Genomic DNA, 57671 nt, shown 5'->3' on the forward strand with positions numbered 1-57671 from the left:
GCAATTTGCTTCGTTAAGGCCTTTGGATTCAAGTTTATCGATAGTGCCGTATACCATTTGGGGCGATCCGCATAGATAAACCTTGGTATTGTCGAGGTCTTCAAAATCATGCTCAATCACCTCATAGATATAACCGGAGCGGCCATTCCATTCACTATTTTCTGTTTCTAAGATCGGCGTAAAGGTGAGGTTCTTATGTTGTTTTGCCCAGCCTTGAAATTGGTTTAGCAGATAGAAGTCGTCGATATGTCTATTCGACCAATAGATATTGATCAGTGCTTTAGGTTGTCTTGTAAGAGCCTCTTCGGTTAAGCATTTAATCTTCGCGATACCTGATCCCGAGGCGATCAATAGATGCCTTTGATTAAGGTTGGTTTGCAAAAAAGCCTGCCCCATCGGTAAGGTCACGGACACTGATGCCCCATCGATAAGACATTTTGTAAGGTGTTTCAATATTCTACCGGCTAACTCACTACCATTCTGAATATACAGTTGTATTCGACGAGCTTGGTTTGGGTCGCAACGATTCGCAATGGTATAAAAAAACGCTTGTGGTTCTCCATCATCATTTAGATCGAGTTCCAGCTGCAGATACTGCCCTGCATGATAATTCAGCGAGGTGCCGACGGGAGAAAGTAATTCAATCTCTAGGGTATCTTTGGTCAAGGGTTCTGCGCTCAAGACCTGACATTCGTGCGTAACTTTATTCGCAACTTTGTTCATATCAAAGCCATCATTACTATTTCAATAATCGAGTTCTAGCAAGTTTAGAGGACTTTTATGATGAGTAAAAATGGTATATTTTCACGTACCGATTAATATTTCTCATGCATGATGTTTGCTGAACTTAACGATGATTGAACGTACTCACCTTAGAATTCTGCACGCCGTTGAACAGAACGGATCATTAACGGCGGCTGCTAAAGCGCTTTGCGTGACGCAATCCGCTTTAAGTCACACGATGCGAAAGCTGGAAGATAATCTCGGCGCCGAAATTTGGTTTCGAGAAGGGCGCAGTTTGCGTCTCACTCAGTCAGGTCGTTATCTATTAAATATCGCGAATCGCGTGCTTCCCTTGCTAGATCATGCTGAAGAAAAGCTCAAGCAAATGGCGCAAGGTGAGCGAGGCACATTGCGAATTGGTATGGAATGCCATCCTTGTTATCAATGGTTGTTAAAAATCGTTTCTCCGTTCTTGGATGCGTGGCCAGATGTGGATGTAGATGTAAAACAGAAGTTCCAGTTTGGTGGTGTCGGCGCACTGTTAGATTACGAAATTGATCTATTGGTGACGCCAGATCCGTTTTATAAAAGCGGCCTAAATTTCACCCCTGTATTTGATTATGAGCAGGTCTTGGTTGTGCCTCGGGGGCACGATTTAGTTGGATGCCAATATGCAGAAGCAGAAGATTTAAGAGACCAGGTTTTACTGACCTATCCGGTCGCCACTGATCGACTCGATATTTATAGCCAGTTCCTTAATCCGGCGGGTGTCGTGCCCAGACTTCACAAAACCAGTGAGACGACCGAGATCATGTTACAGATGGTCGCTTGTGGGCGCGGTGTGGCTGCTCTGCCACGTTGGTTAGCAGAGGAGTATTGTAAAAAGCTTCCTTTAAGTGTGGTGCGTTTAGGTAGAGAGGGCATTGCCAAGCAGATATTCGTGGGGACGCGTGAAAGTGATGGCGATATTAAGTATCTCAATGCATTTATTGAAATGGCACGTGGCTACGAATATCCGATATCAACCGGTAAAACCTAGGTTTTTCGCTAGGTTCTATCCTCTCGCTCCAATTAAGTATGATAAAAACTCATAAAATAATGAAATAAAATCAATTTTATTCATGATTTGATCTGGGTATAACTATATACAGTTTTAAATGCGGCATAGCATGTATACGGGAGGTCAGGTCACCATGAGTAAAGGGTTTACATACACAATTAAGACAATTCAGTTTGATGAACACTATCGTCCATCAGACGGTACTCGAATCACAACTAATTTCGCAAACCTGGCGAGAGGTGAAAGCCGTAAAGAGAATCTGCGAAACGCCTTGAGAATGGTGGATAGCCGATTCAACGCTCTCGCTAATTGGGACAACCCAAAAGGTGATCGCTATTCAGTTGACTTGGAGATTGTATCGGTCGACATGGATATCGAAGGAAATGGTGAAAAATTTCCATCGATAGAAATTCTCAAGACTTATGTTGTTGACCGCCTTACGAATAAGAGAATTGAAGGCATTGTAGGGAATAACTTCTCATCTTACGTTCGGGATTATGATTTTAGCGTGCTGCTTTTGGATCATAATAAAGACCAGGATCATTTTAGTATTCCTGATAACTTTGGCGATCTACATGGCAATCTATTCAAAGATTTTATCTGCTCTGATACTTACAAAAAGAACTTTAACAAGCTGCCTGTTATCTGTCTGAGTGTGTCTGATAATAAAATTTATCAACGTACAGAAAACGGTCATCCTGTCTTAGGCATTGAATACTTACCAAACGAATCTTCTTTGACTGAACAATACTTCAAAAAGATGGGCTTTGAAGTGCGTTATTTTATGCCACCAAACAGTGTCGCGCCGCTTGCGTTCTACTTCTTTGGCGATTTGCTTAGCGATTACACCAATCTAGAGTTGATCAGTACCATCAGTACGATGGAGACCTTCCAGAAAATCTATCGGCCTGAAATCTACAACGCTAACGCGGTGGCGGGTAATCACTATCAGCCAAAATTGAAGCATTCAGATCATTCCTTAACGCAAATTGTTTATGACAGACAGGAACGTAGTCAGTTAGCCATCAAGCAAGGGAAGTTTGCTGAGGAGAATTTTATAAAGCCCTACCAGAATGTTCTAGAAAAATGGTCGGCAAACTTTTCCCCATCAAACGATGTTTTACAAAACCTAGCCTCGTGATTGGCCTAAAAAGACGGAAATTCATGATGAAAAAATTATTACCTACTTCGACGGCTGGTAGCTTACCCAAGCCTTCATGGTTAGCGGAACCTGAAAAACTCTGGTCACCATGGAAGTTGGAGGGAGAGGACTTAGTCTCCGGTAAACAAGATGCACTTCGCGTTACCTTGCAGGAGCAAGAAAATGCAGGAATAGATATCGTGAGTGATGGTGAGCAAACGCGTCAGCATTTTGTAACGACTTTCATAGAGAGCCTGAGCGGCGTTGATTTTGATAAGCGCAAAACGGTTAGGATTCGAAATCGCTATGACGCGAGTGTGCCGACTGTTGTTGGTCCAGTGAGTCGCCAGAAAGGAGTGTTTGTTGAAGATGCGAAGTTCTTACGCAAACAAACCAAACAGCCAATAAAGTGGGCGCTTCCCGGTCCTATGACGATGGTGGACACGCTTTACGATGAGCACTACAAGAGCCGTGAAAAACTGGCTTGGGAATTCGCCATTGCCTTAAACAAAGAGGCTAAGGAACTCGAAGCGGCTGGTGTTGATATTATCCAGTTTGATGAGCCTGCATTTAACGTCTTCATTGATGAGGTCAACGAATGGGGCATTAAGTGTTTAGAGCGGGCGATTGAAGGTCTGAAATGCGAGACCGCTGTACACATTTGTTATGGCTATGGCATTAAAGCCAATACAGACTGGAAGAAGACTTTAGGTTCGGAGTGGCGACAGTATGAAGAGACATTTCCATCGATACGAGAATCTAATATCGATATTGTTTCGTTAGAGTGCCATAACGGTCGCGTACCGGTTGAGGTTCTTGAACTTATTCGAGGCAAGAAAGTGATGGTCGGTGCCATTGATGTAGCAAATGAAACTATCGAAACGCCCGAAGAGGTCGCTGAGACTTTGCGAGGCGCTTTGAAATATGTCGATGCAGATAAGCTCTATCCGTGCACCAATTGTGGCATGGCCCCATTATCCCGAAAAATTGCAAGAGGAAAACTTGAAGCCTTACGCGCTGGTGCCGATATCGTCAGACGAGAATTGGCCGCTTAAAAGTCAAAACAATTGTGAGCAAACCTAGATAAACCACTCAAAGCAGAAGTAGTCACTGATGAGTATCATTGAATTTTTAACACAAAACTTTCCCACCTTTTTAGCCTTGTTAGCGACAGGAGTATTTGCTGGTATCCTTGCCGGATTATTAGGCGTTGGTGGCGGAATCGTCATCGTACCTGTATTGTTTTTCTTGTTTCAGAGCTTTGGCGTCAGTCCCGAGTCTTCCATGGTAGTGGCAACTGCCACCTCACTGGCGACGATCGTGCCTACTTCAATCAGCTCCATTCGGTCTCATCACAGTAAAGGTTACGTAGATTTTGGTCTGCTAAAACGTTGGGCCATATTCATCTTCGTTGGTGTGTTGGTGGGCAGCTGGCTAGTTACGCGCGTCGATGGTACGTGGTTGACAATGCTATTTGGTGTGATCGCGACCTTATCCGCGCTCAATATGTTATTTAGAACAGGAAAGTCAGCGTTATTTACAAGTTTGCCGGGCAAAGCTGGACAATCAGTGATGGGGACGTCCGTTGGGTTTTTTAGTTCCATGGTTGGTATCGGTGGCGGGACAATATCTGTTCCTTTGCTTACGCTATACAATTATCCAGCCCACAAGGCGGTTGGTACGGCTGCGGCGATTGGTCTTATCATATCTTTGCCAGGCGCGTTAACGATGCTGTTATTGGGAACCACACCAAGCGATGCTCCTGTCGGTACATATGGTCTCGTGAATTTGATTGGTTTCATCTGTATTGTTCCGCTTACTGTTTTCTTTGCACCAATTGGCGCATCGCTTGCCGCGAAACTGGATGCGGCTAAACTGAAAAAAGTATTTGCTGTTGTATTGCTTATTACAGGTATTCGAATGTTAGTTCAGTTGGCGCTGTAAATGATGTTTGGCTGATAGTTGCCTAAAAAGTTGATGGATAATAATGAACGATTCAATTTTCGAAAAACGTAAGGAACTCTCCCTTACACGTATTACTAAAGCGGTTTTTCCTGACACGACAAATCATCACGATACGTTGTTTGGTGGCACAGCAATGCAATGGATGGACGAAGCTTCATTCATTTCTGCCACCCGCTTTTCACGCAAACGTCTAGTCACGGTTAGCAGCGACCGAATCGACTTTGAGCATCCTGTACCGGCTGGAAGTGTGGTCGAACTTATTGCTTCAGTCGCAGACGTGGGGCGAACGAGCTTAACAGTACGGGTTGAAATGTGGGTTGAGAGTATGTATCACGATGGCAGAACCAAGGCCATCAGTGGCGTGTTTAAGTTTGTAGCGGTCGATCAAAATATGCAGCCCACGCCAGTAATGGAATTTACTGATTGATATCTTACTGTTGCTATGCGAGCTAAGTAGAATAGAATGATATGTTATATCGTAACTATATTGATTCTCGTTGCGATGATAGTAAATACATATCAGAGGGAGTTAAGGTTTAATATCGGCTATGGATGGTTTCCTCATTAAGAAAAATGAATAAAAAATGCGACGTAACAGAATCACTTTTAATAAGCTGCTCATTGGTCGAATTCAAGTATCTTTCGGTTTTATTGGTCTCATAAGCTTGCTTTGGTACAGTGTCAGCTCTACATCACCATCAGCTTCTACCACTAATCAACGCATCATTCCTATTGAGCTCATCGATCAAAAACAGGATTCAACAAATAATCATCTCCCTCAAAAATCGCAAGAAAAACGGTTTCGAGACCAGCGTTACACAGTAGTGGAAGGCGATACCCTAGAGGCGATATTCAAGCGAAAGCAGCTCTCTATCAACGAGCTATATGAAATTATAGAGGCTGATGAACCGTATTTAGAGCTGGATGTTTTACAACCAGGGGATCAACTGATTTTTCGTATCGAGCGTGAAGACAATCGACTCGAAGCCTTGTCTCGCATCGTTGATCCAAGTAAGACAGTTACGTATCAATACAATAACGATGATTTCATATACCAAGAAGAGCTTACTCCAACAGACAAAATTGCCGAGGTGACACGTGGGCAGATAGACGGCAGTTTTTATGTTTCGGCCTCATCTTCAGGTCTAACCGATAACGGTGTTATGACGATTACTCAGCTTCTCAAAAGCTCCCTCAACTTTAGACGAGACCTACGAGCTGGTGACCACTTTCAAGTCATCATGGAACGCGAGACTGTTGAAGGAAAGACGATCGGTAAAGATCGATTGCTTGCTGCACGCGTTCTATCTAGGGGGAAAGAATTTGGCGCCTACCTACACAGTGATGGCTCATACTACAACGCACAGGGCGAAAGCTTAGTACCCGCACTTTTACGTTATCCAACAAAAAAGAAATATCGCATAAGCTCGCATTTCAACCCTCGACGAGTCCACCCTGTTACCGGAAGGGTGAAGCCTCATAATGGGGTCGATTTTGCGATGCCAACTGGCACGCCGATACTTTCTACAGGACATGGTCGTGTCACCCGTGTTGCCTCCCATCGCTACGCAGGTAAATATATTGATATAGATGAGTTTGGCCCTTACTCGACACGATTTCTTCATCTTAGCAAGATACTGGTAAAGAAAGGTCAGCAGGTTGAACGTGGTCAAGTCATTGCTCTTTCTGGAAATACAGGTCGCTCTACTGGTCCTCATTTACATTATGAGTTGCACATCAAAGGTCGGCCAGTTAATCCAATGACCGCAGATATTCCTATGCTTAAATCGATTCCCAATAGCGAGATCAAAGACTTTCATTTATATGTTGCGGATATGCGAGATTTAATGCTTAGCGAAGAAAAAGTTGTGTATCTAGATGAGCAAACAACGGATAAACATAAACAAGAAACTCATCAATACAACTCAGCGAAGAGTTCGAAGGAGCCCCCTGTGATTTCATCTTCGGCGAGTTAGGATTTTTGTTAGTGAAAAGGGATCTAGCTAGCTATCTTCAGAAGATTAAGCGCTTGCCAGTAGCGCTATTGATCCTGTTAGTAAAGTTTTATCAATTATTTATTAGCCCCATTATTGGTCCTCGTTGTCGTTTTACGCCAACTTGTTCAGAATATGCCGTCGAAGCTCTAAAAACTCATGGCGCGCTTAAAGGAGTTTGGTTAACAATAAACCGGCTGTCTCGGTGCCATACTATGCATCCTGGCGGTCACGACCCGGTGCCGCCATGTTGTTCGACTAAGAAGCTATCAAACTTCGATAAGAGCTAAGGTCGCTCTTTAACGGCAACTAAGGATTTGGACGGGGTTCTGGAATCAAAAGACTTTGGTCTCGCTACGTAACACACTAAGGGTAATCTATGGGTACCCAACATAATTTAAAACTAGTAAGGGTATTAAACGAAAGATGAATGAATACAAAATAGTCATACAAGAGAAAGAGCATGGCTATGTGGTAGAAGGCAAAGATATTTGCTTTGAGGTAGCAATTTCTTCAGAAGGTGGCAGGAGACAGATTTCCTCGGTCTCAGGGTATGCGAATGCAGACGATGACGACGCAGTCGACATTAGACGAGATGATGCTTTAAAAGTTACGAAGTTCATTCAGCAATTAGATCCTGACCTCATACTAAATGAGCTTGTTAGAGGCGGTTGGGACCAAACAGAAAATGAAGGCTCGGAGCTTGGTTGGTGGCAAACTGCTTAGCGATGAAATAAGCGTATAAACACAAGGCAAAAATGTTTGCTTTCTCATCCTTTGCAATGAATCGCATTGTATTAGCGCTGGTCTGATTTTCCTGGTGAGGATGTTTGGAGCTAGTGGGACGGAAAGCGATGATTCAAGCCTCCCTCAAAAGTCTGCTATCCGAACAAAGGTAATGTTCAGAGTTAAACTTTGATGCCAGATCTTAAGGTCCGTTATTGTCTATGTTCGGAAGTTAGGAAATGCCAGATACAGTTGTTTGACGGACTCGGTGGCCACTATATGGTTCCTTTAGGTGGCCAACATATGGTTCCCACACCACCTTCTTACAATTTGTTTTACTTGCCTGAATATCAATGCAGCATTGTTTGTTTTGTTAGCTTAGTTCAACGCAGTGATGAAGAATTTGTTACACTCTGCGCCCTCATTTTTATGGCTTGTATGAGCTAGTTCAGTCTGGCTTATTCAAACAAACCTTCAATTTTTAAATTTTTAACTACACTTACGCTCTAGCTATTCGATTGCTTTTAGACGTATGGAGCATCCATGCTGCGTTATTTATTCATCATTGCTGTCATTGTTGTCTTGCCTTCTTGTGCTTTGATTGGGCAGAAACAGCAGGTCGTTGAACCTGAGGTGAAAGTTGTTGAAAAAGTGGTGGTCAAGGAAGTACCTGCACCATGCCCGGTATGTCCAGAGTTAAAACCTCAGCCTGTATTAGAAAAAACGCTAGAATGCCCTAGCCCAAAGCAAGACGTTTCGCAGATACAGCCTGTTAAATCGTTACATCACACCAGCCTGCCAATTATTGGTGAGGTGGAGTGGGTTTCCGTGAATGCAAAACGTAATCGATTTAAAGCACGTATTGATACCGGAGCTGCGACAAGTTCGATCCATGCGGAAGATATTCAATTATTTGAGCGAGATGGGCACACGTGGGCCTCTTTTAATATCCATCCTTTCAAAAAGTCGAAGCCTGTAAGAGTCAAAGCACCTATCACGCGTGAATCTAAGATCAAGCAACATGATCGAGCATCTGATGAACGTTACGTGGTCGAGCTGACGCTCACTATGGGCGATATTAAAATGAAGACAGAGGTGAATTTGAATGATCGTTCAGAATTCAGATACCCTTTGTTGGTCGGTCGTAGCTTTCTTGAAGGCAATGTGCTCGTTGATACCAGTCAACGTTATATGGTGCTCGATTAGGTGCTCTTATGAACTCCCGGCTTCAAATTGCGTTCGTCATCAGTGTACTTATTATTTTGGGTCTCGGCGCGGTCGCCTATAAAAACCAAGTGCTCTCGTTTCCGCTCACGACGAATCAAGACCAAGAAGTATGGTCTGTCGAAATAAAGCTCTCGTTTGAAGCCACTGAAGAATCTGTTCGATTGTTTATCAATGCTGCAGATAAAAACCCTTACCGTCGTACCTTAGTCACTCAAAAATTTGGTCCCTTCCAGTCGCAAAAGAATAACTCAGAAAACGGTTATGAATCAGTTCTGCTTGAAGGGAAAATGAATCTAGGTAAGCAAGAAGCTGCGATTCGTTATGTTACGTGGTTTTTGAATAATGATAATTACACGAGACCGTCACCAAGCGAGCTCAGTCTCCCAACATTTCTCGTGAGTGAAAAACAGGCGGTTGATGCGATTACAAGGTCGCTTGAACAGTATCGTTCACCCAAAGGAAAAGCGCTGGCTTTGTTAGATATGATGAATACTGATGAGCCGAGCATGCTGGTTCTATTAGGTGAGAACGCACGCTTAAGTAAGCGCATAGAGCTTGCGCAAAAATTACTAGCTTACTCGGGTGTACATAGCAAAACTGCACAAGGCTTGATGCTGCGTGATCGCAAACGCAACACGCCTATTCAGCAATTTTTAAGGGTTTACGAACAGGACGCGTGGCATACCATCGATGCCTTAGAAGAGTATGTAATTCAGCCTAACCGACTAATTTTGTTCCAAGAGGGCGATGAGCCGCTTATTGAAATTTACGGAGGTCGAAATGCGGAACTTCGTTTTTCAATGCTCAGAGAGTATCGCAATGCGCTTGCCACGTCGGTAGAGAGTCAAGGGATCGCAGATAGCTTGTTTATCGACTTTTCAATTTATTCTTTACCGATTTCTGAGCAAAGCACTTTTAAGTTGCTATTGATTATTCCCTTGGGCGCTTTGGTTGTTGTTATTTTTCGAAATCTAATCGGCATCAGAACGTCCGGGACGTTTATGCCGGTATTAATAGCCATGGTGTTTTTGCAGACTGAGCTCATTGTCGGGCTGACGCTGTTTGTCTTGGTGATTAGCATTGGCTTGTTACTTCGATCTTGGCTAAGCCGTCTGAATTTACTGCTGGTGCCAAGAATCGCGTCAGTACTTGTGTTTGTGATTATTATTTTTGCAGCTATTGGTATTGCGAGTCATAAACTTGGTATCCCATGGGGGCTTAAAGTGACGTTTTTCCCTATGATAATTACCGCATGGACGGTTGAGCGTCTTTCTATTCTTTGGGAAGAAGAAGGTCCAAGAGAAGTCGGGATTCAAGGCTTAGGTAGTTTGCTCACGGCAGTAGTGAGCTATATTTTGATGAGTAATACCTACGTTGCAGATTTTGTTTTCTTATATCCCGAAAGCTTATTACTAGTATTGGCGGCGATTTTAGCGATAGGAAATTACAACGGCTATCGCTTAAGTGATTTAAGACGCTTTAAATCGATTTTGGAACATCGTTGATCATGTTTGGTTTTGCCAGCCCTAAACGTCTAAAACAATGCGGCATCATCGGAATGAACCGCCGCAATGTCCAGCTGATTGCAGAGAACAACCCTCGCCAATTGTATCCCCTTGTCGACAATAAGTTGAAAACCAAACAACTTTGTCTGAAGTCTGGTATTGCGACGCCTGACCTACTTGCCGTGTTCCGCGCGCAATATGAGTTACGAAGTTTGGAACCAACATTAAAAGGGCTCGAGGGTTTCGTTATCAAACCTGCGCAGGGCAGTGGTGGTAAAGGAATTTTGGTAATTATTGATCGTAGAGGCGATCACTTCATCCGTACAGATGGCTCTGAAATTGATAGTAATCATGTACATCGTCATATCTCCAATATTCTAAGTGGTCTTTATAGCTTGGGCGGACGAAATGATGTGGCCATTGTCGAATCTCTAGTTCAATTTGATCCGTGCTTTGAAGGTATGAGCTATAAGGGCGTCCCGGATATTCGTGTGATCGTTTACAAGGGCTATCCGGTGATGGCGATGACGAGATTGTCCACGCACTCGTCTCACGGCAAGGCTAACTTGCATCAAGGGGCTGTTGGTGTTGGTTTATCCATCCGTAATGGCAGTACGTTGCGTGCAGTTATGCGCGACAACCCAGTGACCTTTCACCCTGATACAGGCAAAGATCTCACGAAGCTTAATATTCCGCGATGGGATGACTTGCTGGCTTTGTCGGCGCGTTGCTATGAAATCACGAATCTTGGTTATTTGGGTGTCGACCTAGTCTTAGACAAAGACTTAGGCCCCTTGCTGATGGAGTTGAATGCGCGACCAGGTCTAGCTATTCAATTGGCCAACGGACAAGGCTTGCTGCCACGCATTAATGCCGTTAATGCGATATCTGCGCGCTACGATCATTCTATATCTGAGAGAGTGTTATTCAGTCAGAATGAATTCGATACCTAGCCAACGTACTATCCCTGGAGGCTTAACAGATTTTGTTAGGACGCTTTAGGGATTTGTTGCGTGACGCAATGAATATTACCGCCGCCTAATAATATTTCCCGTCCACCTTTTATTCCCGTGACCTGATAATCAGGAAACGCCTGTTGAAGAACTTCAGCGGCTTGAGCATCTGTTTTTGGATCTAACAACGGGAAAATGATTTGTTGGTTGGTGATTAGAAAATTGGCATAACTTGCTGCAAGTCGCACGCCTTCATAACGAGATTCATGCGGCTCGGCGTCGAAGCTATCCGCTTCTTCTCCACTCATAAATAAGGGGCCGGGCATTGTGATTTTACGGATCGTTATGGTCCGACCTTGTGCATCAGGATGAGAGTTGAGAGCACGTTCAGCTAGTCGTGAAATCTCATATTGAGGATCAGATGGATCGTCACACCACGTTAAGACTACCTCACCCGGTGCTACGACATGCAGTATGTTATCGATGTGTCCGTTAGTGTCTTCATCGGCATAGAGCCCTAAAGGTAGCCAGAATACAACGTCCACATTTAGGTATTGTTTTAAGTAGGCTTCAATTTGCGCTTTGCTTAGCTCTGGATTACGGCTGGGATGTAACAGGCATTCTTCCGTTGTATAGCATGTGCCTTGTCCGTCGACGTGAATCGCGCCGCCCTCTAAGATGAAAGGAGCTTGATAAACATCAGAGTCAAAGCAATTTGCGAGCTGCTTTGCGACGGCATCATCTTTACTCCAATCGCTATACATTCCCGCTAAATGACCACCCCAGGCATTGAATTTCCATGAGACGGCGCGGCGCTTTCCTTCTTGGTTGATAAGAAAACTACAGCCTGTGTCGCGCAACCAAGAGTCGTTATTCTCAATGACAATGACCTGAATATGTTCAGGTAATTGTGCGCGAGCAGACGAAAGGCTACTGGCATTGGCGTAGACATAGACAGGAGTTGTCTTAGCAATCTGCAGTGCAACTTCTACAAATGCCGCCTGAGCCGGCAATGCCTTGGCTCGCCAAGTCTCGAGATTATCGGGCCATATTAAACCTACTGCTTCATGAGGACCTGACTCAGCAGGCATATAGAAAGCATCTTGTTTTGGGGTTTGGCTATCGAGCTTTGCCATGTGCGGATCTCGTGTTGTTATTCGCCTTGATCAGATACATCTAAGTGCTGCAGCGCTGAATAATGCTCTGGACGTCGATCACGATATAAGCCCCAAACGTGACGATCACGTTGCGCCGCACTCAAGTTTAGGCTGTGCGTGATGAATGTTTCGCTTTGGCGGTCGGCACTTACTTGAATCTCGCCCTGATGATCTGTAATAAATGACGAACCATAAAAATCGATGACATTTGTGTTTGTCTCAGCCGATTCTTTTCCGACTCGGTTTGCAGCAATCACCGGAACTTGGTTTGCCGCAGCGTGACCTTGCATTGTGCGACGCCAATGTGGCATCGAATCTAAGTCAGGTTCTTTAGGTTCAGAGCCAATAGCAGTCGGGTATAAAAGTAGTTCAGCGCCGGCTAAAGACATACTTCGTGCAGTTTCTGGGAACCATTGGTCCCAGCAAATACCTACACCAATTTTTGCGTAGCGTGTGTTCCAAACTTTAAAGCCTGTATCGCCAGGCGAAAAATAGTATTTCTCTAAATAGCCATCGCTATCCGGAATATGGGTTTTACGGTACGTGCCTAAAATTTCTCCATCTGCATCGACCATTGCGACAGAGTTAAACAAGACATTACCGGCTTTTTCGTACCAACTAAATGGGATTACAACAGCAAGTTCAGCACAAAGTGCTTGCAGCCATTTGATAGACGGGTTGTCTTTCAGAGCTGTTGCAAGACCGAGATGTTCTAGTTTTATTTCAATACAAAAATATGGCGACTCAAATAATTCTTGAAGTAGAATGATTTGCGCTCCGTCTGCGGCCGCGGCTCGAATCATCTTTTCTAATTTATTCAAATTATCTTGGCGATCCCAACTGCAAGCAATTTGTACTGCAGCGACTTTAACAACTCGATCTTGTGTCATAATTAAACCGTTGATAGCAAAAATTCACGTTCCCAAGAACTAATTACGCGCTTAAAGCCTTCATACTCCGCCCAGCGAGTCCCAATAAAACCATCCACAAACTCTTCGCCTAAGAAGGTTTTGATGTCATCGCAATTTGACATCGCTTCTAGTGCCGCTTCCAAATTTAACGGTAGATAAGGTGCATCTACTTCGTTGTGGCGCCCGACAACAGGGTCTCTCGGCTTAATCTGTTTCATCATGCCTAAGTAGCCACATAACAAGTTGCCCGCGAGTGCCAGGTATGGGTTGGTATCAGAGCCCGGTAAGCGGTTTTCAACACGGCGCGCAGCGGCATTTGCTTGAGGAACTCTTAACCCTACAGTTCTGTTTTCTTCTGCCCACTCAGTATTTACAGGAGCGTTGCCATCTTCACCACTTTGGAAACGGCGATAGCTATTCACGTTTGGCGCAAAAATCGGCATCATTTGTGGGATATATTCTTGAAGGCCGCCAATATAGTGATAAAAGTTTTCAGACGCATCGCCATCTTCATTTGAGAAAATGTTTTTGCCAGTCTTTTTATCGATAATAGATTGGTGAATATGCATCGAACTGCCTGGCTCGCCTTCAATCGGCTTCGCCATAAACGTCGCATCAATTTTGTGTTTCAATGCCGCTTCGCGAACGACTCTCTTAAACACAAATACTTGATCAGCGAGGTGCAAGGCGTCTCCATGGCGGAAGTTGAATTCAAGCTGTGCAGGGCCTTCTTCATGAATAACTGTATCGATATCTAAGTTCATCGATTCACAATAGTCGTAGATATCTTCGATAATTGGATCGAACTCGTTCGCCGCGTCAATGCTGAATGATTGTCTACCAGACTCTTGTCGACCACTTCGACCAACAGGTGGAACCAATGGAAGATCCGGATCCGTGCAGCGCTTAGTAAGGTATAACTCAACCTCAGGTGCAACAATTGGTTGCCAACCTTTCTCATCAAACAAGGCGAGTACTTTCTTCAAAATGGCACGCGGAGATAATGGAAATTCTTTGCCTGCACCATCGAAACAATCGTGAATGATCTGCGCCGAAGGCTCCAATGCCCAAGGAACAGAAAACATCGCACATTCATCTGGTTTTAGAATCATGTCGATATCAGCAGGGTCTAAAAGATTGTAATAGAGCTCGTCATCCGGGTAGTCGCCAGTGGCTGTTTGCAGCATGACAGATTCTGGCAAGCGAATACCTGCCTCTGCGATGAATTTTTCTGTAGGCATTATTTTACCGCGAGCAATACCTGTTTGGTCTGGCGTAATACACTCGACTTCAGTGATATTGTTTTCGGTTAACCAATTGATGATTTTTTGCATGTAATTCGATTAGCGTTGCTGACGTGTTTTACACGCTGCGCCAAAGGCCTCATATAATTTATGTTGAATTGGGTTTTGAGTAACTTGCCACTCAGGGTGCCACTGAAGCGCTAATCCAAATGTAAGTTGTGGAATGCTGAATGCTTCAATAAGACCATCTTCGGCGACTGCTTCAACTTGAAGCCCTTGTCCTAACTCTTTAATTCCTTGGGTATGCAGGGAGTTCACGAGGATATCATTTCGTCCCGTAATCTTGCGCATTATACCGTCTTCGTTGAGCGTGACTGAGTGCGTATCCGCATACTGTTCAGCTAGTGGTGCGTTTTTATCTTCGCGGTGATCATTCATTCCTTCAACTTCGTGAAGGCTTTGATGAAGCGAGCCACCTAACGCAACGTTGATGTCTTGCAAACCACGGCAAACGGCGAACAAAGGCTTGTCTTCTTTAAGCATGTTTTGAATGAGTGCGCGACTAAGATTATCTCGTTGATCATCGTAGTCGAAGTCGGCGTCAATTTTTGACTCACCGTAGAGAGAAGGGTTAACCATTGAGTAGGCGCCTGTTAGAAATACGCCATCTAAGTGCTCTGTCCAATGTGTGATGTCCATGATGTCATTCAGAGCAGGGATCATGATTGGTACGACATCAGCAGCTTCAACGAGAGCACGTAAATACTTGTCTCCCGCGATATGGAATGGATGCGGCGAAATCACTTTAACATCACTAATGACGCCAACGAGCGGTTTTTTACTGGAGGAACCCATAAAATGACCTGTTGTTTGCTTTAATGTACGGAGCATAAAATATTTTTTACACCATGAAAAGCCATTAAGAGATGCAAATACGGTTTTAATCGTCTCTCAAAACGAGTTGTCCATACTTGTTTGACGTTCAAAATAATTTATACTGCGTTCAAAAGATTATACACCTCTGTTGTTCAGATATCTGTACGACATAAACATTTTTGATTGATAGATAAAGGTTGATGGATGCCGATCTCGATACAGTTCACCCAGAGTTATGTTGGTGGTAGCTGGAAAGACAGCCGCAGTGGAAAAACATATGAAGTAGTCGATCCGAGTACTGCAAAATGTATTGCTAGGGTTTCTGACTGCGATGCGCAAGATGCGACGCAAGCCGTTGATGCCGCGCATCAAGCTTTAAATTCATGGCAGAGCAAAACCTCCGTTGAGCGCCATGGCTTGTTGATCAAATGGTTTCAGTTGGTTCAGCAATCTGCGGATATGCTGGCCGAAATTATGACCTTGGAGTCGGGTAAACCGCTTAGTGAATCCTATGCAGAGGTGAATTACGCCGCATCGTATATTGAGTGGTTTGCAGAAGAAGCGAAGCGTGTTTATGGCGATGTGATTCCTGCTGTCAGCCCAGATAAAAAAATGTTGGTGCAGCGTCAAGGTGTTGGTGTTTGTGCAGCCATTACCCCTTGGAATTTTCCCTTAGCGATGATTACCCGAAAGGCCGCTCCAGCGCTTGCTGCCGGGTGCACCATGGTACTGAAACCTGCTGAAGCAACTCCTTTAAGTGCGTTAGCGCTTGCTGACCTTGCAGGCAAGGCAGGTATTCCTGCTGGGGTATTTAATGTTGTCACGGCGAGTCATGGGGTAGATGTCGGTAAGGTATTCTCGCAAGACGCGCGAATCAAAAAGCTTTCTTTCACGGGGTCTACTGCGGTTGGCAAATTACTGTTGAAGCAGTGTGCAGATACGGTTAAACGCGTGTCGATGGAACTTGGCGGCAATGCGCCTTTTATTGTGTTTAATGATGCGGATATTGAACAAGCTGTGGCGGGTGCGATTGCTTCTAAATATAGAAACACCGGTCAAACTTGTGTATGTGCCAATAGATTTTACGTGCAATCAGGTATTTATGATCGTTTTGTCAAGGCTTTAAGTGATGCCGTGAAATCAATGAAAGTCGGGCATGGTTTGGATGAAGGAGTGGTGCAAGGCCCACTTATTAACCAAGCCAGTTTCAATAAGATAGCTGGGCTTGTTCAGGATGCGAAACAAAAAGGGGCAGAGGTTGTCGTTGGCGGCGAGCCGCACTCTCTAGGTGGATTGTTCTATCAACCTACTATCCTTGGCAATATCTCAAGTGACATGGACATCGTTCATCAAGAAATTTTTGGCCCTGTAGCGGCTATTAGCGTGTTTGAAGACGAGGCCGATGTCATCGAAAAAGCCAACAATACGCCATATGGCTTGGCTGCATATTTCTACTCAAAAGATATAGCGCGTGTGTGGCGCGTTTCAGAGGCATTGGAATACGGAATGGTTGGCATCAATGAAGGGGTTATCTCTACTGCCATGGCACCATTTGGCGGTGTTAAAGAGTCTGGTATGGGGAGAGAGGGAAGTCAGTACGGCATGGATGAATATTTGGAACTTAAATACCTCTGCATGGGCGGTTTAAATTAAGGAGTACATGATGCAAAACCAAGAAGTGAGGGATTTTCTTAACCGCTATCCTAAGGTTCAAACCATCGAATTACTGTTGCCTGATCAAAACGGCATTCTTCGAGGTAAACGAATCGAAATTGATCTGCTTGATAAAGTGTACCAAACGGGGTGTTGCCTACCTGCCTCGGTGATGAGTTTAAACAGCCGAGGAGCATCAACTGAAGAAGCGGGTTTGGGTCTTGCACAAGGCGATCGAGATTATGTTTGTAAACCCATTGAGGGCACTTTAGCGATTGTTCCGTGGGTCGAAGATCTCAGCCGTGCGCAAGTGCTCTGTACCATGTTGGAGGATGATGGCTCGCCGATGGATGTTGTACCGCGCAATATCCTCGTTAAAACGAATGAACGTTTTAGCACACTGGGATACAAAGTGGGTATTGCCTTGGAACTTGAGTTCTATTTATTGGATACCGAGAGAACAGAAAATGGCGGGCTGCAGCCACCTAAATCTCCCGCTAGCGGTCATCGAATGAGTTCAACGCAAGTCTATGCAATGCAAGACTTGGCGGATCATAACGACTTTATTGAAGAGGTAATTAGTGCTGCACATATGCAGAATATTCCTGCTGATACGGTCATCGCTGAATATGCACCCGGCCAGTTTGAAGTAAATCTAAACTATGGCGACGATGTCGTGGCTGCTGCAGATCAGGCGCTTCTTTTAAAACGCGTGATTACTTCCATTGCTAAAAAGCGTGGTATGCAAGCCACATTTATGGCGAAGCCGTACCTCGAAGAGGCAGGTAATGGCTTGCATATGCACTTAAGTTTGATGGACGAGTCGGGAACAAATGTGTTCGCGAGTGAACCCCCAACGGATAATCCTTTACTACAATACGCAGTTGCGGGCTTATTAGATATGGCAGATTCATGCCAAGCCTTGTGGAGCCCTAATGTGAATAGCTTTAAGCGTTTAGCTTCTCGCTCCTTTGCGCCTACAAGTAAAACGTGGGGTTACGACAATCGTTCCGTTGCTATGCGTATTCCTTCTGGAAGCCTGTCTTCGACTCGAATCGAGCATCGTATGGCTGGTGCGGATGCAAACCCTTATCTTGCAACGAGTGCGTTGTTAGCGGGTGTGTTTCATGGAATTACCGAAAAGATGACTGCTCCTGAGCCTGTCACAGGTGATGCCTATAAGCAGGACCATCCTTGCGTTGCTGATAACCAAAGAGACTCTTTGAGATTGATGGAATCAGACCCACGCATTAGCGATTGGTTTGGTGCTGAGTTTATTCGCGTGTTTAGCGCAGTGAAATGGGATGATGTAAACATTTTTGAGCAGCAAATTAGTGCCTTAGAGCACGAATTATTACTCCCGTATATCTAAGGTTTCCTTACTTTGATAAAAACGCTCTCCAGCATAATGTGCTCGAGAGCGTTTTTGTTTGTCTTACGCGTTACTCTCTAGAGTAGGCAATACGTTTTATAGGTATTGAGTGTGTAATTTGAGAGCGTGCTTTGAGATTAAGTCACACGAGATTTAGTGCGCAAGATAGAGAAGAACTAGCGGTCGCTAAATAGTTAGACTAAAGCTAGGGCTTAAATGCCTAGCTTATCGCGAAGACCATAATAAAACGCACCGATCGCAGTGTAAGGTACACGGAAGATGCGCCCACCAGGGAAGGGAAGGTGTTTCAAGCTAGCAAAGGTATCAAAGCGCGTCGCATCGCCCTTCAGCGCTTCCGCAATGACCTTGCCTGCTAAATGCGTGGTTGTAACGCCATGACCACTGTAGCCTTGCGCATAGTAGATTGAATCATTGAGTCGGCCGAACTGTGGCAAACGACTCATCGTTAACAAGAAGTCGCCCCCCCATGCATAATCAAATTTGATGCCTTTGAGTTGCGGGAAAGTACGCTCAAGATGTCGACGAAGAAAATGTTCGATTGAATTTGGATCGCCGCCGCCATAGGTGACTCCACCCCCAAACAGTAATCGATTGTCTCCAGTGATACGGTAGTAATCGAGTTTGTAGTTGCAGTCTTCGACACAGTATCCGTTGGGAATGAGAGTGCTTGCGACGGACTCTTCGAGAACTTCGGTCGTGATGATTTGCGTGCCACAAGGCATCGTTTTCGCTGACAACTCCGGTACCAAACCATGCATGTAGGCATTGCCTGCAACAAGAAGATAATCAGCTGTCACACTTCCTTCAGCGGTATGTATTTTAGGGCGACGTGTTCGTTCTATTTTTAATGCGGCAGAGTCTTCATACACAACGCCACCGAGTTGTTCGAACGCCGCTACTTCACCCAGTAACAAATTAAGTGGATGCATATGACCGCCTTTGTGATCTAAGAGGGCGCCTTCATAAACATCAGTATTTATTTCTTTCTGCACTGCATTGCTATCTAACAATTCAAGCTCGGTATGGCCGTAGCGTTCCCATAGCTTTTTCTGTTCTGTTAGCTCGTGCATCTGCTTTGCGTTAAGCGCAGCAAATATGCCACCGGGTTTTAGGTCACAGTCGATATTATATTTTTTGACGCGCTCGCGAATAATGTCGGCACCTTCAAATGCCATAGCGCCAAAGCTATGCCCAGTTGTCTTGCCATAGTTGCGTTCAATGACATCGATATCTCGACTGTAACTATTTACAAGTTGGCCGCCATTGCGACCACTTGCTCCAAACCCAAGGCGTGCGGCTTCAAGTACGACGACCTTGAAGCCTGCTTCGGCGAGGTGTAATGCGCTAGATATGCCAGTGTAGCCACCACCGATAATGCACACGTCTGTATCAATGTTGTCCTTCAGTGCGGGCCTATCATTGCGATCATGACGGGTTGCTGCATAATAGGATTCAGTGTGCTCGGTACGCATATTGGATTACGCCTCGTAGATTACATAGATTTTTTTGCAGTATTTGGGCACCTCCCAGGTACCTGAAAATCCTGCAGGAATGGTAAAAGTGTCGCCAGCTTTAACTGTCTTGCTTTGCCCTGATTCGTCGTGAATGATCGACTCGCCCTCTAGTATGTAGCAGAACTCGTCTTCATCGTAACTAACAGTCCAAGCACCGGCCTGTGCGTCCCAAACGCCGGCATGGAATTTCTCATCGCGAGACGAGAATGCATTCCATACATTTTGATGTGGCGTGCCTTTCACAATTTTTTCCGCATCAGGTAGATAGCTATCTACCTGAATATCGGAAACATCAAGGGACTTTATATCATTGATAGACATAAAAGCCTCTTACTTCATGGTTGGCATATTGAACTCTGCCGCTAAACCGTCTCCTGGCCAACGGATGGTAACGGCTTTGCGCTTGGTATAAAAACGCACGCCTTCTTCGCCGTGAACATGATTCGATCCAAACAATGAACGTTTCCAACCGCCAAATGCGTGGAATGCCATTGGTACAGGGATTGGAACATTCACACCTACCATGCCGACTTGAATGTCATGCGCGAACTTACGTGCGATGCTTCCAGAGCGCGTGTAGATAGATGTGCCGTTGCCGTACTCATGATCATTAATCATTTTGGCTGCGGTCGCATAGTCTGGTACGCGTACGACACATAGTACTGGACCAAAAATTTCTTCTTGGTAGATACGCATGTCGGTAGAAACATTGTCGAATAAACAGCCGTTCATGAAGTAACCATCTTCGTGACCTTCTACTGTATGCTCGCGACCATCAACAACTAGCGTTGCGCCTTCTTCCACACCAAGATCTACATAGCCTTTTACTTTTGCTAAGTGCTCTTTAGTAACCAGAGGCCCCATATCTAATCCATGGTTTACGCCATTACCTACTTTAAGTTGACGTGTTTTCTCAGCAAGTTTCTCAACTAGTGCATCACCAATATCACCAACCGCAACGGCAACAGAAATAGCCATACAACGCTCGCCAGCAGAACCGTATGCAGCGCCCATTAGCGCATTCACAGCGCCATCTAGGTCTGCATCAGGCATAACAATTAGGTGGTTCTTTGCACCGCCCAGTGCTTGAATGCGCTTACAGTGTTTTGAAGCGGTAGAGTAGATATATTCAGCAATTGGCGTAGAGCCAACAAAGCTTACTGCTTCAATGTCTGTGTGAGTGAGTAAGACGTCAACGGACTCTTTGTCACCGTTTACGATATTGAACACGCCATCAGGGAGACCCGCTTCTTTTAACCACTCAGCAACTAAAAATGTTGCGCTTGGATCTTTTTCTGAAGGCTTCAAGATAAAGGTGTTACCCGTAGCAATGGCGATTGGCCACATCCACATAGGTACCATCGCAGGGAAGTTAAAAGGCGTAATGCCCGCCACAACGCCAAGAGGCTGGCTCGTTGAATAAGCATCAATGTCGCGACCTACTTGCTCAGTGAAGTCACCTTTTAATAATTGTGGGATACCGCAAGCGAATTCGACAACTTCTAAACCGCGGGTGATTTCTCCGCAAGCGTCTTCGTATACTTTGCCATGCTCTTTTGTGATTGCCGCAGCTAACTCGTCTCTACGCGCTTCAAGAATAGTTTTAAACTTGAAAAGAATTCGAGAGCGATTCAGTGGCGTTACCGCAGACCAAGAAGTAAATGCTTCTTTTGCTACTGCAATCGCGTTTTCAGTTTCTGCAACGCTTGCGAGTGATACTTCTGCAGTTTGTTGGCCTGTAGCAGGATTATAAACAGGCGCTGTACGTGCGCTCGCTGCTGTGAATTCGCCATTAATAAAGTGTGTTAGTTGATCCATAATTCACCTAGTTTTTTAAGCTTTCAATTGCATCGCCTAACGCAGCGACTAATTGGTCAATTTGTTCGTGATTAATAGTAAGTGGTGGAGATAGTGCAATCGTATCGCCTGTGCATCGCACTAGGGTATTTCCTTTCCAGAAACAGTGCGTAAAGACTTCGTAGCCCTTACTTCCAGGTTTATCTCCGCTATGAAGTTCAATGCCTGCAACTAGGCCGAGGTTACGAATGTCTTTGACTTCGTCATAGCGGCGTAGGCTGTGTACGGCCGTCTGCCAATATTCTTCGAGCTCTAAAGCGCGATCAAATAAACCTTCTTGCTCATAAATATCTAGCGTTGCAAGTCCGGCCGCTGCAGCAACAGGATGTCCTGAATACGTATAACCATGGAATAGCTCGATGACTTCTTCAGGCCCATGCATAAATGCATCATGAATGTGATTACCAGCAAATACTGCACCCATTGGTAGCGCGCCATTTGTGAGGCCTTTTGCCGTCGTCATTAGATCTGGTGTAATGCCGAATCGGGTCGACGCGAATGGTGTTCCGATACGACCGAAACCACTAATTACTTCATCGAAAATAAGAAGAATATCGTGTTTCAAGGTAATTGCGCGTAGCTTTTCTAGGTAGCCTTGTGGCGGAACGTAAACGCCAGCAGAACCGACTAAAGGCTCGACAATAACTGCAGCGATATTCTCTGCTCCATGAAGAAGAACCATGTCTTCAAGCGCATCAGCTAAATAGGCGCCTTCTGGTGGCTGGCCTTTTGCAAAAGCCTGTTCTGGTAAATATGCATGAGGTAGATGGTCAACGCCGGTAAGCAAGCTACCAAAAGCACGTCGATTGTTACCTAAGCCGCCAACTGAAATACCGCCAAAGCCGACACCGTGATATCCGCGTTCACGGCCAATTAAACGTGTTTTTGAAGGATTGCCTTTTGCGCGATGATAAGCCAAAGCGATCTTTAATGCCGTATCGACAGACTCTGAACCTGAGTTGGTAAAAAACACATGATCCATATTCTCTGGCGAGTGCTTCACCAAGCGATCAGCAAGTTGATGTGGTAGTGGATGACTCATTTGGAAGGTCGGCGCAAAATCTAGATTTCGAATTTGCTGACTAACTGCTTGCGAAATTTGTTCGCGACCGTGCCCTGCGTTAGTACACCATAAGCCGGCGGTACCGTCTAAAATTGTACGACCATCATCAGAGGTGTAGTGCATTCCTTCTGCTGAGACGAGCATGCGTGGTTGTTTTTTGAATTGTCGATTAGCCGTGAAGGGCATCCAAAATGCATCGTTATTACCAAAGTCAGAGTTCGACATTTACAAAGCCTCTGTGTGTTATATTGAACGTCTATGAGTCGAGTTTATGTAAAATAAATAAAACATCAAGAGCATATTTGTATTAAATGAAATTTATTTACAATAATGGGGTAAAAGCCAATATTAGTGCGGGTGTGAGTGGGCATTAAATTAGATTTGGTGTTCAATATATTGAAAGAATAATTGAAAAAACGCGCAAAACTAGTATTGTGCGTATGTAAAGTATACGGCAACACTTTCAGAATTTTATCGGAGTGCAAACATGACAACGGATCAGAACTTACATTATTGGCAGTCATTCGCAGAGACTGTATCGATTGAGGGGCGTGCGTTTATTGACGGGCGTTATCAAGATGCAGAAAGCGGAGAAGTCTTTGATTGTATTAGTCCTATTGATGGACGTGTTTTATGTCAGGTTGCTAGTTCCGGAGAAAGTGAAGCAAATCGTGCAGTCGCTGCAGCAAGAGCTTCTTATGTATCGGGTGTTTGGGCAGATAAATCGCCTGCCGAGCGTAAAGAGATCCTTTTTAGATTTGCGGATTTGATCGAAGCAAATCAAGAAGAGCTGGCTTTGCTAGAAACCTTAGATATGGGTAAGCCGATTAGTGATTCGCTTGGTGTAGATGTTAATGGAACCCTACGTGCCTTGCGCTGGACAGCCGAAGCCATCGATAAAGTATACGACGAGCTAGCCACCACTTCTCACGATCAGCTTGGAATGGTGACGCGTAATCCTGTGGGTGTTGTGGCGGCGATTGTTCCGTGGAACTTTCCTATGTTGATGGCAATGTGGAAATTAGCGCCAGCGCTTGCGATGGGAAACTCGGTTGTACTGAAACCTTCAGAAAAATCGCCACTGACAGCGATCAAACTGGCAAGCTTGGCGCAACAAGCAGGTATTCCTGATGGTGTATTAAATATTTTACCAGGATTTGGCCATTCTGTTGGTGCGGCATTAGCCAAGCATGATGATGTGAATACGCTCGTATTTACGGGTTCAACAGGTGTTGCGAAGCGTCTGATGATTATGGCGGGCGAGACCAATATGAAGCGTGTTTGGGCGGAAGCTGGTGGCAAGTCAGCAAACATTGTTTTTGCCGATGCGCCAGATCTAGATGAAGCTGTTGAAGCTGCTGCTTCAGCGATTTGCTTTAACCAAGGCGAGGTTTGTACTGCTGGTTCCCGTTTACTTGTTCAAGATAATATTGCTGATGAGTTCATCGAAAAATTACAGACAGCCTTCCAAGCGTGGAAACCAGGAAACCCATTAAATCCAGCAACAACCATTGGTGCAATGGTTGATGATATTCAGATGAAGCAAGTTCTTGGCTATGTTGAAAAAGGTAGTGCTGAAGGGGCAACCTTGCGTTGCGGTGGCGAGCAGTTGGACATCGAACCGAATGGATATTACGTGCAGCCAGCTATTTTTGAGAACGTAACGAACGATATGGCGATCGCGCGTGAAGAAATTTTTGGCCCAGTACTATCTGTCATTCGTTTTAAAGACGAAGAAGAAGCGTTGGCGATTGCTAATGATTCTATCTACGGATTAGCTGCAGGTTTATGGACTTCTGATTTGAGCCGTGCGCATCGGGTCGCGCGTAAGCTAGAGGCTGGTTCGGTTTGGGTGAATCAATACGATGGTGGTGATATGACGGCACCATTTGGTGGATTTAAGCAGAGTGGTAATGGACGAGATAAGTCCTTGCATGCGCTTGATAAGTACACTGAATTAAAAGCAACTTGGATGAAGATCTAGGTGGCAAAAGAGCTTGGTCAGCGGCCAAGCTCTCTTATTGGTATTAGCTGAGCCAATCCTTCAATCGGTGATATAGCATACCGATCGCTAATAAGGGTGATCGGAAGCGTCTTCCTCCTGGGAATTGAATATGACTGATCTTCTCAAACCATGCGATACGGTTTGATTCCCCACTAATTGCTTCTGCAATCACTTTGCCGGCCATGTGTGTCACGTTGACGCCATGACCTGAATACGCTTGCGCAAAGTATACGTTCTCTTTTAAACGACCAACCTGAGGGAATCTGTTTGCGCCAATCCCGATCATTCCACCCCAAGCATAATCAATCGCGACGTCTTTTAAGAAAGGAAATACTTTGTCCATGTTAGGGCGCAAAGCTGCAACAATGTCTTTAGGATCTCTTCCCGAGTACGTGCACAGACCGCCAAATAATAGGCGCTTGTCTGCACTTAAACGGTAATAGTCTAGGTCTATGCGTTGATCGCAAACAGCCATGTCTTGCGGAAGAATTTTATTACATAGTTCTTCGGATAGAGGCTCCGTTGCAATCACGTAACTTCCTGCGGGAAGTACCTGACCTTCGAGCTGTTTATTGAGTCCCGCGACATGTGCGTTGCCGCATATTACGAGCTTATCTGCGATCACTTCGCCAGCTTCGGTTGTAATTCGGTTACGCTTGCCGTACTCAATATTGGTAACCTTAGACTGTTCAAATATTTGAACTCCTAGCTCGTGTGCGGCATTCGCTTCACCACACACCAAATTTAAAGGATGAAGGTGTCCGCTGCCCATATCAATGAGTCCACCGATATAAGTCGTTGAGCCAACCACTTCATGCATTTCGTCTTTTTCTAACAGGCGTGTTTCATGTGGATAACCAATTTTATCTAGCCACGCTTTGTGCTCTTTAAAGTCTTCTACATGTCGAGGTTTATGCGCCAAATCGCAATAGCCCATCTTTAAATCGCAATCAATGTTGTACTTTTTAACGCGCTCTCTGACGATATTAACGGACTCAAATCCCATGTCTTCAATGGCCTTTACACCCTCTTCTCCTAGGGCTTTCGCAAAAGGCTCAATACCATGAACAACACCTTGGATGAGTTGTCCACCATTGCGTCCTGAAGCTCCCCATCCGATGCGATATGCTTCGAGCAATACAACTTTGAACCCTCTTTCAGCAAGTTCAAGAGCGGTATTTACACCGCTAAATCCACCGCCAATGACGCATACCTGTGTGTCGAGGCTTTTCGTTAGTGATGGGTAACGCATCGGGTATTTCGACGTCGCCGCATAGTAGGAGTTTGGGTATTCGTTGGAGTGCGTTCTAGGATTTAGCATGTTTGATATTCACAACAAATTAGTTTGATATAATTGACGAATGTATAGCATTTTTTACACGCTGCAAAGTAAAAGATCTATTATTTCATCCTTATGGTGGGTAAGATGTAGCCAAAATGTAGTTGAAGACTAATTGAATCATAAATTAATAGGTGGTTTTACGTGGATGTAGGAAAGCGCTTGTCTGAAGTACGTAAAAAGTCGGGAATTTCGCAACGAGAACTAGCTAAGCGTGCTGGTGTTACGAATTCTACAATCTCGATGATCGAAAAGAACAGCGTCAGCCCCAGTGTGAGCTCTTTGAAGAAAGTACTCTCTGGATTACCTATGTCTCTAATGGAGTTCTTCGATTCTGAGGACTCTTCGCGTGTTGATACGCCAGTTGTGTATAGCGCTGACGAATTCTTAGATACCTCAAGCCCTGGTTTAGATTGGAAGCTTATTGGTAAGGCTTTCCCTAATCGGCAAATGTCTTTTATGGTCGAAAAGTTAAGCCCCGGTGCAGATACCGGTGAAGACATGTATATGCATGAAGGTGAAGAGGCTGGGTATGTCTTAAGTGGCAAAATGGAGCTGACGGTTGATGGTGAGGTCTACATTGTTGAGGCCGGTCAAGGTTATTACTTTGATTCACGCAAAGAACACCGTTTCAGAAACCCTTTCGATAGTGATTGTGAGCTAGTATCTTGCACCACTCCTGCAGATTTTTAGTTTATCTCTAGAATTCAAATCTTATTAGGGAGGCTTCTCTAAAAGCCTACAAGCCTCCCAATGTCCCAGGCCTTTCTCACAGTCGCATTAGTTAAACTCAATCGGCGGCAATTTATTTAAGCCAGTTTCTTCTTTAGATTGATTGATAGCAGGTTTTGTTTGTCGAGACAGCTGAGTTGGAGTTTCTAATTCTTTCGACTCAAATGGTTTGCTTTTCTTGGCATTCTCAGCAGCGCGTCGACGTTTGAGCTTGTTTAAAAACTCCTCAACCAAAGGGGCTTTATTTTCGAGCTCTGGCACTTCTAGAATTGCTTTGACCAATAACTCATATGCATCGATTAGCCTAATAAAGTGGGGTGAACTTTTATGCAGGTCTTTGAGCAGTTTTACAGTGAGTTTGAAATTGCCTTTATCAAAATTGCTCCTCGCTAATTCAAATCTCAAATTAGGGTCTGTTGGCAAATAGTGTTTACAAGCCAATGATGCACGTTTGAAGCTAATCGCGAGCTTATCGTTTTGACCCGATTGGGTTAAGTGCTTGAGGTAGCGGTCGAATACTAGTGAAGCTTGATTTGGTGTCTTTGGTACGCGGGCCAAACTTAACTGGAAGCAGGATTCGTTCAGTTCTTTGTCGCCCGGATGGCTTTTTAAAGCTTGTTCATAGAGCCGGGCTACCTTAGTTAGCTCGCCTTTTTTGGTTAGAAGTTTGATATGAGCTAGGCACTTCTCTTTATCTGAGCGAATGCTTTTGGGCTCATTGGTGAGCGATTCAGCCGTGTAACCTAGCTTTCCTTGGTACTGAAAAATCATGTATCCCATTAAGTGGAACATGACCACAGAATAAAAGTTGGAAATCGCGGATTGAAGAGCCATTGAGACAAACGAGCCCTCGTAGCCAATAATTTGGCTAAGCAGATCAACAGAACCAAGCATGACCATCATCAATGCTAAGATAAGGCCATAAGGCATTCCAATACTGCTAATCAGCGCAATTATTTTTAGAGGGTTCAATGCTTCTGCGAGACTCTCCGTCATCGCATAGAGAATGATCATCGCCGGTATTGAAACGATGACAAAGAATCCAAGAAACGAAGCGAATCCTGATCCTAATAAAGTACCTGCTGTTGCGACAGCCACTAATAGCAATACAAGAACGAAGAGTATTTTGAATACTAAAAGCACACCGCCTTCATAAGCCGATGTGACATTGGGTGCTTGCATATTGCCCATGGCTGTTTCGGAAAGACAGTTAAAGCAATACTTAAACATCACACCAGAAGTTAATAGGTATAAACCTATCATCAGTGGCACAAACAAAAAGCTTGCCGCTGCCATGGCCATCGAAACAACAACGATAAACGAAAGGCTTTGCTTGCTCAGAGGATACCGGAAACTTTGATCAATTCGCCGCCAGAAGGGTACGACATCAGATTGAACGCCAAGGCTTTCAGTTTCTCGCTCACAGATCATGCATGTGGGATTTTTGTTTGTTTTGCTTTCATTTAAACAGGTAGGACAAAAATCCTGATCGCAATGAGTGCAGTGATGGCTAGCAGGGCTAAGAGGGTGATAATGGCAGTAGGACATTATTGACTCCCTCCCAGGCCTATTGTTGTTTCAGCAATATTTGCATAGTGCTGGGATTTTTCTGATTGCTTGCACTTTCCAAAAACAATCGACAGCTTTCGGGCCAGAACATCGAGGTTGAGTTGACTATTTTGTTGAGTGTTGAGCTTCTCGAAAATATCTTCAGCAAGGCTTATATGCTCGTTAGTACAAAGTTTTAATGCCAGCTTGTATTGCTGCTCTTCATTCAGCTGGCTCATGAGGTCTGGTGTGTTCTCGCAGATATTGGCTAACTGGCTTAGATCTCGCTCGTCTCGTATTTTTATATCCATTAAGGTCGCGAAAAATAGAGCATGACCTTTCAATCCCGTTTCTTGAGATAACTTAAAAGCCAGCATGTTGAGCTCAAAGCTTGCCCCGTAATCCTTGTTGTACTGTTTGATACTTTCTACAGCTCTCGTAAATGAGAAGCGGTCTATCTGTTCGTAAATCTTGGCTCTAGCTTCGCGTTCTGGATCGATTTCTTGGTTTTGTTCCACGTACTCTGTATTCACAAGTTGAGGTCGGAAGAAGTAGATCAAACCAAGCAATGCTCCACCCCCAGCAAAGCCACCCGCGTGCGCCATAAAGGCGACATTCGAATGCGGGTTGAGAAAGTAGTCGCTTATCTCTTTGCCGATATACAAGGGAAGGATGAGCAAGGCTGGTGCTCGAAAATATCCAGCAAATACAAAAATCCAATAAAAGAACTCAATTTTGCGCAACCTGAATACACCCAGATACATGGCCATGACACCAGATATTGAGCCTGACGCTCCAACTAGAGAGGTGTCGCTTGAGAGATCCATTACCGCATACAACAGGCCTCCAGCAATTCCTGAAAGCAAATAGAGCAGCAAAAACATCCAACCACCAATGGCTGCTTCAACAGCGAATCCGCAAAAAACGAGGAAGAACATATTGCCAAGTAAATGCATGAAATCGCCATGCAGAAATTGATAGCTAATCGTTTTGAACCAGCTGAGTTCTGATGGAATAAGCCCGTAAGCCAGATAGCTTTGTGAATTGAAGGCTTCGTTGACTTGAGCTCTTAGTTGGAGCCAGTTTTGCCAATTATCAGATACATCATAGGGGTCAAATACTAGGAAGTTGCCATTGCTTTGAATAAATGGATAAAAGTCTTTATCTGAAATGATGCTGTATATGATGTCGGTGTCATAACCGTCGTTATATTCTTCTTTAAAGGCTTCCAGCAAATCAGTTTCATTACTTTGCTCTAAATACTTTTGATACCCCTGCCATTCTTTTTCTAACAGATTGAACTTGGCGTATTGTTCATAGGCATATTCAAATTTGGCTGAGTCGCCAGACTGGTAGAGAAAGAAAATGCCAACGTTTAGCAAAACGATCGTGAAGAGCATGACCGGAGAGTATCTCCAATCAAAACGTTTTTCTGTAGGTAGAATGACCATCCGTATCCTTAGTTAAAAATGTCCCTTTATAAAAGCTTAGCAAGAGCTCATGAGCTTTCTAATTTTATTGGAATTTTTGAAAAATAAGGGGGGGATAGTGGCGTCTAGGTGAGAGGGTTAGTGTCTTGGTTTAGACATGAGGAGACGTTGGCGCAAACAGGTTCTTTATGCCCACTTCAAGAGTAAAGTGGAACTAAATCTGTATCATTTTGGACTTCTTATTTTCCTTTAGTCATTTGAAAATAACGGACCAAATGGGATATTGAAAACTGGGTTGAACTGTATCTTTATAGACGTTAAGAAGATTTATAAAGCTGACGACAATGGCTAATGAGTTTGATGAGCCGAAATACATTACACCTCCTCCGAATCAGGATAGAGCTTTCCATCGGCATCATCTGTAACACAAAGAGTGTTTTATTTTGGTATCAAGATAGTGGTTCAGGACTCGCTGTTTCAACGCCGAAGTAAAACCATTCACCACCCACACTGGTGTGTAATTTTGGTAATATGATGACGCCTCGTTCGGGGGCGACAAGCTCCTCACCATCGGCGTAAGTTGCCAACACATCATTTTTTTCCACGGTATCGTAATGCTTCCAGGGCTGAGTGGTGTCGCCTTCTTTTTCTTTATAAAAAACTGACTTCATTTGTACGAATCGTTGTTGATCCGTTGGCTTTACTCTATCTTGCTCGACGCCTCTAGGATCCATCATCCCCAGATGTGTGAGTGCATTAATAATGGTGTAGTAAGCAATATCCGCGGCATCGTCGTTAAGATGGTTGCCACACTCGATGGTTGTCGCAACACAGCCTACCGATCTAGCGTATTCAACGGTGCCCATGTTATCTCTTGGATCTTCTTCAACCTTACCGAAGGCCTCTGCCCAGCCATAAACAAAGTCATTGATACCCAGCGAACGGCAATATTCAATCTCCTGAGTATTCGTGGAGCCTAAGAATCCAAAGGGCCCACCTTGGGAAGCATAAGAATGAATGTCGAGCAATACATCAGCTTGATCGAGAAGACCGCAAAGCACGGGATCGATGAAGTCTTCATAGTCTTTAGGCGACTCTTTTATGTACATCGCGCGGTTGAGGTTACGTTCATAGAAGCGGGTACCTTGTTCGTATGCTTTGGGATTACAAATCGGGACGCACGTCAATGTGCCTTTGGTTAAAGAGAGCCCATTGTTGAGTTCATCAATTAGCTTGCGAATAGCAGTGGTACCGCAGGTTTCATTGCCATGCACAGCTCCTAAAACAATCAAATGTGGACCAGGGTTGAGCGTCTCGAATCTTGAAATAGAAATCATAAAAAATTAGTTCTGTTGTAAGGTGTTATTCATCATCTGCACATTAATGGTCTAGGGATAATATCGGGTCCCCGTTGTCGATCTGGCCAATGCGAATATCATTTACTCACCATAAACGTCGACGTATGCAATATTGTAGCTCTACCAGCGCATTCCAACAGCAGCCGTTAGCAACTCGCTATCTTAGTGTCAGTTGAATCCTGGGAGAGGAAATAAAAACTGAAAAAGCCTTAACGATGTCCTTCCGGCCTTCAGGAACAGTAGTTCTCAGCCTTCAGCCCCTGACCTGACCAGACATGGGATAAAGCACGGAGTTACAAACAAGTTCGGGATGTCAGTCGGTCCACGTTAGGTGTCTCTTGCGCATGAGTGACAGGCCATGAGCCTGGTCATAATAGGCGGCTTCATTAACAAAAGCGACATAGACCGGTTCGTGATACTCAAACAAGACTGTTTCTCCGGTGTCCAAAATAAAAATTGGCTCGCCCGGGGATAATTGACAATAATCCTGATCCTGTAATTGCGGGTGTATCATGCCGATGATTTCACCACTTTCATCCCGCGGCAAATGCAGTTTCTCAGTAAACTGGAAGACGTCGGCTTCTCGGATAGAGGGTAGGCTCAGTTGTCCACTTAATTGTAAATCGATAAAGTCTAAGGCATGGCTCAATGCTTGGCGTGTGTGTTCAAAAGCATCCCACCGAAGCAAGCCTTGCGCTACAGGACCAACTTCAATGAGAAAACCATGCTTGGCTATCGAACAAAGAAAAGAATTTGTAGTAGGGGCGTTATCTTCATAAAATATTACAGCGCCTGGTAGTTGTTTTTGCACATAAAGGGCCATATCCAAAGCAAGCGGATCGTTCTGCTGAACTATAAGCGTAATCCCCATATTTGCTGTAGTGGTATGTAGGTCAATAATCCAGTCAGTCTGAGTGTTAGGGCCTTTGGGGCCAAATTGTTCATTTATTTCTTTTGCTCGGGATTGTTCTCGATTCTCCGGTATATTACTGAGCAACTCTTCACTAAAACATCGATTCAAATCCTGATCGAGGTATCGTCGGTTATTTGCCATCGCTAATTGGTTGGCCAATAAGGTTTTCGCTACAAAATGATTGCGCTCTAACTCTGTCGAACTTGCCTGTAAACGACGAATTAACTGAACGCCAGTACGCTCATTGCCGTGGGTACCGCCTACGATCAAAACTTGGATCATATATTTAATGCTAAAGAAGCTTGATTAGATTAAGAGAGAAGAAACAATATTATAATTTGACAGTTCAAATATTAAATAATGCCCGTAATTTTGTATAGGGCGCCGAGTAAGATCCTCAAGCATGGCCGTCTCAAACGATTAACGGACGAAATGGCTGGTTCAAGAGGACTGCAGCTGTCTCGAATGGAATGACGGCGGCTTCCGCTACTAGACACAAGCTTACTTTGGGAATAAGCAGCTGTCGTTGATAGGTTTAGCTCGCAACTACAAATTTTCTGACGTTAACTTAGGGATGTTCAGAGATACCTCGACAACAAAATATTGGGGCTCATATGCGCTTCCAAAGTTGATACGAAGTGGATAAAAATACCAGACATTGAATGACTGAGTTTGATCTGACATCGAATTTGCGTTGCCATAGTACTGCATGATTAACCTAATGAATCATAATAAGAAAGCAGCGGGCGAAAGTTAGCTATACCCTCATCATTCTAAATGCACCACGAAGTATCAAGATATCTAGCTTGTCCCATATTTTTACTCGGACCACCCTGTCACTCAAACTATAAAAATTTATGCTTTGTTTCTGTTATGGCCAATAATATAAAACTCAACAACCAACTCCTACCAACTAAACAAGGTCAAAAGGACTTTCGATATGGAAACCTATACGGTCTTTGAGCAATTTCTCCACTTGCTCTCAAACCAACCTGTCCTGACTCTATTCCTAATTATCGGGATTGGATATCTACTTGGCGATATCAGAATAGGGTCGTTTTCTCTCGGGCCTGTTGCAGGAGTGCTATTTGCAGGGCTTTTCCTAGGGCATTTTGGTTTTGAAATGTCACCCGGAGCCCAATCTGTGGGTTTTGCCTTATTCATTTTTTCAGTGGGATATCAAGCGGGACCAAGTTTTTTTGATGTACTCAGAACAGATGGTTTGAAGTATTTTCTTCTGGCTCTTGTGATCGCCACGACTGGTTTTGGCATCGCGATTACGGCGTCTTATATACTTGATATGTCACCTGGCACATCAGCCGGTTTGCTCTCTGGTGGTCTTACCAGTTCGCCTACACTTGCCGCCGCGCAAGAGGCGCTTAGGTCAGGCCAAGTCCTGCCACCTGAGGGGATTACAGTCGATGAGATGATCGGTAATGTTGCTACTGGTTATGCAATTACATACATCTTTGGCTTGGCTGGTCTCATTGCGATTATCAAAATGCTTCCACAACTCCTCGGGATAAATCTCGCAGCCGAGGCAAAGCGTATGGAGGAAGCCAGACAAGGTAGTGATGACTATAATATTGGTAATATCTCTGCTCGAGTTTACCGACTAACAAATGAATCTCTTACCAAAGTCCCTGTTGCGGATTTGGCTGAAAAATACTGGGACAAACGATCCGTTGTTAGAGTGCGCCGAAACGGTGAGGTCTTGGCCAGCAACCCCAACATCAGGTTACAGCTAGACGACGAAATTCTAATTCTTGGCACCGCGGAATATTTCACAGAAATTCTTGCTGATGTGGGCCAAGAAATTACTCCGGAAAAGAATACTGATGCTTTAATCGATACCGCTCAAATCGTAGTCATCAATCCTGCTATCACAGGCAAAAAACTATCAGATATCAAGTTACCCCAGCAATACGGCGTGCTGCTTAAAAAGCTTACTCGCACGCGCGTAGAAATCCCATGTGATCCCGATATTGAATTAAAAAAAGGCGACATTCTTACCGTAACTGGTTTGGGTGAATACATTGACCTGCTGGGTAAGGACCTTGGGCACGTTGAACGTGCAATGATGGAAACAGATATGGTGACCTTTTCGTTCGGGATCGCTATCGGCGTATTGATTGGCTTGTTTGCCGTTAACATTGGTAACCTCTCGATTGGACTTGGTTCCGCAGGAGGCCTACTGGCATCCGGTTTAGCAATTGGTTATCTGAGGAGTGTGAAACCTACTTTTGGACGTATGCCTGACGCAGCTAGATGGTTTTTGATGGAGTTCGGTTTATTACTATTTATGGCGGGAGTTGGACTGCGAGCCGGCGCCGACATTATCGAGACGCTTGCAGCCGCAGGCCCAACATTAATTTTAGCCGGCATCGTGGTAACAACCGTCCCCATTGCTGCTGGTTACTCATTTGGACGCTTGGTATTAAAGATCCACCCTGTTTATTTACTGGGGGGAATCACCGGTTCCATGACCAGTGGTGCATCATTGAGCGTCGTTACAAAGGCAGCAAACAGCAGCTTGCCCTCGCTTGGTTATACTGGAGCCTATGCTTTTGCAAATGTTTTACTAACAGTTGCTGGCAGTATCATACTTTATTTTTAGTTAACGAGACTTCCAAAAACGTTTCTGCAACCACCAGAAGGGAAACTCAATGCGAGTTATCCCTAAGACTTATTTTTATCCACTTTCAACAATAAGGCCGGCAAAAAGAGGAAGTTACAAATTAAGGCGATCGTGATGGTAATCTCCACCACCAGACTCACATAATGCAACTTGCAATGCTCTCCCGCACTTTTTCCTAAACTTTCAGCGAGTTCAGAATCACAGAAAAAAGGTCACAGGTCTATTTCTACAGGTCTCGTAGCGAACTTTCTTTCAAAGGTCCGCGAACCTCTTAATGCGTGCTTCAAGAGGAAAGGAGGTTTTAGGCTTGTATGCTTGCAAGACTGCTTCTCCTAGGGAGCAGGCTAAGTACAAGGCCGCTTGCTTGCGGGCACTTAATCTAAGCCTTATTCGGCGCACTCTGCAGGCTCTAAAAGCTCACCACGCAATACGTTGATGCTCTTGGGCGCTGAACTAACCTTGCATTGTTTGCCTTGAAAGGCGTGCAAGAGTATTTCGATTTGCTCGCCGTGCATTGAATAAAGTGAACACGATGATAGAAGTACAGTCAGAGTGAGAAACGTTCTCTTAAAAAGTGCGCTACGCCATCTTGATGGTGATGGCCTATAACTTCGTTGGCCAACTTTTTAATGACAGTTTTGGCGTTCTCGGGTGCATAACACTCATCTGCTAAATTAAACATTGTCTCATCGTTGTAACTGTCACCAAAACATATGACGTTGCTGGCACCTAGTTGCTCTTTTAAGGACTTCACGGCACTACCTTTGTTGGCTAATCGATGATGGACATCCATCCAACTATAATGATCGCCCTCTATAGCCGTGCCAGAGTAAGCAACTATTGAGTCAAACTCGTTAAAATACTGCCAAAGCACCTGTATCAGATTGGTATCTCCGATCATGCTGATATTGGTAACTCGGCAATGTGTTTCAAACTCAGAAAGCGGCCTGAGTTTGAGATTGCTCTTCGCGTAGTAATTATCCACGAGGTCTTTTTCAATTTGTCGTTGAAGAGTGGGATAAAAAATAGTGTGTTGATAAAGACTATCTATGGTGTTGATAAATGGAGCTACCCCTTTCGAAAGTGAAAAGTCAACAATAGTGTCAATGTCATTTTGACTGAGTAGATTATCCAAAGTTAGAGATTGGTGTTTCGGATCCCAGAGGGCTACGCCATTGCAGTAAATATGCGGCAGGTCGAAGTCATAGACATGAATAATTTGTTGGGCTGATGACATTGTTCTCCCCGTCGCCAAGGTGTGCGCAATACCTTTTTCCTTAAGCATCTGAAGAGTATCGAGAGTGAATGCAGATATTTCCGAAGATTTATTCAGTAAGGTGCCATCTAAGTCAAAAAATACTAAGTCCATTAAAGCTAGCCAAGTTCGTAAATTATAGTTACGCAGACCATCTCATTTTTGTTCACTTAGTGCAGTAATTCCCCATGATGAGCGGTTGGCTAGCGATGGGGTCATAAAATAAGGATTTCTGATATCAACATGCTGCTCGAATATAAGTAGTTTGTATTTAAAAAAGTGTACGTATTCCGTCGTGGAAACTCGTGGATTCTAGACATTAGCGGCTGTTAGAGAGCGCCGTTTCGATGGCTAACGAAAAGACTGCTTCTGCTCGCAAGCGTACATCGGATTATACTTTACCTATCATTTAATCCGATCTTTGCCTCATAGATCGATCAGGGCCACCCTTTTCGCGTATTTCACTTATTGGTCCTCACCGGATTGAGCTACTCATACAACTAGAATAGATCTTTCACCCTGTCTTATTGGTTCTGAGTAACAACAAATAGTTAGAGCATTGCTACGCGATTAGTCGGTATCGCCTTCGACACCTTCGTGCGACAAGTTACCGGAAAGCTCGGATTGAATTTCATCAAGGCTCTCTTTCTCGACGGCGATGATCTCGCCGCTAATAGCATTTACCTCAATTTCATAAGCTTGATCTTTCGTTCGGATGAATACGTCCCACTGAGTGTCAGGCTCGTCAAACCGAATGCCTATAACTTCTATATCGAGCGCACCAAGTGCATTTTCGATTGCTTGTTCTTCACTAATGTGAGTTGACTCTTCTACAGCATAAGTTAAAGCTCCTAAAACGCTAGCGGCAACAAAAACGATACTGCCTAAAATTTTATTCTGCATCGATAGCTCCTGACCTGTTATAAGTTATTGATTAAAATTAGAACTGTCCAATCCCCGAACTTTTACCTACCCCGACTAAGGGAGCCTTGATCTCAGCTTAGCTTCCATTACCAATCTGATCACTAAATTAAAACCTACTAAACCGAATGTGAATGAAATGTGCACGAGCGCTCTAAGTCTGATCAGCAACGAACGTATTTGTTCACTCTTTGTTCATATTTAGAAAGTTACTATGATTCCATTGTTCAATCAATGAGGCTTAAAAATGAAATGTTTTTTACCCTCTACAGTACTATTTTGCTGTTCATCAGTGGTGGTACTAAACCTTGCCAATGCCAACGAAGTTGACTTACGGTCAACTCCATTTAGTAATTATCTGCAAGAAAGCTTTGATGATTATTTAAAAGAATGAACAGCGTTTCAAATAGTGATTTGCCATAAGGGAATCTTGGTGATTGTCCTGCTTCAACCACTTTAATGATGTGCATAGACAGAACGGTTAAGCCGATATTCATCGCTGAATAAACGGCATCAAATAGGATCATGCCAGAGCCGCTGACGATGCCTAATACCAATCCAAAAACGGCAAAGAATGTTGATGCAAATACTGAGAGTAAGAGAAGTCTTTGTTCGCTCATGATGAAAAGTACTCGCTCAAAAACTCTGGAATGATGTGCGTTTTAAAATGCTCATAATATGCTGATTCGAATTGTGCTTGATTCCAGGTCCTGCCGAATGTGATCTCTGAAGAGCCAGCTTCATAGCATTCTACGTCAATGATGCTGTTGCTATTCTTGCAGATAGCGGTGACAGATTTACGAGCATAGATACCTTGATCAACGCACTCGTAAGCGTCTAATAAATTTAAGGTTTCTGGGTCAACGTTGTATAAAATTTTTCCGGTTACGGAAGCGTTTTTATCGGGTACGATAATTGGAGAAGACCCAAAACCTTCTTTTAATAAAATGCAGCGGCGATAACCATGTAATGTAGCTGGCGTCATTTGCCATTCCTTCTTGGTTAACTGCGCGAGAAGTTCGGGATACATTAATGTGCCGTATGCAAAAATATTCATGGTCTTCAATGCTTAAGGGTTGTAGTAACAATGTTTTCAATAGATGCCATAAATCACGCTGATTGGTCTCGTATCATGGATATTCAGCACAAAGCGTATGCGGACGACTATCCTGAATCAGTAGACGTGCTCAAAGCGAAATGGCTGCTTGCACCTGAGACGTGTTTAGCTATTCGCAATGACGAGGACTTGCTCGGATATTGTTTAGCGCACCCCTGGCCGATTAATGACACGCCTAAATTACATGTTGAGCTTAATGCTCTGCCGGAAACTGATGATCTATTCATACATGATCTGGCTTTGCACCCTGATGCAAGAGGTCAGGGGGCAGCCAAAGAACTCGTCTTAAGTGTGCTAAATATTGCACGCTTGAATCATTATAAGCAAGTGCATTTGGTGGCCGTACAAGGCTCAGAACAGTTTTGGTGCTCTTTTGAGTTTGAGATTTTGGCGGAGAGCCAGATTAGTGCAGGCTACGAAGATGAGGCCCTGCATATGTCCGTGCACCTTAAGTGAACGAGCTAGAAGGTTGATGCATTTTCGTGGTGCGTAAATGTGGCTTTGTGTGTATTGTTTAAGGTGTGCGATTTATCAAACGTGAACTCTGACCGGTTTAATGTTTGTGAACTGATTAGTATTAGGATGTGCTGTTGCATAAATTGAACGCTTCTGTTTGATATAGTGGCAACTTGGCAGCATCTTTGCATACATAATAAAAAGCCGAAGAGCGGTTGTTGTTTTTGGAGAAAATCATGGCGTCATCATTTGCCGATGATAAAAAAAATGTTCACCTATCTATTTCTCAAGTTGTTAAAGATTTTGATGGTTTCAAAGCGGTCAACGACGTTAGCTTAGATATCTATCAAGGAGAAATTTTCGCTCTGCTTGGTGCTTCTGGTTGTGGTAAATCTACTTTATTAAGAATGTTGGCAGGTTTTGAAAAGCCTACGTCTGGTGACATCATTCTTGATGGTCAAAGTATGTTGGATGTTCCTCCTTATGAGCGTCCGGTTAATATGATGTTTCAATCCTACGCTCTATTTCCTCATATGACGGTCGAGCAAAATATTGCCTTTGGTCTGAAGCACGATAATCTCTCAAGACCTGCGATTGCTAATAAAGTTGAAGAAGTATTAAACCTTGTTCGTATGACGGAATATGCGAAGCGAAAACCGCATCAATTATCTGGAGGGCAACAGCAACGTGTTGCGCTAGCTCGTAGTTTGGCTAAAGAGCCTAAGTTACTCCTGTTGGATGAGCCAATGGGTGCCTTAGATAAAAAACTGCGTACTCAAATGCAGCTTGAAATTGTCGATATCTTAGAGGCTGTTGAGGTGACATGCGTGATGGTAACGCATGACCAAGAAGAAGCGATGACTATGGCTTCTCGCGTCGGCATTATGGATCAAGGTGTGATTCGCCAGGTGGGCGAGCCAGTGGATGTATACGAGCATCCGAATAGCCGAATGACGGCAGAATTTATTGGCTCTGTGAATATTTTTGAAGGGACGCTATCAAAAGATGAGTCTGATCATGCTGAGTTAATATGCGATGATTTGACCGTTGCCATTCATGCCTCGCATGGTGTGGTAGGTAGTTTGGGTATGCCAATGGCCTACGCAGTCAGACCTGAGAAAATCCAAATTAAGCGCCGTGCCCCGGATCAGCCTTATAACTGGGCGAAGGGTGCGATTAAAGATATTGCTTATCTTGGAAGCCATTCGATTTATCATGTTGAACTAGCAAACGAAAAAATTGTACTCGTATCAATGGCCAACAGTGATCGTTGGTCAGAAGTTGATGATGGTCCTCGCCTCAGTTGGGAAGATGAGGTGTATGTATACTGGGCTGACGATAGCGGAGTTATGCTGAACTCATGAATATCGCCCAAGTATTTACCCAAACACTGAAACAATCGGGCAAGAAACTGGTCGTTCTGTTACCGTTTTCTTGGCTGCTTGTCTTCTTCTTAATTCCCTTTCTGATTGTTCTCCAGATCTCTTTTAGTGAGTCGCGCATAGCGCAGCCGCCGTTTACGGACCTCACTAGTTTTGTTGATGACGTTTATACGATTAGCCTTAACTTATTCAATTACATTGATTTGTATGAATATGATCTTTATTTGAGTGGTTATATTAGTTCCGTGAAGATTGCGTTCACGGCTACAACCTTATGTTTGCTGATTGGTTACCCGATTGCTTATGCGATTGCGAAGTTGCCCCCGCACACTAGAAACCTCGCGTTGATGCTCGTCATCCTTCCATCTTGGACATCATTCCTTATTCGTATTTACGCTTGGATCGGTATATTGAAGCAAAACGGTCTAATCAATAATGCCTTGATGGGCTTAGGTGTGATCGAGCAGCCCCTAGAAATTTTGCATACTCCGATAGCGGTTTACATCGGTATTGTGTATGCCTACTTACCGTTTATGGTATTGCCGATTTATACAAACCTTGTGAAGCACGATTCGACTTTATTGGAAGCGGCTGCTGATCTTGGTGCAAGACCAATTGGTTCATTCTTCAAAATTACCTTGCCTTTGTCTGTCTCGGGCATTGTTGCAGGCTCAATGCTGGTGTTTATTCCATCCGTCGGTGAGTTTGTTATCCCTGAATTGTTGGGCGGTCCAGATACCTTGATGATTGGTAAATTGCTTTGGAGTGAGTTCTTCAATGCGCGTAACTGGCCTGGAGCATCTGCGGTGGCAGTAGTTATGTTGCTGTTACTTATTTTGCCGATCACGATCTTCCAGCGTTATCAGGCAAAAGATTTAGAGGAGCAGGCTAATGAGCACTAACAAGACCAATAAATTGTCTTGGGCAATCTTATTAGGTGGGTTTGCTTTTCTATACTTCCCGATTTTTATATTGATTGTCTACTCGTTCAATGAGTCGCGTTTGGTGACAGTTTGGGCAGGATTTTCGACAAAATGGTACGGCGAGCTATTTGAAGACGAACAAATGATGAGCGCCGTTTGGATGAGTTTGAAAATTGCATTTTTAAGTGCGAGTGCTGCGGTCGCATTAGGCACCTTGGCCGCGATCGCCTTAGTGCGATCGGGCGCATTTAAAGGCAAAACGCTGTTTACCGGAATGATTACTGCACCCTTGGTCATGCCGGAAGTAATTACGGGTTTGTCGCTTTTACTCTTGTTTGTAACGATGTCGCAAGTACTTGGTTGGCCTGAGGGGCGTGGTAGCTTAACGATCTGGATTGCCCATACAACTTTTAACATGGCTTATGTGGCTGTGGTTGTGTCTGCAAGATTACGCGAGCTTGATCGACGTTTAGAAGAAGCTGCGATGGATCTTGGTGCTAACAAATTCCAAGTGTTTATCTACATCACTTTACCAATTGTTGCGCCAGCATTATTGGCTGGATGGCTATTGGCATTTACTTTGTCGCTCGATGATTTAGTAATCGCGAGTTTCGTATCGGGGCCAGGTTCTACAACCTTACCAATGGTGGTGTTCTCTAGTGTTCGATTAGGTGTGAGTCCAAAAATAAATGCATTAGCGACATTACTTGTTTTGGCCGTGGCAATGGCGGCCTTTATCGCATGGTGGTTCATGCGAAGAAATGAATTGCAAAGACAAAAGGAAATTCGCTCGGCATTTAGTCAATAAGCGAATGGGGCATAGATAAGACATTGATGTGTTCCAGAAAGGAAAATGACTCGGCAGAGCAGTTAAGGCAGAGTTAATTAAGATCTTCTTAGGGTGTAATCGAGGAAAAATTATGAAAGCAATAAAAAAGCTAGCGTTGGCAACAGCGTGTGCGGTGGCTACAACAGGCGCTATGGCCGAAGAGAAAGTATTAAACGTTTATAACTGGTCTGACTATATCGCTGAAGATACTTTAGCGAATTTTGAAGCCGAGACTGGTATTAAGGTCGTTTACGATGTCTTCGATAGTAACGATGTTCTGGAAGCAAAACTGCTTTCAGGCAAGACTGGTTATGATGTTGTTGTGCCTTCAGCGACATTCTTGGCGCGTCAAATTCAAGCCGGAGTTTTCCAGCCACTTGATAAGTCAAAACTTCCGCAGTATGAAAATCTCGATGCACCGATGATGGAAAAGTTGACTTCGCATGATCCAGACAATGCTTACTCTATTCCTTACCTTTGGGGTACTACAGGCATTGGTATCAATGTGGGACAAGTTACAGAGCGTTTAGGCGAAGACATGCCTGCTGATTCATGGGATCTGGTTTTCAACCCAGAGATTGCGGCTAAATTAGCTGACTGTGGTATCACAATGCTTGATGCGTGGGACGAAGTTGTTCCAACCGTATTGAATTACTTGGGCGAAGACCCTAAATCAACTGATACAGCGCTTTTGAACGGCAAAGTAAAAGACACCCTTAGTGCAGTTCGTCCACACATTCGTTACTTCCACTCTTCGCAATATATCAACGACCTAGCAAATGGTGATGTGTGTGTGACAGTCGGTTGGTCTGGCGACATTCTTCAAGCGATGGATCGTGCTGACGAAGCTGAAAATGGCGTTGAAGTATCTTACGTAATTCCTAAGGAAGGCGCAGGTCTTTGGTTTGATATGCTCGCGATTCCTAAGGATGCAAGCCACCCAGAAAATGCACACAAGTTCTTAGACTTCTTGATGCGTAAAGATGTGATGGCGGGTATCTCAAACTACGTTTGGTATCCAAATGCGATCCCTGGCTCTAAGGAAATGATTGATGAGGAAATTACATCTGACCCATCAATTTATCCAACGCCAGAAGTAGAAAAGAATCTTTTCACTTTTCCTGTTTATGCTCCTAAATTTGACCGTGCCGGTTCACGCATGTGGACAGCGCTTAAGAGCGGCAAATAATACGAGCAGTGAATTGATACCTATGAAGAGCTAATAAGGCTTCTTATACATAGGGAACTTCTAGGCCTCCATTGTTTCAATGGGGGCTTTTTTTATTTTTAGACTTATCGAGCACCCAATAGAGATGGCTTAAAAATTCTTAGGGGGGACTCATCGCACTTATTTTAGACAAAAAAATACCCGCGACAGATTGTGCGGGTATTCGTTATTGATTGAAGTGTTTTACTTGAACTTCTCGAGCAAAAGGTAGTACCACATGCCAATGGCTAAGAACTGATTGCCGAGCCACTCAGAACCCGGTACGCGGATATGAGAGCATTGAGCGAAGGTATCAAATTCATGCAGATGACCAGTGATGGCATTAGCCATAATTTCGGAGACAATGTGGCTTGTTGCGATACCATGTCCAGAGTAGCCTTGCGCATAAAAAACGTTTTCAGATAGCTTTCCGAGCTGAGGAATGCGGTTGATAACGATGCCCATCATGCCGCTCCACTGATAGTCGATGCCAACGCCTTTGAGGGCAGGGAAGGTGCGTTCAATCGCAGGTCTTAATTCAGCAGCTATATCTCGTGAAGGCTTGCCGCTATAATTTGCGCCACCTCCGAATAGGAGACGTTTGTCTGCTGTCATGCGGTAATAGTCGAGCACGAAACGACAATCATACACAGCAAGATCTTTCGGGTTTATTTGCTCAGCTAACTCGCCCAAGGGCTCAGTAGCAACAATACCTCCTGCCGCCGGGAAGATCTTTCCACTCATTTTGCTACGTTGAAGACGATGATAAGCGTTGCCGGCTAACAAGACGGTATTTGCTGTGACGACACCATTCTCGGTAATAACTTGAGGGCGTTGGCCCTGCTTGATGTCCACAACCAGTGTGTTCTCGAATATTTGTACGCCTAGTTGTTGAGCCGCAGCAGCTTCTCCCAAGCATAGATTGAGAGAATGCAGATGCATGTTCTTTTTATTGTAGAGCGCGCCGTGATAGATCTCTGTCTCTAGGTAGTCAGGAATATCGTTCTTCAGTAGAAGCTTGACCTGGTCTCCCATGCCATTTGCGAGAGCTAAGTCGTAACTTGCTTGGAGTTCTTTCATGTGGCTTGGTTTATAAGCTGCATGTAAATGGCCATATTTCAGGTCGCAATCGATATTATATTTTTGAACGCGTTCTTTAATGATGTCATGACCACGCCAACGCAGATTCCAAATAAAGTCATCGACATCTTTGCCTAGTTTGTTACGCATTTGCTTACGCATTGCTTCGTCGCCAGACAAACTACCGGTAACTTGACCTCCGTTACGTCCGGTCGCCCCCCAAGCAATTTTGTTCGCTTCTAATAACGCAACGTTCAAGCCTTTTTCTGCGAGCTCAAGTGCTGTATTCACACCGGTGAAGCCACCGCCGACGATCGCAACATCAACATCGATTGCTTGGTTTAGGCTCGGGTAATCGCTTTCTTGGTTGACTGTAGCGGTGTAGTACGCGCCGCATCGTTCGGTATTTGGAGATGAATGAGACATGAATAAGCCGTTTGATATATTTTACAACATGTGTTCAGTTTTGCACGATTAAGAGGTTGTGACAAGTAATAGTTTGTATGCGGTTTGAGGAGGGAGAGGGTAACTAAAATGTGAAGTTTAGGAGCCGATTTTTCGACCCCTAAATATTAATCAGACCTTCTTTAACTACGCGCTTTTCTTAATATCTTTCATCGCTAGTGCAGAAGCTGGCGATACATAAGCGTATCCAAGTGCTTCAGCGACGGGTTCGTTAGTAACCATGCCTTTGTGGACGTTAAGCCCCTCGAGTAAATGTGCGTTTTCTGTCAGCGCATGTACGCCTTTGTTTGCCAATGAAATCGCGTATGGAAGTGTCGCATTGGTCAATGCAAAGGTTGAGGTTCTAGCGACACCGCCAGGCATATTCGCTACACAGTAGTGAACAATGCCATCTACCTCATATGTAGGGTTTTCATGCGTTGTTGCTTTTGATGTTTCGAAACAGCCGCCCTGATCAATCGCGACATCCACCAAGACAGCGCCTTTCTTCATGTCTTTAAGCATGTCGCGGGTAATGAGCTTAGGAGCTGCTGCGCCAGGAATCAGCACGGCGCCGACCACTAGGTCTGCGTTTTTAATGTGTTTTTCGATTGCATCTGCGGTGCTGTATACAGTGTTCATTTGCGAGCCGTAGATGTCATCAATTTGCTTCAAGCGTTCAATGCTACGGTCAAGGATAGTTACGTTAGCGCCAAGTCCAGAAGCCATACGAGCTGCGTTTAGACCTACAACTCCGCCACCAATGACAACCACACTTGCAGGTTCTACGCCCGGAACGCCGCCGAGTAGCATGCCATTACCGCCTTGTGCTTTCTCAAGAGTATGCGCGCCGGCTTGGATAGACATGCGGCCTGCTACTTCTGACATTGGTGCAAGTAAAGGTAGGCCGCCTTTGTCATCGGTAATTGTTTCGTATGCAACTGCTGTCACGCCAGATTTTAAAAGAAGTTCAGTTTGCTTTGGGTCTGGAGCCAGGTGTAGATATGTGAAAAGAAGCTGATCTTCTCGAAGGAGCGCGCATTCTTGTGGTTGAGGCTCTTTTACTTTGATAATCATTTCAGCTTGCGCAAACACATCTTCTGCAGTCGCTACAATTTGTGCGCCTGCCGCAATATATTGCTCATCTTCTAAGCCAATGCCGGCGCCTGCACTTTTTTGCACAATAACAGAGTGGTTGTTTGCGATAAGCTCTTTTACACCCGCTGGCGTTAAGCCAACGCGGTATTCGTGATTTTTAATCTCTTTTGGTACACCGATAAGCATGTTCTCTCCCTCTTGATTCGTGTCATGTTCAAATACGAATAATGTTAGAGAAGAACGAACAGAATTATCTTCTTAATTGTAGCTTGAAAGAAAATTTTTCAGGCTAACCGTCTGTTATTTANATTTTTATTGGATATATGTTCTTTATTATTTAATTTGAGAAGCATGTAATGATTTTATTAGATCGATAAATCTAAGGTCTCTTTGACTTGCTCCATCACTACATAAGACGTTGATTCTAAGACTCCAGGTAAGGTTAAAAGTGTTTCCCCCAGAAAAATTCGGTAGGCATTCATATCGTTTACTCGCGCTTTGATTAGGTAGTCAAAGTTACCCGACACTAAGTAGCACTCTTGCACTTGTTCAAGTGCTTGGGCCGCAGCATTGAAGCGTTTGAAAATATCGTCACTGGTTCTGTTCAAGCGAATTTGAACAAACACTAGTAGAGATGCGCCTAAGGCTTCTGGATCGAGCTGAGCGTGATAACCTTTGATGATGCCCTCGCGCTCGAGCTTTTTTACACGTTCAAAGCATGGCGAACTAGACAAGCCTACGCGCCGCGCCAGTTCAGCAAAACTAATACGCGCATCGTTTTGTAATTCGCGCAATATTTTTAGGTCGATCTTACTGAGCTGCATGATTAATCTCCTTTATTCATTGGGTCATGAAGTCTATTTTAGATGATTATGCCAAAGAATGGATATAGTGCAGAATAAATGGCTGAAACATCTAACAAGTGAAGATGCTACGTACACATCCTGCGACGCAATAAATTTGTTTTTCTTTGTAAATCCGATTTCAAAAATTGCTCGTAATAGCCGTTATTAAACGGCTAATTATTCGAATATATCTTTCAATTGGCTTGTCTTACTCTTACGGCCAATGTTATTGATTCAGTGGAGATCACAATGCGGCATTTGAATTACAACCACTTGCTTTATTTTTGGACTGTTGCGAAAGAAGGTAGCGTTGCGAAAGCTGCCGATATCCTCCATTTGACGCCACAGACTATCAGTGGTCAGTTAAAAGTGCTCGAAGACAGTATCGGAGAACCTTTATTTCAGCGTGTTGGACGAGGACTCGCTATTACTGAGACTGGACGCGTTGTAGAGCAATATGCAGATGAGATCTTTTCTCTTGGGTCTGAACTGACTCAGCGAGTGAAGAGTAAGCAGCCAGGCACTCCCATTAATTTCAATGTTGGGATCGTAGACTCGATACCTAAGTTAATTGCATACAAGATTCTTGAGCCTGCTCTAAGTTTTGAGCAGCCGATCAAAATCGTTTGTATGGAGGGAAAGCTAGAGACGCTGTTGGGTGACTTAGCCGTCCATAAACTTGATTTGATTTTGTCTGATCGAAGTATTCCAACAGGCTTAAATGTAAAAGCTTACAGTCATGAGTTAGGCGAAAGTGATTTGACCTTTTTTGGAACACCCGCCCTGTGCGCGCAATACGAAGGTTCATTCTCCAAATTCTTAGATAATGCGCCTGTTTTGTTGCCAGTGAATAATCATGTCTTGCGTCGCAGTCTCGATGATTGGTTTGATCGAGAAGGCATTACTCCGAAAATCGTCGCTGAATTTGATGATAGTGCATTACTCAAAGCTTTTGGCGAGGCAGGCGCGGGCTTCTTCCCAGCGCCAAGTGCTATGCGTCGACAAGTTGAAACAATGTATGGGGTAAAGGCAATTGGAGAAGTGTCTGATGTATCAGAGCACTTCTTCGTGATTTCGCCGGAGCGAAAGTTAAAACATCCTGCGGTGGTGTCGATTACCGAAACCGCGCGTTCAAATCTAGCTTCGATCAACCAGTCTGAGCGACTGTTTTAGGCTCATTGATTCCTCGTATTCTACGCAGCATTGAGCGTCTCGCTTTGGCGAAGATCTGCTCGATCGCTGCGCCACAATTCTCAAGTTCGAGTGCAATAGATATCTTCTGACCATTCGCTGGTATTACATCGAGCTCACAGCGATATACGGTGTCTTGAACGCTCGTTTGTTTGTCAATAAATAGATTCACTGACTCAATATCGTCTACAAGACTCCCTAGATGGATGTTGTAATACAGATCTATAGTGCGTTCCCAATATGCCAATACTTTTTCGTTCACGTTTAGGTACAGCATTACGAGCCTCCTCTTCAGCGTTTAACCAATGCTACTGAATGCGAAATAGCTTCTTCCATCAGTTATTAATCAACGATGAGTTCGAATACTTCGATCAATAATTGTTCGCTTTTATGATCATTTTTTTCGTTCTTTCGAGACGAATAAATCTTCTTTTTTCGAAGTGACGTGGATGACAGGATGACACCTACGGTTCACAACGATGGAGACTCGTAAATGAAGACTGTACATAAATACCTTCTCGAGAATGAAGGCAAGGACACAACCTTAAAGCCTAAGGAAGGGTTCAAGGTTCTTCACTGTCAGCGAGTATTAGTTGATAAAGCCATTTACTTGTGGGTAGAAGAACCTTTGCCGGCGGAAACGCCTTCGGTAAATGAGACCTTTCGCATTGTGAAATCTGGCGACCCTGTTCCCGTATTAAGTCAGCATGTTGCTACGACAGTCGATGTTTATGCTCCCGAGGCATATCACGTATTTCAGGTGTCTCGTCAGATTGTTTCTACTGGAAACGAAGCCCAATCCACCATAGCGCAAGAAGCTAAAGCACCGCTGTATTTACCATTGAGAGCTTAATTTTGGAGGCCTTTGAGAAAGTTAATTACTTCCTCTATTAATCATCTCCACCTTTAGCGTAAAGCAACTCCCTAAACGTGCTTTACGCTTTTTTTGGATTCATTTTTATAGACAGAATTTATCGATGATTTAGAGGTATATTCGACTTTTTCGGCGTACTACTGATGCGTATAAAGGATTGCTAAACAAGCTAACAATGGAGATCGTTGTGACAAAAGTTTTTCGAGAGATGGTTCAGCATGATGCTGCTGGAGGTGTGTTGTTGATTTGTGCTGCCCTATTGGCCCTTATCATGGCTAATTCGGGCATCAACATGTTCTATAGCGACTTCCTTAACATGCCGGTTGTCTTGCAACTAGGTGGCTTTGAAATAGCGAAACCGCTGTTGCTATGGATCAATGACGGACTCATGGCTTTGTTCTTCTTCCTTATAGGTCTAGAAGTAAAACGCGAAATACTAGAAGGACATTTGTCATCGAAGGATCAAATTATTCTTCCTGGTATAGCGGCAATAGCAGGGATCGTTGCTCCGGCTTTAGTGTATGTATTTTTTAATACTGGCGATGAAGTCGGGCTAAGAGGTTGGGCGATTCCTTCGGCGACCGATATTGCCTTTGCGCTGGGTTTGTTTAGCTTATTTGGTAAGAGCTTGCCTTTAACCTTAAAGCTGTTCTTACTGTCTGTGGCTATCTTCGATGACATTGGCGCAATCGTTATTATCGCTCTGTTTTATTCTGCGGATTTGTCAGGTCTTTCTTTGTCTGTGGCGGGATTTGGCTTAGTCGGATTGTTTATCTTGAACCGTTTAAAGGTGAGAGCGCAAGCTGCGTATATCATCATAGGTGTGGTTGTCTGGGCGGTCGTATTGAAGTCAGGCGTGCATGCGACGCTTGCTGGTTTCATCGTCGCTTGGTTTATACCTCTCAATGTGAAGACTGAGCACGGGCATTCCATGCTCAAGCAAATGGAGCATGGCATTCAGCCATGGGTCGCATTTTTCATCCTGCCTGTCTTTGCGTTCGCTAATGCGGGTGTGAACTTGGTAGGTATTGGAGTGGAAGACTTGTTCCATCCCGTTACGATGGGCATCGCACTTGGGCTATTTGTTGGTAAACAAATCGGTATTTTTGGTGTGTGTTGGTTAGCAATCAAGTCAGGTATTACATCGCTTCCTAAGGGAACGACTTGGTTACAACTCTATGGTGTGTGTATTCTTTGCGGCATAGGTTTTACGATGAGTTTGTTTATCGGGTCGCTTGCTTTTGAAGGCATGGATGCAGCATATCAAGAGAGCGTTAAGCTAGGAGTTTTGTTAGGCTCGTTGTTGTCAGCCGTGATGGGATCGATAGTAATTGTGAAGAGTCGTGAACAAGAGGTGCCAGACCTGCGAGCACAACAGAGCTACTCATAGTTAGGACTAAGGCTTTGCTCAGCTTATGCTGGGTAAAGCCTTGATAGTAGTGCTGGGACGGCAGTTTCAGTCCTTAAGATCCGATCTCCTAGATGCACAGACTCAAACTGTTGTTCGTAAAATTTCGAGACCTCATATTTTGTAAATCCTCCCTCTGGACCAATTGCTAAGGTCACTGGCTGTTTCGGATCTAATTGAACAGGGCACGGCGTTTCAGTGTGCGGATGTGCGATGAGTTTGAGGTCATTTCCCGCTAGGTCGCTTAATTCGTCTTCTACAAAAGGTTTGAACAGCTTTCTTGTTTTGAATACGGGCATCACCGTATCTTTGGCTTGCTCTAAGCCGATGAGCGCATTTTCACGCAGTGATTCCTCGTTTAACCAAGGGGTCTGCCAATAACTCTTTTCTACCTTCCAGGCATTGATAAAGGTGAAGTCTTTGACTCCCATCGTGACGGCAGTTTGAATGATGCGACGAAGCATTTTAGGCCGTGGTAGCGCCAATACGAGCTTGATCGGTAATGGTGCTGGGGCTTGCTTTGTACAGCGAAATGTTAGCTTTGCTTGTACTTGATTGAGCTCGGTTAATGTGCCTTTCCCAATCAAACCGTTTTCAATGCCTACGCTCAGCGTATCACCGGTTTTCGCGCGCAAGGTCTTGTGGATATGCTCGAGCTGCCGTCCTTTAATGACGGCAGTCGACTCATCGATAATATTGTTTGGAGAGAGTAAGAGCAGGTTCATTACTAGTTTGTTAGTTGCTCATTTTCTGTTTGTTTTTTCTCAATAAGTTTTGAAAACAGTAAACCGATTTCGAACAAAAGCCACATTGGAAGGGCTAGCAATGTTTGAGAAATAACGTCAGGTGGAGTCAGAAGCATACCCACAACAAAACAGCCAACAACGAGGTAAGGGCGCTTCTCTGAAAGGCTGGCTGTGCTTGTCGCCCCCACTGACACGAGAATAATAATCGCAATCGGGATTTCAAAAGCAAAGCCGAACGCGAAAAACATCTTCATGACGAAGTCGAGATAGCGACTGATGTCAGTCATCACCGCAACACCTTCTGGTCCTGCAGAGGTAAAAAATCCAAATACCAATGGGAATACGACAAAGTAGGCAAAGGCCATTCCTAGATAAAACAGCAGCACGCTTGAGAATAATAAAGGCATTGCTAGGCGCTTTTCTTTATCGAACAGAGCGGGAGAGATAAATCCCCAAATCTGGAAAAGCACATAAGGCATTGCGATAAAGATCGATGCGAAGAAAGTAAGCTTGAAAGGGGTTAGAAAAGGCGAGGCAACTTCTGTTGCTATCATGGTTGTGCCTTCAGGCATCAGCGCACGAAGTGGCTCGGATAATAATTGATAAAGATCGTTCGCAAAATAATAGAGAGATAGAAATACCACTATGACCGCGATCACGGCTTTAAGCATACGATTTCTTAGCTCAATTAAGTGAGCCATTAAAGGTTGAGCCTGATCGTTTTCAGGCGCGCTTGAATCGTTGTCGCTCATACTTCTTTACTTGGTGCGGTTGAAGATTCCAATGGCTGACTGGTGCTAAGGCTTTCTTTTTCAACGTCGGCTAATGCTTGCGAAACTGTCTGATGAATTTTGTTTGCATCATCATTGATATCCAAGCTGTTGCCTTGTTTTTTAAGTTGCTCTCGAAGTTCTTCTATTTCTACCTGACGATCAATTTCTTGAGAAAGTGTGCTGGTTAGTCGTCGAGCTTTGCCAATCCATTTGCCAATTGTCGCGGCTGCTTTAGGAAGACGCTCTGGCCCCAGGACGAGCAGCGAAATAATGGCAACGATGATAATTTCAAGAAAGCCAATATCAAACATAGGTGTTTATCTATGCCTTGTTATTGTCTGAATTTGTTTTTTCAGCTTTAACGTCGATCACGTCATCATCTTTCTTATCAAGCGGTTTAGCTTGCTCTTCGTCTTTCATTGCTTTTTTAAAGCCTTTTACTGCGCCGCCAAGATCTCCGCCCATATTGCGAAGTTTTTTGGTGCCGAATATCAAGGCAACAATCACTAAAATAATCAGTAGCTGAGTAGGGCTGATTCCCATATTAAGACTCCTTCTTACGTTGAGCTTTTTCTTCTAAGCCAGAGAGGTTAAAGCGTCGCTCCAACTCATTTAGTATTTCTTCGTTCGTAATGTCTAAGTGAGATAGCATAACCATAGTATGAAACCAAAGGTCTGCTGTCTCGTATATTAGATCTTGTTTATTACAATCAGTTTGCGCATCTTTCGCTGCCAAAATTGTTTCGGTGCATTCTTCGCCAACTTTCTCGAGAATTTTATTTAGTCCCTTATTGTGAAGGCTTGCGACGTATGAACTTTCTGGATCTGCTGAACGCCGTGCATCCAAAACTTCTTGTAGTTGCTTTAATACGTCAGACATTAAATTCAATTCTCCAATTACTTTGATGTAAGCAGTAGCCAGGCACCTAGCGTGATACTTAGTGCAGAGGCGGCTGACAGTGTTTGCGCGATGTGGAGCCAATCCGCATTGCTTGAGATTAAGCCTGTGCCAATCAATACGCAAGCAAGTACTTTACGTTTCTTGTTTGGTTTTTGTGTATCGCCTTGGTATGAGCTTGTTTGTGCCCTTGGGGGCTCGAGACGACTTAGGTTGTCCATGGTCTCGTAGATTAACTTAGGTAGTTCTGGTGACTGCTGTACTAAATCTGGGAATTGCTCGCGTAGTCGCTTGAATACGCCTGGTGGTGCAAGTCGATCGCGCATCCAGCGTTCTAGAAAGGGTTTTGCTGTACTCCATAGATCCAGATCTGGGTATAGCTGTCGGCCTAATCCTTCAATATTGATTAAGGTTTTCTGCAAAAGAACGAGTTGAGGTTGTACTTCCATATCGAAGCGTTGTGCGGTTTGGAAAAGACGCACTAAGAATTGGCCAAATGAAATTTCGCTTAACGGTCGTTCAAAAATGGGCTCACAGACTGTTCTTATTGCCGCTTCAAATTCTTCCACGCGTGTTGTCGATGGCACCCATCCAGAGTCAACATGTAAGCGTGCTACTTCGTGGTAGTCGCGATTGAAGAATGCGAGCAGGTTGCGGGCAAGATAGTTCTGGTCTTCTTCGCCAAGAGTACCGACAATGCCGAAATCGACGGCGATATACTGAGCTGCTTGCGGATTTTTTGTTGAAACAAAAATATTGCCGGGATGCATGTCTGCATGGAAAAAACTATCGCGAAAAACTTGTGTGAAGAAAATCTCGACACCGCGTTCAGCGAGAACTTTTAAATCAACATGATGTGCTTTTAGCGTTTCGATATCGGCAACGGGAGTGCCATATATGCGTTCCATCACGAGCACATGTTGATTGCAATAAGGCCAATATACTTCTGGGATATAAATCAGCTCTGAGTTTAAGAAGTTACGGCGGATTTGAGAGGCATTGGCTGCTTCGCGTTGCAAATCAAGTTCATCGAATATGGTTTTTTCATAATCGAGAACAATTTGTTGAGCGCGTAAGCGTTTGCCGTTTTTCCATAAAGCTTCAAGCAAGTATGCAAATAGCTTCATGAGCGACAAATCTTGCTGAATAGTCTTCTTAATGTTTGGACGAATGACTTTAACAATCACTTCCTGTCCGTTAGGCAACTGCGCACTATGCACTTGAGCAATAGACGCTGAGGCCATGACGTCTTCATCGAATCGTGAAAACACCTCAGAGACAGGTCGGCCTAAACCCTTTTCAATAAGTAGAATCGACTCTTTCTGACTAAAGGGAGGTACTTGGTCTTGTAGCTTTTTCAGCTCATTGGCTAACTCGTCATCTAATAAGTCACGACGCGTTGAAAGCAGCTGCCCAAATTTAATAAAAATCGGGCCGAGAGTTTCAATGGCTAATCTCAGACGAACGGCTTTTGAATGCTTAGGTCTTGGAAACAACTGCCAAGGAGCCAGAATAAGCAGTAATCGCAGTGAGGTAGGGAGCGAAGTTAGTGGAAGAAAGTCATCTAAGCGATAACGGCAAGTCACCCATAATATTTTGAAGGCCCTGCTTAACTTTTTAGTTCCTAAGTCGGCAGCCAAACTAACCTCGCTTGATGCGTTTCGAAAGTGATCTTACTCTTGCTTCTAGACGATCTCCGGCCAAACGGAGTTGGTCTATCGCTTCGAATTGCTTGTTGGCTAATGCGCGAGAAGGAAGTAAACGAAGTTCGTATTTTACGAACTCTTCTAGGTCTTTCACGAAGTTTTTGCTGAAGGTCTTTGCAATGGTGATGCTTTGTTTTGCGCCGCTGCTGATAAATTTTGCTGGTGTATCGCCAATGAAGTTAGCTAGCAAGCCTTCCCAGTCGATATCTAAATTATCTGCAAAACGCTGAATTTGTTGTGCGCGTACGGCATCACCAGTAAACGCAAGGTCGCCTGAGTTCAGTAGAGTGGCAGTGTCTCTATAAGCGGCCAATTTTAATAGTCCTGACAGGCTGGCGGTCATGGTGACTGTTGGAGCTTGCTCTGCAGATAAAAGTAAGATGCGATTGTTTTTTGCGCCAATGAATAGCGATTGATTTAGATTGCTAATACGTAGTTCGAGCACACAGCCATTAAGAGGCTTTAGTTTTTGTTCTGAACCTGGATCCATAGATAAGGTAGCGTTGAGTGTTTTCTCAACGCTAGGTGCGAACTGTTGGAATAAAGGTTGGCTAAAGATGTTCACTACGCCTTTACTCCGGTGTGTAGAGCAACAATGCCGCCAGTCATATTTTGATAGCGCGTATTAACGAATCCTGCCTCATCCATCATACCCTTCAAGGTTTCTTGGTCTGGATGCATACGAATAGATTCAGCTAGGTATTTATAGCTTTCACTATCATTTGTGATGAGCTTGCCCATCATAGGGAGTGCGGTGAATGAGTATTTGTCATACACATCACTAAGCACTGTGTTAGTGGGTTTTGAAAATTCCAATATCAAAAGTCTGCCGCCCGGTTTCAATACGCGGAACATAGAGCGGATAGCTTTATCTTTATCAGTGACATTTCTTAAGCCAAACGCGATCGATACGGCATTAAAGTAATTATCTGGGAAGGGAAGGCATTCTGCATTCGCTTGTACAAATTCAATATTGCTGCCGTAGCCTTTGTCTAATAATCTGTCTCGTCCGACATTGAGCATAGAGGCGTTAATGTCAGCGAGTACAACTTTGCCTTGATCTCCAACGCGTTTGGAGAACTGCATCGTGAGATCTCCAGTTCCCCCCGCAATGTCTAGTACCTTATGACCAGAGCGTACGCCAGAGGACTCAATGGTCAAACGTTTCCATAAACGGTGGATTCCAAAAGACATTAAGTCGTTCATGATGTCGTATTTTGTAGCGACAGAATGAAATACGTCTGCGACTTTGCCGGCTTTTTCTTCGACGTTGACGTTCTCAAAACCAAAGTGAGTGGTGTTTTGATTGGTGTCGTTGTTTGCTTGGGTTTCTTTCACGCTAAGTTGCTCTTGCAAGACTAAATCTGCACCTATTCTATCGTTCACAGAGCTCGAAGACTATCTTGAAAACCAATTAGATTGTTCTGGGTTTGTGCAATATCGGTTAGACTTGCCAAATTGTAAAACTAATCAGCAATAGGATTTTTTGATGAGCGCAATTCGCATCGAAAGAACGCATAACCGAGGACTAGACGCTGCAAAGCAAGAAGCGGAAAGTTTAGCGGAAGATCTAACTGAAAAGTTTGGGCTCAAATACGGTTGGCAAGGTGAGACGCTTGCGTTTAAAGGATCTGGTGCGAAAGGTGAAATTCACTGTGCTTCGGATAGTATCGCGTTAACTTTAGAGCTTAGTTTTGTTTTGCGACCGTTTAAAACACGAATTGAGCAGGAAGTGCATAAATACCTCGACGCGTTTGCTGCAAAATAAAACTACCGATATCTAACAAAAATAAGAATCCTTATGACTCAAATAGCCAATCAGCGTGCTTTAAGCGCACGTGATCTTATCGTTCGTTCTCCCGAGCTTTTTAGAGGCCTTCCAAAGAAATTACGCGGTTTATATCGTGTCGCGCAGCAGCGTAAGAATCCCGTTAATAATTTAGCTTCGTGCTTTGAGCTGGCAGCATCAAAGTTTCCAGACAATATCGCGGTGATGTTTGAAGGGCAGTCTTTGAGTTATAGCGACTTCAATCGCAAAGCTAATCAAATTGCGCATTATCTAGAGGGCACAGGGACGGTAAAGGGCGATACGATTGTTGTCATGATGGAAAATCGTGTTGAGTTATTACTATGCGTTGTGGCGTTAGCGAAGTTGGGGGCAATTGCTGCGCTGATCAATACATCGCAGCGAGGCAATGTTCTTGAACATAGTATTCGTTTGGTTTCGCCCAAGCGCATCATTGTCGGTGAAGAGTTGTTCGACGCTTGTATGGCTGTTGAGTCAGCGCTGCCTGATGGCGATCAAAGTGTGTTATGGGTCGCTGATAAAGCTACGAATGATACGCCTAAAAATGCCTATGATTTGATGGCAGTCGCTGGTAACCAGAGTGAGCAGAACCTCCCGCATAGTGAACACATCCGAGCGAATGATCCTCTTTGTTATTTTTACACGTCGGGCACAACGGGCTTACCGAAAGCCGCCATATTAACCAATGGGCGATATATGAAAGCCTACGGTGGAATTGGGGAAGCGTGTATTCAGTTGCGTAGTGATGATCGCGTTTATGTTCCCTTGCCGTTTTATCACGCGACAGCGATGGTTGTGGCTTGGTCTAGTATCGTATCGAGTGGTGCAACCTTAGTATTGGTAAGAAAGTTTTCGGCAAGTAAATATTGGCATGATGTGGTTTCGCAAGGAGTGACTGCCTTGTGCTATATCGGCGAGTTGTGCCGGTACTTAGTGGCGCAAGCTCCGAGCGATATTGAGCGTGAAAACAAAGTGCGTGTGATGTTTGGCAATGGGCTTCGGCCAGAAATTTGGCGCGAATTTAAACAGCGTTTTGATATTGATCGCGTGCATGAGTTTTATGGCTCGAGCGAAGGCAATGTCGGCTTTATGAATGTGCTCAATTTAGACAATACCGTCGGTTTCTCTCCTGTTCCTTACGCCATTGTCCAATATGACCTCGATGCAGAAGAAGCGCGTCGTTTTTCTAATGGTTATATGAGAAAAGTAAGTCGAGGCGAAGCGGGATTGTTGCTCGGTGAAATTAATGAAAAATCTCCTTTCGATGGGTATACCGAGCCAGAAAAAACAGAGAAAACTATTTTGCGTAATGTCTTTAAGCAGGGCGATGCTTGGTTTAACACTGGCGACATGATGCGTGACTTAGGATTTCGACATGCTCAGTTTGTCGATCGTCTAGGGGATACCTTCCGTTGGAAAGGCGAGAATGTATCAACGACAGAAGTTGAAAATGTTCTGGGTCAATATAGTGGAGTCATCGACGCGATTGTCTATGGTGTCGAAATTCCAAAAACTAACGGGCGCGCAGGAATGGCAGCCTTGCGGTTTGAGAGCGGGCAGTCTTTTGATGGGCGAGCGCTATATGAATATCTGCAGGCACACGTACCAGATTACGCGATCCCTCACTTTATTCGTTTGGTTGATGAGGTTGAATCAACGGGTACGCACAAATATAAAAAAGCGCCTCTGAAAAAAGACGCTTATGATCCGCAGGCTTGCGGTAGTAAGGTGTTTGTTCGATTACCGAAACAAAGCAACTTTGAAGAGCTAACTCAGTCGCTATACC

At 44.2% G+C, this 57671-nt stretch carries 56 protein-coding genes (2 of these 56 cut by a window edge); 26 read left to right on the plus strand and 30 right to left on the minus strand.

Annotated features, from left to right (window positions below):
• Positions 1-723 carry the 5' portion of an NAD(P)H-flavin reductase gene (locus A3738_RS17125; protein ID WP_068477541.1) on the minus strand. 51 nt of this gene lie to the left of the window's left edge, so the window shows 723 of its 774 coding nt (coding positions 1-723); its start codon is at positions 721-723; its stop codon lies beyond the left edge, outside the window.
• A gap of 130 nt (positions 724-853) precedes the next feature.
• Here A3738_RS17125 and A3738_RS17130 point away from each other — a divergent pair, with 130 nt between their 5' ends.
• The 11 genes from A3738_RS17130 (at position 854) to A3738_RS17175 (ending at position 11294) form a co-directional block, all read left to right on the plus strand.
• A complete protein-coding gene (locus A3738_RS17130) occupies positions 854-1762 on the plus strand; it encodes a LysR family transcriptional regulator (protein ID WP_068480542.1) in 909 nt (302 codons plus the stop codon).
• 154 nt (positions 1763-1916) lie between these two features.
• Positions 1917-2924, plus strand: a complete 1008-nt coding sequence (locus tag A3738_RS17135) for a DUF1852 domain-containing protein (protein ID WP_068480545.1) — start codon at positions 1917-1919, stop codon at positions 2922-2924.
• 26 nt (positions 2925-2950) lie between these two features.
• Positions 2951-3979, plus strand: a complete 1029-nt coding sequence (locus A3738_RS17140; RefSeq protein WP_068480548.1) for a methionine synthase — start codon at positions 2951-2953, stop codon at positions 3977-3979.
• Positions 3980-4037: 58 nt separating this feature from the next.
• Positions 4038-4868 carry a sulfite exporter TauE/SafE family protein gene (locus A3738_RS17145; protein ID WP_068480551.1) on the plus strand — a complete coding sequence of 277 codons (831 nt, stop codon included), beginning with the start codon at positions 4038-4040 and terminating at the stop codon, positions 4866-4868.
• 43 nt (positions 4869-4911) lie between these two features.
• Positions 4912-5316: an acyl-CoA thioesterase gene (locus A3738_RS17150; protein ID WP_068480554.1), complete on the plus strand. Its 405-nt coding sequence runs from the start codon at positions 4912-4914 to the stop codon at positions 5314-5316.
• 157 nt (positions 5317-5473) lie between these two features.
• Complete coding sequence (locus A3738_RS17155; protein WP_068480557.1) at positions 5474-6865, plus strand: peptidoglycan DD-metalloendopeptidase family protein; 1392 nt, start codon at positions 5474-5476, stop codon at positions 6863-6865.
• A 53-nt stretch (positions 6866-6918) separates the two neighbouring features.
• Positions 6919-7173, plus strand: coding sequence for a membrane protein insertion efficiency factor YidD (yidD, locus tag A3738_RS29450; protein ID WP_231876684.1), 255 nt, complete (start codon positions 6919-6921; stop codon positions 7171-7173).
• A gap of 136 nt (positions 7174-7309) precedes the next feature.
• Complete coding sequence (locus A3738_RS17160) at positions 7310-7609, plus strand: hypothetical protein (protein WP_068478857.1); 300 nt, start codon at positions 7310-7312, stop codon at positions 7607-7609.
• 543 nt (positions 7610-8152) lie between these two features.
• On the plus strand, positions 8153-8815 hold the full coding sequence (locus tag A3738_RS17165) for an ATP-dependent zinc protease (protein ID WP_082878552.1): 663 nt from the start codon (positions 8153-8155) through the stop codon (positions 8813-8815).
• 8 nt (positions 8816-8823) lie between these two features.
• Positions 8824-10341, plus strand: a complete 1518-nt coding sequence (locus tag A3738_RS17170) for a UUP1 family membrane protein (protein WP_068502925.1) — start codon at positions 8824-8826, stop codon at positions 10339-10341.
• 2 nt (positions 10342-10343) lie between these two features.
• A complete protein-coding gene (locus A3738_RS17175) occupies positions 10344-11294 on the plus strand; it encodes an alpha-L-glutamate ligase-like protein (protein ID WP_068502922.1) in 951 nt (316 codons plus the stop codon).
• A gap of 35 nt (positions 11295-11329) precedes the next feature.
• Here A3738_RS17175 and aguA read toward each other — a convergent pair whose 3' ends face one another.
• The 4 genes from aguA to A3738_RS17195 are packed head-to-tail and all read right to left on the minus strand — an operon-like array spanning position 11330 to position 15497.
• Positions 11330-12430, minus strand: coding sequence for an agmatine deiminase (aguA, locus tag A3738_RS17180; RefSeq protein WP_068475941.1), 1101 nt, complete (start codon positions 12428-12430; stop codon positions 11330-11332).
• A gap of 17 nt (positions 12431-12447) precedes the next feature.
• Positions 12448-13341, minus strand: coding sequence for an N-carbamoylputrescine amidase (gene aguB, locus A3738_RS17185; RefSeq protein WP_068475940.1), 894 nt, complete (start codon positions 13339-13341; stop codon positions 12448-12450).
• Between the two features lie 2 nt (positions 13342-13343).
• Positions 13344-14696: a glutamine synthetase family protein gene (locus tag A3738_RS17190; protein WP_068475939.1), complete on the minus strand. Its 1353-nt coding sequence runs from the start codon at positions 14694-14696 to the stop codon at positions 13344-13346.
• A 9-nt stretch (positions 14697-14705) separates the two neighbouring features.
• Complete coding sequence (locus A3738_RS17195; protein ID WP_082869137.1) at positions 14706-15497, minus strand: gamma-glutamyl-gamma-aminobutyrate hydrolase family protein; 792 nt, start codon at positions 15495-15497, stop codon at positions 14706-14708.
• Positions 15498-15686: 189 nt separating this feature from the next.
• On the opposite strand from A3738_RS17195, the gene A3738_RS17200 reads away from it, so the two are divergent.
• The gene (locus A3738_RS17200) at positions 15687-17135 is read left to right on the plus strand and encodes an NAD-dependent succinate-semialdehyde dehydrogenase (protein ID WP_068475938.1); all 1449 of its coding nucleotides are present in this window, start codon (positions 15687-15689) and stop codon (positions 17133-17135) included.
• A 10-nt stretch (positions 17136-17145) separates the two neighbouring features.
• Positions 17146-18507 (plus strand): glutamine synthetase family protein, encoded by a 1362-nt coding sequence (locus A3738_RS17205; RefSeq protein WP_068475937.1) that lies wholly within the window; start codon positions 17146-17148, stop codon positions 18505-18507.
• 212 nt (positions 18508-18719) lie between these two features.
• On the opposite strand, the gene A3738_RS17210 is transcribed toward A3738_RS17205, so the two are convergent.
• Genes A3738_RS17210 through A3738_RS17225 form a run of 4 tightly spaced genes read right to left on the minus strand, consistent with a single transcriptional unit; the run spans position 18720 to position 23187 of the window.
• Entirely contained in the window at positions 18720-20000 is a 1281-nt protein-coding gene (locus A3738_RS17210; RefSeq protein ID WP_068475936.1) for an FAD-binding oxidoreductase, read from the minus strand.
• A gap of 6 nt (positions 20001-20006) precedes the next feature.
• Positions 20007-20363 (minus strand): cupin domain-containing protein, encoded by a 357-nt coding sequence (locus tag A3738_RS31220; protein ID WP_068475935.1) that lies wholly within the window; start codon positions 20361-20363, stop codon positions 20007-20009.
• Between the two features lie 9 nt (positions 20364-20372).
• Positions 20373-21860 (minus strand): CoA-acylating methylmalonate-semialdehyde dehydrogenase, encoded by a 1488-nt coding sequence (locus A3738_RS17220; protein ID WP_068502919.1) that lies wholly within the window; start codon positions 21858-21860, stop codon positions 20373-20375.
• A 7-nt stretch (positions 21861-21867) separates the two neighbouring features.
• Positions 21868-23187: an aspartate aminotransferase family protein gene (locus tag A3738_RS17225; RefSeq protein ID WP_068502915.1), complete on the minus strand. Its 1320-nt coding sequence runs from the start codon at positions 23185-23187 to the stop codon at positions 21868-21870.
• Positions 23188-23449: 262 nt separating this feature from the next.
• On the opposite strand from A3738_RS17225, the gene A3738_RS17230 reads away from it, so the two are divergent.
• On the plus strand, positions 23450-24946 hold the full coding sequence (locus A3738_RS17230) for an aldehyde dehydrogenase (protein WP_068502913.1): 1497 nt from the start codon (positions 23450-23452) through the stop codon (positions 24944-24946).
• 43 nt (positions 24947-24989) lie between these two features.
• Here A3738_RS17230 and A3738_RS17235 read toward each other — a convergent pair whose 3' ends face one another.
• A complete protein-coding gene (locus tag A3738_RS17235) occupies positions 24990-26288 on the minus strand; it encodes an FAD-binding oxidoreductase (RefSeq protein ID WP_068502910.1) in 1299 nt (432 codons plus the stop codon).
• Between the two features lie 162 nt (positions 26289-26450).
• Here A3738_RS17235 and A3738_RS17240 point away from each other — a divergent pair, with 162 nt between their 5' ends.
• Positions 26451-26999, plus strand: a complete 549-nt coding sequence (locus tag A3738_RS17240; RefSeq protein WP_068502905.1) for a cupin domain-containing protein — start codon at positions 26451-26453, stop codon at positions 26997-26999.
• Positions 27000-27086: 87 nt separating this feature from the next.
• On the opposite strand, the gene A3738_RS17245 is transcribed toward A3738_RS17240, so the two are convergent.
• The 4 genes from A3738_RS17245 to A3738_RS17260 form a co-directional block, all read right to left on the minus strand.
• Positions 27087-28586, minus strand: a complete 1500-nt coding sequence (locus A3738_RS17245) for a hypothetical protein (protein WP_156502774.1) — start codon at positions 28584-28586, stop codon at positions 27087-27089.
• Positions 28586-30037 (minus strand): rhomboid family intramembrane serine protease, encoded by a 1452-nt coding sequence (locus A3738_RS17250; RefSeq protein ID WP_068502898.1) that lies wholly within the window; start codon positions 30035-30037, stop codon positions 28586-28588. The genes A3738_RS17245 and A3738_RS17250 overlap by 1 nt, the downstream gene beginning before the upstream one ends.
• 428 nt (positions 30038-30465) lie before the next feature.
• Positions 30466-31353: a succinylglutamate desuccinylase/aspartoacylase family protein gene (locus tag A3738_RS17255; RefSeq protein WP_068502896.1), complete on the minus strand. Its 888-nt coding sequence runs from the start codon at positions 31351-31353 to the stop codon at positions 30466-30468.
• 334 nt (positions 31354-31687) lie between these two features.
• The gene (locus A3738_RS17260; RefSeq protein WP_068502893.1) at positions 31688-32569 is read right to left on the minus strand and encodes an aspartoacylase; all 882 of its coding nucleotides are present in this window, start codon (positions 32567-32569) and stop codon (positions 31688-31690) included.
• A 658-nt stretch (positions 32570-33227) separates the two neighbouring features.
• Here A3738_RS17260 and A3738_RS17265 point away from each other — a divergent pair.
• Complete coding sequence (locus A3738_RS17265) at positions 33228-34904, plus strand: aspartate:alanine exchanger family transporter (RefSeq protein WP_068502889.1); 1677 nt, start codon at positions 33228-33230, stop codon at positions 34902-34904.
• Positions 34905-35472: 568 nt separating this feature from the next.
• On the opposite strand, the gene A3738_RS17270 is transcribed toward A3738_RS17265, so the two are convergent.
• The 4 genes from A3738_RS17270 to A3738_RS17285 all read right to left on the minus strand — a co-directional run bounded on the left by A3738_RS17270 (position 35473) and on the right by A3738_RS17285 (position 38158).
• Positions 35473-36294 carry an HAD family hydrolase gene (locus tag A3738_RS17270; protein ID WP_068502885.1) on the minus strand — a complete coding sequence of 274 codons (822 nt, stop codon included), beginning with the start codon at positions 36292-36294 and terminating at the stop codon, positions 35473-35475.
• 456 nt (positions 36295-36750) lie between these two features.
• Entirely contained in the window at positions 36751-37083 is a 333-nt protein-coding gene (locus A3738_RS17275; protein ID WP_068478913.1) for a PepSY domain-containing protein, read from the minus strand.
• A gap of 365 nt (positions 37084-37448) precedes the next feature.
• Entirely contained in the window at positions 37449-37721 is a 273-nt protein-coding gene (locus tag A3738_RS17280; RefSeq protein WP_068502880.1) for a cation transporter, read from the minus strand.
• Positions 37718-38158 carry a gamma-glutamylcyclotransferase family protein gene (locus tag A3738_RS17285; protein ID WP_068478918.1) on the minus strand — a complete coding sequence of 147 codons (441 nt, stop codon included), beginning with the start codon at positions 38156-38158 and terminating at the stop codon, positions 37718-37720. Before A3738_RS17285 ends, A3738_RS17280 begins: the two co-directional genes overlap by 4 nt.
• Positions 38159-38188: 30 nt before the next feature.
• Here A3738_RS17285 and A3738_RS17290 point away from each other — a divergent pair, with 30 nt between their 5' ends.
• The 5 genes from A3738_RS17290 (at position 38189) to A3738_RS17310 (ending at position 42997) form a co-directional block, all read left to right on the plus strand.
• Positions 38189-38674 carry a GNAT family N-acetyltransferase gene (locus tag A3738_RS17290; protein WP_068502877.1) on the plus strand — a complete coding sequence of 162 codons (486 nt, stop codon included), beginning with the start codon at positions 38189-38191 and terminating at the stop codon, positions 38672-38674.
• A gap of 236 nt (positions 38675-38910) precedes the next feature.
• Entirely contained in the window at positions 38911-40038 is a 1128-nt protein-coding gene (locus tag A3738_RS17295) for an ABC transporter ATP-binding protein (RefSeq protein ID WP_068502874.1), read from the plus strand.
• Complete coding sequence (locus A3738_RS17300; protein ID WP_068502869.1) at positions 40035-40958, plus strand: ABC transporter permease subunit; 924 nt, start codon at positions 40035-40037, stop codon at positions 40956-40958. The genes A3738_RS17295 and A3738_RS17300 overlap by 4 nt, the downstream gene beginning before the upstream one ends.
• A complete protein-coding gene (locus A3738_RS17305; RefSeq protein WP_068502866.1) occupies positions 40948-41787 on the plus strand; it encodes an ABC transporter permease subunit in 840 nt (279 codons plus the stop codon). Before A3738_RS17300 ends, A3738_RS17305 begins: the two co-directional genes overlap by 11 nt.
• Positions 41788-41899: 112 nt before the next feature.
• Positions 41900-42997: an extracellular solute-binding protein gene (locus A3738_RS17310; protein ID WP_068478930.1), complete on the plus strand. Its 1098-nt coding sequence runs from the start codon at positions 41900-41902 to the stop codon at positions 42995-42997.
• 222 nt (positions 42998-43219) lie between these two features.
• Here the strand turns inward: A3738_RS17310 and A3738_RS17315 are convergent, their stop codons facing one another.
• The 3 genes from A3738_RS17315 to A3738_RS17325 form a co-directional block, all read right to left on the minus strand.
• The gene (locus A3738_RS17315) at positions 43220-44521 is read right to left on the minus strand and encodes an FAD-binding oxidoreductase (RefSeq protein WP_068502863.1); all 1302 of its coding nucleotides are present in this window, start codon (positions 44519-44521) and stop codon (positions 43220-43222) included.
• A 165-nt stretch (positions 44522-44686) separates the two neighbouring features.
• Positions 44687-45823, minus strand: a complete 1137-nt coding sequence (gene ald, locus A3738_RS17320) for an alanine dehydrogenase (RefSeq protein ID WP_068478120.1) — start codon at positions 45821-45823, stop codon at positions 44687-44689.
• A gap of 179 nt (positions 45824-46002) precedes the next feature.
• Complete coding sequence (locus A3738_RS17325) at positions 46003-46461, minus strand: winged helix-turn-helix transcriptional regulator (RefSeq protein WP_068481781.1); 459 nt, start codon at positions 46459-46461, stop codon at positions 46003-46005.
• A 270-nt stretch (positions 46462-46731) separates the two neighbouring features.
• Between A3738_RS17325 and nhaR the strand changes: the two genes are divergently transcribed.
• The gene (gene nhaR / locus A3738_RS17330) at positions 46732-47655 is read left to right on the plus strand and encodes a transcriptional activator NhaR (RefSeq protein ID WP_068476073.1); all 924 of its coding nucleotides are present in this window, start codon (positions 46732-46734) and stop codon (positions 47653-47655) included.
• On the opposite strand, the gene A3738_RS17335 is transcribed toward nhaR, so the two are convergent.
• Positions 47630-47950, minus strand: a complete 321-nt coding sequence (locus A3738_RS17335; protein WP_068481778.1) for a hypothetical protein — start codon at positions 47948-47950, stop codon at positions 47630-47632. The genes nhaR and A3738_RS17335 overlap by 26 nt on opposite strands.
• 216 nt (positions 47951-48166) lie before the next feature.
• Between A3738_RS17335 and A3738_RS17340 the strand changes: the two genes are divergently transcribed.
• Both A3738_RS17340 and nhaA read left to right on the plus strand, forming a co-directional pair.
• Positions 48167-48526 (plus strand): hypothetical protein, encoded by a 360-nt coding sequence (locus A3738_RS17340; protein ID WP_068502861.1) that lies wholly within the window; start codon positions 48167-48169, stop codon positions 48524-48526.
• 208 nt (positions 48527-48734) lie between these two features.
• Entirely contained in the window at positions 48735-49937 is a 1203-nt protein-coding gene (gene nhaA, locus A3738_RS17345; protein ID WP_231876682.1) for a Na+/H+ antiporter NhaA, read from the plus strand.
• A 23-nt stretch (positions 49938-49960) separates the two neighbouring features.
• On the opposite strand, the gene A3738_RS17350 is transcribed toward nhaA, so the two are convergent.
• The 8 genes from A3738_RS17350 to ubiE are packed head-to-tail and all read right to left on the minus strand — an operon-like array spanning position 49961 to position 55416.
• A complete protein-coding gene (locus tag A3738_RS17350; RefSeq protein ID WP_068481772.1) occupies positions 49961-50680 on the minus strand; it encodes a 16S rRNA (uracil(1498)-N(3))-methyltransferase in 720 nt (239 codons plus the stop codon).
• A 2-nt stretch (positions 50681-50682) separates the two neighbouring features.
• On the minus strand, positions 50683-51453 hold the full coding sequence (tatC, locus tag A3738_RS17355; RefSeq protein ID WP_068481754.1) for a twin-arginine translocase subunit TatC: 771 nt from the start codon (positions 51451-51453) through the stop codon (positions 50683-50685).
• The gene (gene tatB, locus A3738_RS17360) at positions 51450-51785 is read right to left on the minus strand and encodes a Sec-independent protein translocase protein TatB (RefSeq protein ID WP_068481743.1); all 336 of its coding nucleotides are present in this window, start codon (positions 51783-51785) and stop codon (positions 51450-51452) included. Before tatB ends, tatC begins: the two co-directional genes overlap by 4 nt.
• 10 nt (positions 51786-51795) lie before the next feature.
• Positions 51796-52017 carry a Sec-independent protein translocase subunit TatA gene (tatA, locus tag A3738_RS17365; RefSeq protein WP_068481740.1) on the minus strand — a complete coding sequence of 74 codons (222 nt, stop codon included), beginning with the start codon at positions 52015-52017 and terminating at the stop codon, positions 51796-51798.
• A 1-nt stretch (position 52018) separates the two neighbouring features.
• On the minus strand, positions 52019-52354 hold the full coding sequence (locus A3738_RS17370) for a phosphoribosyl-ATP diphosphatase (RefSeq protein ID WP_068481737.1): 336 nt from the start codon (positions 52352-52354) through the stop codon (positions 52019-52021).
• Between the two features lie 17 nt (positions 52355-52371).
• Positions 52372-54012, minus strand: a complete 1641-nt coding sequence (gene ubiB / locus A3738_RS17375) for a ubiquinone biosynthesis regulatory protein kinase UbiB (RefSeq protein ID WP_068502857.1) — start codon at positions 54010-54012, stop codon at positions 52372-52374.
• Position 54013: 1 nt separating this feature from the next.
• Entirely contained in the window at positions 54014-54643 is a 630-nt protein-coding gene (locus A3738_RS17380) for an SCP2 domain-containing protein (protein WP_068481732.1), read from the minus strand.
• Positions 54643-55416 (minus strand): bifunctional demethylmenaquinone methyltransferase/2-methoxy-6-polyprenyl-1,4-benzoquinol methylase UbiE, encoded by a 774-nt coding sequence (gene ubiE / locus A3738_RS17385; protein WP_068479572.1) that lies wholly within the window; start codon positions 55414-55416, stop codon positions 54643-54645. Before ubiE ends, A3738_RS17380 begins: the two co-directional genes overlap by 1 nt.
• 151 nt (positions 55417-55567) lie before the next feature.
• Here ubiE and A3738_RS17390 point away from each other — a divergent pair, with 151 nt between their 5' ends.
• Together A3738_RS17390 and A3738_RS17395 are read left to right on the plus strand one after the other, a co-directional pair.
• A complete protein-coding gene (locus tag A3738_RS17390; RefSeq protein ID WP_068479568.1) occupies positions 55568-55846 on the plus strand; it encodes a polyhydroxyalkanoic acid system family protein in 279 nt (92 codons plus the stop codon).
• 33 nt (positions 55847-55879) lie between these two features.
• A protein-coding gene (locus tag A3738_RS17395; RefSeq protein ID WP_068481729.1) for a long-chain-acyl-CoA synthetase crosses the window boundary here: on the plus strand, positions 55880-57671 show its 5' portion. Its footprint extends 32 nt past the window's final position; the window shows 1792 of its 1824 coding nt (coding positions 1-1792); the start codon lies at positions 55880-55882; its stop codon lies beyond the right edge, outside the window.

It is taken from the genome of Oleiphilus sp. HI0066 (genome assembly GCF_001635725.1).

What these genes read in the sequence shown, in the direction of transcription:
- A3738_RS17130 (WP_068480542.1), top strand. Translation starts at nt 854, where the DNA reads ATGATTGAACGTACTCACCTTAGAATTCTGCACGCCGTTGAACAGAAC.
- A3738_RS17135 (WP_068480545.1), top strand. Translation starts at nt 1,917, where the DNA reads ATGAGTAAAGGGTTTACATACACAATTAAGACAATTCAGTTTGATGAA.
- A3738_RS17140 (WP_068480548.1), top strand. Translation starts at nt 2,951, where the DNA reads ATGAAAAAATTATTACCTACTTCGACGGCTGGTAGCTTACCCAAGCCT.
- A3738_RS17145 (WP_068480551.1), top strand. Translation starts at nt 4,038, where the DNA reads ATGAGTATCATTGAATTTTTAACACAAAACTTTCCCACCTTTTTAGCC.
- A3738_RS17150 (WP_068480554.1), top strand. Translation starts at nt 4,912, where the DNA reads ATGAACGATTCAATTTTCGAAAAACGTAAGGAACTCTCCCTTACACGT.
- A3738_RS17155 (WP_068480557.1), top strand. Translation starts at nt 5,474, where the DNA reads ATGCGACGTAACAGAATCACTTTTAATAAGCTGCTCATTGGTCGAATT.
- A3738_RS17160 (WP_068478857.1), top strand. Translation starts at nt 7,310, where the DNA reads ATGAATGAATACAAAATAGTCATACAAGAGAAAGAGCATGGCTATGTG.
- A3738_RS17165 (WP_082878552.1), top strand. Translation starts at nt 8,153, where the DNA reads ATGCTGCGTTATTTATTCATCATTGCTGTCATTGTTGTCTTGCCTTCT.
- A3738_RS17170 (WP_068502925.1), top strand. Translation starts at nt 8,824, where the DNA reads ATGAACTCCCGGCTTCAAATTGCGTTCGTCATCAGTGTACTTATTATT.
- A3738_RS17175 (WP_068502922.1), top strand. Translation starts at nt 10,344, where the DNA reads ATGTTTGGTTTTGCCAGCCCTAAACGTCTAAAACAATGCGGCATCATC.
- aguA (WP_068475941.1), bottom strand. Translation starts at nt 12,430, where the DNA reads ATGGCAAAGCTCGATAGCCAAACCCCAAAACAAGATGCTTTCTATATG.
- aguB (WP_068475940.1), bottom strand. Translation starts at nt 13,341, where the DNA reads ATGACACAAGATCGAGTTGTTAAAGTCGCTGCAGTACAAATTGCTTGC.
- A3738_RS17190 (WP_068475939.1), bottom strand. Translation starts at nt 14,696, where the DNA reads ATGCAAAAAATCATCAATTGGTTAACCGAAAACAATATCACTGAAGTC.
- A3738_RS17195 (WP_082869137.1), bottom strand. Translation starts at nt 15,497, where the DNA reads ATGCTCCGTACATTAAAGCAAACAACAGGTCATTTTATGGGTTCCTCC.
- A3738_RS17200 (WP_068475938.1), top strand. Translation starts at nt 15,687, where the DNA reads ATGCCGATCTCGATACAGTTCACCCAGAGTTATGTTGGTGGTAGCTGG.
- A3738_RS17205 (WP_068475937.1), top strand. Translation starts at nt 17,146, where the DNA reads ATGCAAAACCAAGAAGTGAGGGATTTTCTTAACCGCTATCCTAAGGTT.
- A3738_RS17210 (WP_068475936.1), bottom strand. Translation starts at nt 20,000, where the DNA reads ATGCGTACCGAGCACACTGAATCCTATTATGCAGCAACCCGTCATGAT.
- A3738_RS31220 (WP_068475935.1), bottom strand. Translation starts at nt 20,363, where the DNA reads ATGTCTATCAATGATATAAAGTCCCTTGATGTTTCCGATATTCAGGTA.
- A3738_RS17220 (WP_068502919.1), bottom strand. Translation starts at nt 21,860, where the DNA reads ATGGATCAACTAACACACTTTATTAATGGCGAATTCACAGCAGCGAGC.
- A3738_RS17225 (WP_068502915.1), bottom strand. Translation starts at nt 23,187, where the DNA reads ATGTCGAACTCTGACTTTGGTAATAACGATGCATTTTGGATGCCCTTC.
- A3738_RS17230 (WP_068502913.1), top strand. Translation starts at nt 23,450, where the DNA reads ATGACAACGGATCAGAACTTACATTATTGGCAGTCATTCGCAGAGACT.
- A3738_RS17235 (WP_068502910.1), bottom strand. Translation starts at nt 26,288, where the DNA reads ATGCTAAATCCTAGAACGCACTCCAACGAATACCCAAACTCCTACTAT.
- A3738_RS17245 (WP_156502774.1), bottom strand. Translation starts at nt 28,586, where the DNA reads ATGTCCTACTGCCATTATCACCCTCTTAGCCCTGCTAGCCATCACTGC.
- A3738_RS17250 (WP_068502898.1), bottom strand. Translation starts at nt 30,037, where the DNA reads ATGGTCATTCTACCTACAGAAAAACGTTTTGATTGGAGATACTCTCCG.
- A3738_RS17255 (WP_068502896.1), bottom strand. Translation starts at nt 31,353, where the DNA reads ATGATTTCTATTTCAAGATTCGAGACGCTCAACCCTGGTCCACATTTG.
- A3738_RS17260 (WP_068502893.1), bottom strand. Translation starts at nt 32,569, where the DNA reads ATGATCCAAGTTTTGATCGTAGGCGGTACCCACGGCAATGAGCGTACT.
- A3738_RS17265 (WP_068502889.1), top strand. Translation starts at nt 33,228, where the DNA reads ATGGAAACCTATACGGTCTTTGAGCAATTTCTCCACTTGCTCTCAAAC.
- A3738_RS17270 (WP_068502885.1), bottom strand. Translation starts at nt 36,294, where the DNA reads ATGGACTTAGTATTTTTTGACTTAGATGGCACCTTACTGAATAAATCT.
- A3738_RS17275 (WP_068478913.1), bottom strand. Translation starts at nt 37,083, where the DNA reads ATGCAGAATAAAATTTTAGGCAGTATCGTTTTTGTTGCCGCTAGCGTT.
- A3738_RS17280 (WP_068502880.1), bottom strand. Translation starts at nt 37,721, where the DNA reads ATGAGCGAACAAAGACTTCTCTTACTCTCAGTATTTGCATCAACATTC.
- A3738_RS17285 (WP_068478918.1), bottom strand. Translation starts at nt 38,158, where the DNA reads ATGAATATTTTTGCATACGGCACATTAATGTATCCCGAACTTCTCGCG.
- A3738_RS17290 (WP_068502877.1), top strand. Translation starts at nt 38,189, where the DNA reads ATGTTTTCAATAGATGCCATAAATCACGCTGATTGGTCTCGTATCATG.
- A3738_RS17295 (WP_068502874.1), top strand. Translation starts at nt 38,911, where the DNA reads ATGGCGTCATCATTTGCCGATGATAAAAAAAATGTTCACCTATCTATT.
- A3738_RS17300 (WP_068502869.1), top strand. Translation starts at nt 40,035, where the DNA reads ATGAATATCGCCCAAGTATTTACCCAAACACTGAAACAATCGGGCAAG.
- A3738_RS17305 (WP_068502866.1), top strand. Translation starts at nt 40,948, where the DNA reads ATGAGCACTAACAAGACCAATAAATTGTCTTGGGCAATCTTATTAGGT.
- A3738_RS17310 (WP_068478930.1), top strand. Translation starts at nt 41,900, where the DNA reads ATGAAAGCAATAAAAAAGCTAGCGTTGGCAACAGCGTGTGCGGTGGCT.
- A3738_RS17315 (WP_068502863.1), bottom strand. Translation starts at nt 44,521, where the DNA reads ATGTCTCATTCATCTCCAAATACCGAACGATGCGGCGCGTACTACACC.
- ald (WP_068478120.1), bottom strand. Translation starts at nt 45,823, where the DNA reads ATGCTTATCGGTGTACCAAAAGAGATTAAAAATCACGAATACCGCGTT.
- A3738_RS17325 (WP_068481781.1), bottom strand. Translation starts at nt 46,461, where the DNA reads ATGCAGCTCAGTAAGATCGACCTAAAAATATTGCGCGAATTACAAAAC.
- nhaR (WP_068476073.1), top strand. Translation starts at nt 46,732, where the DNA reads ATGCGGCATTTGAATTACAACCACTTGCTTTATTTTTGGACTGTTGCG.
- A3738_RS17335 (WP_068481778.1), bottom strand. Translation starts at nt 47,950, where the DNA reads ATGCTGTACCTAAACGTGAACGAAAAAGTATTGGCATATTGGGAACGC.
- A3738_RS17340 (WP_068502861.1), top strand. Translation starts at nt 48,167, where the DNA reads ATGAAGACTGTACATAAATACCTTCTCGAGAATGAAGGCAAGGACACA.
- A3738_RS17350 (WP_068481772.1), bottom strand. Translation starts at nt 50,680, where the DNA reads ATGAACCTGCTCTTACTCTCTCCAAACAATATTATCGATGAGTCGACT.
- tatC (WP_068481754.1), bottom strand. Translation starts at nt 51,453, where the DNA reads ATGAGCGACAACGATTCAAGCGCGCCTGAAAACGATCAGGCTCAACCT.
- tatB (WP_068481743.1), bottom strand. Translation starts at nt 51,785, where the DNA reads ATGTTTGATATTGGCTTTCTTGAAATTATCATCGTTGCCATTATTTCG.
- tatA (WP_068481740.1), bottom strand. Translation starts at nt 52,017, where the DNA reads ATGGGAATCAGCCCTACTCAGCTACTGATTATTTTAGTGATTGTTGCC.
- A3738_RS17370 (WP_068481737.1), bottom strand. Translation starts at nt 52,354, where the DNA reads ATGTCTGACGTATTAAAGCAACTACAAGAAGTTTTGGATGCACGGCGT.
- A3738_RS17390 (WP_068479568.1), top strand. Translation starts at nt 55,568, where the DNA reads ATGAGCGCAATTCGCATCGAAAGAACGCATAACCGAGGACTAGACGCT.